We start from the raw sequence: 57,671 nt of genomic DNA on the forward strand, positions 1-57,671 counted from the left end.
GCCAATGTGGGAGATGCCAAAACCCTGGTTATCCATCCTGCCTCAACCACTCACCAGCAGCTCACGGAAACCGAGCAGAAGTCGAGCGGTGTGAAAGGTGACCTGATCCGGGTATCCGTTGGCATCGAGCATATCGATGATATCATCGAGGACTTCGAGAAAGCATTCGCAAAAATTAAAGTACCCGTGTAACCACGATTAGTACTCCTTTGCAGGTTCGGTGGAAATCCGGGCCTGCTTTTTTTAACAACAGAATTAAACTTAGAAAGTCCTTTATGCAAACCCCGAGGGATGCGCGAAACTGAAGAAATATGAACAAAGACATCAAAATCACAACCCTGAATAAAAGCTGGACGACTGAATCCGGCTATAGTTTTAGTCATGTAGATATTGCCTGGAAAAGCTGGGGGACTCTCAATAAAAGCAGAGATAATGTTATCCTGATTTGTCATGCCCTGACCGGGCATGCCGCCGCCGATGAATGGTTCAGCGGGTTGTTCGACAAAGGGGGCATTCTCAATCCTGAAAAGCACTTTATTCTGTGCATCAATATACCGGGTAGCTGCTATGGTTCTACCGGCCCTGCTTCCATCAACCCAGAAACGGGAAAACCCTGGCAGGCAGATTTTCCCGACATCACCATTCGGGATATCGTCGCCTTCCAACAGCTTTTGCTGGATCACTGGGATATTCAGGGCATTGAATTAGTGATTGGCGGATCTTTAGGAGGAATGACGGCGCTCGAGTTTGCGATCATGGATGACCGGATTAAATCGGCCGCTTTGTTTGCAATGGGAAAATCTCACTCGCCCTGGGCCATCGGTATTAGCCAGGCGCAGCGAATGGCTATTCATGCTGATGAGCGCTGGAATAACGGTTTCTATGACCCCAAAAATCCACCGACCAAAGGACTCACCGCTGCCCGAGCCATGGCGATGCTCACCTATCGAACCCCGGAGAACTATGCCCGAAAATTTGGACGAGAAGTTCACCCTGAAAAGAGAATTTTCCAGGTCGAATCATATCTCAATTACCAGGGAGAAAAGCTGGCAGGCCGGTTTGATGCAAACTCTTACATCACCCTGTCAAAGGCGATGGACTCTCACGATGTATCCAGAGGCCGGGGGAGTTTTGAAGAAGTGCTTGGAGGTGTGCATCAACCGGTATTAATTGTTGGATTTGAAAGTGACAAATTATATCCACTCAGCGAACAACAAGAACTGGCAAAACTGATCCCCAACAGCCGGCTTGCCGAGTTGAAATCTCCCTATGGCCACGATTCCTTTTTAATTGAATTTGATCAGTTGAACACTCAATTACACTCATTTTATCACTCACTCACTGAAGTAAAACCATGACACTAACACTTAAGAAAACAACTACCGACACTCATCAAGAGCTTTCCGTACAAAGAAAGAACATAAACCTTTTCATTGCCGGTTTAGGCGCTGTGGGAGGCACCCTAACCAAACTCATCCGGCAGCTGGATCACTCACTTTATGAGCTGAATGTGATCGGCGTTTGCAACAGCAAATTCACCCAATGGAACCCGGATATGGAGCAGGTAATCAGTAAAAGCCGGCTGACCGATGGCGAGCCTACTGACTGGAACAGCATCCCCGTCGAACTGGTAAACAGGAGCGACGGCAACCTGATTTTTATCGATGCCACCGGAAGTGAAATCGTTGCCCAACAATTTCAATACCTGTTGGACAACGGCGTACATATCGCCACGCCCAGCAAGCGAGCTAATTCATTTAGCCAGGATTATTTTGATGGGTTGATCAATGCAAACAATTCAGGCCGGGCACAATACCGGTATGAAACAGCGGTAGGTGCCGGACTTCCTGTAATCAGCACCCTCAAAACCTTACTGAACAGTGGAGATGAAATCACGAAAATCACCGGAGTAGCTTCAGGAACCATGACTTACCTGTTCACCCAATTACAGAATGGTGTTCCATTCAGTGAAGCGGTTAAAAAGGCTAAGGATGGCGGATATTCAGAGCCGGACCCAAGAGATGACCTTTCCGGCGAAGATGTGGCACGTAAATTCCTGATTCTGGCACGCACCAGTGGCTATAAATTTGAACGGGATCAAATCCGGGTGGATACCCTTGTTCCGGAAAAGCTGATTTCACTTTCTACAGAAGATTTTTTGCAACAATTACCCGAATACGATGGCCATTGGAAAAGTCGCAATGCACAGGCTATGGTCAACAACCGGAAGCTAAGATATGTGGGCACGTTTACACCGGATGGCATCAGCGTTGGCATTGAAGAGGTAAAGGGCGACTCTCCCCTTGGCGGATTGCAAGGAACAGATAACCTCATTCAGATTTACACCAAACGATATAGCACCTCTCCCATTATTGTGCAGGGACCTGGAGCCGGACGAGAAGTAACCGCAGCCGGTGTATTAGGGGATATTATTGATATTGCGGGGATTTTGTAATCATGAGCTGAAGTACTCGTCAGTCTTCCAATTTTCGGGATTCCGCTTTATATAGTTTGAGATTGTTTCAAATGATTTCCTATCTCTAATTATGTGATCGTAATATTTGGGTTGCCATTTAAAACCCGCATCAATTTTTCTGGCACCTTTAGTGACTCCAATTTTGAACCCCCGGATAATTGAAGGCAGGTTCCTGGATTGAGGTCCGAATTTGTTCAGTGATTTTTGACGGCTCCGGGACTGATAAGCTCGGTTTTGTGTATCTACGTTATTTCGGCCATCATTTTCTTTATTAATGATAATGATTCCATGAACATGATTGGGCATAATTACAAATTCACCCAATTTTACGAATGGAAAATGTTCTGGTATTGTCCGCCAACAAGATTCGGAAATTTTACCTATTTCTGTTAATTGCAGAATGTTTTGATTCGAACGTAGAGACACAAGATTATGTGTCTCTACGTTATGGACAATGTCTCCGAAATAGTTCAATCGATTATGCGTACATATGGTCACAAAATAGACCCCGTTCCAATCATAATCCCATGATTTTAATCTTACAGTTTCTGTCCGATACCTACCCCGTCTTTTATTCATCTTCTCTTTCCCCTTTTTGCAAATCTGTCATTTTGAAACGACATTCCTCTAAAATAGAAAAATATTAATCAGCTGAAATCCTGATGAGATCGATACCTTATATATTGTTCATTTTATTATTCACTTTTAATAGCGGCTTCTCACAGGATCGTCAACGCCCCCGCGACCTTGGGATTAAACCGGGTATTTTAACTCCGGGTCCATTGAATGCCATAACCGATGTGGAAGGTGTACAGGTTGGGCATAAAACAATTATGGAAGGAGATAATATCCGAACCGGGGTAACCATGATTTTGCCCCATGATGGAGATCTGTTCAAAAGCCGGGTTCCGGCAGCTGTCTATGTTGGTAATGGCTTCGGAAAAGCATTAGGCTTTACACAAATCCGGGAACTGGGCGAGATTGAAACTCCCATCGGGCTTACTAATACGCTGAGTATTCATACAGTAGCAAACGGCATAACAGATTATGTTCTGCGACAGCCCGGCAATAAAAATGTACGCTCGGTAAACCCGGTGGTTGGAGAAACCAATGATGGATGGTTGAATGATATCCGAGGGCGGCATGTGACTATTGAGGATGTTTTTGAGGCCATTGAAAATGCCCGATCAGGTTTGGTTGAAGAAGGAAGCGTGGGAGCCGGAACCGGTACTTCTGCACTGGGATTTAAAGGAGGAATCGGAAGCTCATCCCGTCAGCTACCCGCAAAGTTTGGTGGCTATACCGTAGGTGTGTTGGTTCAGTCAAATTTTGGAGGTGTGTTAACAATAGACGGTGCACCGGTTGGGGAAGAACTGGAGAATCATTACCTGTCCAGCGAAGTACCTTACGATGTGGACGGTTCTGTAATGATTATCGTAGCTACCGATGCCCCTCTCCTTTCCAGAAACCTCGAGCGGCTGGCTAAGCGAGCATTCCTTGGAATATCCCGGGTGGGTGGCTTTGCCTCCAATGGCAGTGGAGATTACGTGATTGCTTTTTCAACCCATAAAGATGTACGTATTGAAGGGGCAACCTCCGGCTCAACCCAAACCTATACGGAACTTAAAAACTCGGCCAACACCCCTCTTTTTCTTGCAGCTGTAGAAGCAACCGAAGAAGCCATCCTAAATTCCCTGTTTATGGCTACCACGGTAACCGGAGACCGCGGCCACACCCAACAGGCTCTTCCTATACCGGAGGTATTGGAGATCATGGAAAAGTATAACCTGCTGGAACCGTAGCATACGTTCTGATGTATTGATAGGTGATTATTGTTTTAGGCAATGTCTTAAAGTACATTCTACCTTTTACTCTTATAAACATTTTGAAATGCCCTGCTTTCTCAAGAAAAATATAATCGCCTGTGTTATCCTGCCCGCGGTTCTGTTATTTGTGGCATTTCCCTTTGTATCTGTTATCGGGCAGTCTTCACAATCCATCACAATACAGGGACGGGTTTTAGATAAAGAGAATGGCTCGCCGCTGGTTTCCGCTCATGTTTACATTTCACAAACCAAAGTGGGCACGGCCACCGATCGTAATGGAGAGTTTAGCTTTACCACAAAAATGAGTGGAGAAAAAACCCTGGTTGTTAGTTTTTTGGGATTTAAAACCAATGCCAAATTGATTGATCTTGATGAGGAGAAAACGCCGCTGACTTTTGTTTTTGAGATGGAGCCGAATCAATTTGATCTGGACCAGGTGAATGTATCAACCTCAAATAAAGAGTGGCTGAATAACTTCGGGAAGTTCAGAAGGTATTTTATCGGTGATGATGCCCTGGCTCAGCAAACATCCATTGAGAATCCGTGGAGCATAAGTTTTGAAACAGATAAAAATGATAATCTGGTGGCCACTGCCTCCCAGCCTTTGATTGTCAAAAACGATGCTCTTGGCTATGAAATTGAAATTGACCTGGTGAATTTCACCTTGTATAAAAATGAAGATGCCAGTGCTTACACCTACTATTCCAGTTTTACAGAAATGTCGCCGGAAAAAAATTCGGACATCAATAGCTGGAATACCAATCGCGAACGAGCATACAAAGGCTCCTTCGAGCATTTCCTGATTAGTTTGTATAACGATAACCTTCGAGTCAATGATTTTGAGGTAGTGTACCTGGGCAGCTTTGATCCGTTTACCATTAATGAGTTTATAAAAACCACCCCCGAGGAAAACATCACAAATGAGCAGGGTGTAAAAGTGTATCGCCTTGAAGACCCCGTTGACGTTTTATATGGAGATAGAAATAACAACTTTCATCAGAGAGAACGCTCCCGGATTACTCCCCTCACAGAGGTAGGTGTATTTATAGTTACTGAAGACGGGAAACTGAAAAACCCAAAGTCATTACGACTCGATGGAGTTTGGGCTTCGCACCTGATCGCTAATCTTTTACCTATAGAGTATTATAAGAATTAGGTTTTCTCGGCTGTTTATTCCTTTATATATACTCGATTGAAAGGCCGCTCTTAAATAGTCTACCACTCTCTCCCACAACCCAAAAATTACCCCTCATTTTCCGCACTGAATAATCTTCAATCCGGCATAGAGCGTGTTTACCCCATATATATACAAGATATGTTTGGCTTTTAAAAAAGTTGCTTCAATAGGCAAAAAACCCACACCGGCATTGATTTAACTTTCTGAGGGAAAGCTCTTGACACAAAGTGGTACTTTAGGGTACATTGTGGGGTGAAGTGGGAGATAGTGGGGACTGCTCTCCTTTTGATCTAATTTAAGCAATCTAAAACACGCAGGGATATCGTGCCAAGTTTTAAAGGACAATACGAGCATAGTATAGATGCCAAAGGCCGCGTAGCCTTCCCTGCCAAGTTACGCAAATCTTTAAGCCCCGCCGCACAAGAACGCTTCACTATTGTACGCGGACAGGAACCTTGTCTTTATTTATATCCCGAAGACGAGTGGTCGAATGTTGAAGAGAAACTGTCGCGCATAAATAACTTCACAAAAAAAGGCCGCCTGGCTAAACGAAACTTCCTGCGCTACGCGGAAGATGTGTCCCTTGATAAGCAAAACCGGATAGCCCTGCCCTCTGACCTCACTGAATATGCAGAAATTAACGGGAAAGCCGTATTCCTCGGAATGGGCGAGTATATAGAGGTATGGGATCCTGAGAAATTGGCCGAGGTTGATGAAGCAATGGACGACGGTGCCTTCGAAGAGATTTTTGAACAAGTGATGGGAGATGAACCGGAAACCGATGGTGCTTGAGATGACGACATATCACCAACATATCCCGGTTTTACTTAATGAATCGGTAGAAGGACTTATCACCGACAAGGATGGCCTATATATAGATGGTACGCTTGGCGGCGGAGGCCATTCCAAAGAAATTTTAAAACACCTTGGTGAAAACGGACGGCTATACGGCATCGACCAGGATGATGAGGCACTTGAAGCTGCTTCATCCAATATTGGCGATGACCCCCGTTTTACCCCCATAAAAGGTAATTTTGGCTACCTGTCCACCCTTCTACCTCCCCAAACCCACGGACAGGTAGCCGGAATCCTTTTGGATTTAGGAGTTTCAACCCACCAGATTAAAGAAGCAGAACGGGGATTCAGCTTTCAGGAAGACGGACCGCTGGATATGAGAATGGGAAATCTTTCCGGTGTATCTGCTTACCAGGTGGTTAATGAATATGAATACGAAAAGCTGCGCGATGTCATCTTCCACTATGGAGAAGAAAAGCAGAGCCGGCAAATTGCCCGGGCCATTATTGAAAATCGCCCAATCGAAACAACCGGTGAATTACAATCCGTGGTTTCATCCGTTGTAAACAAACGTTTTGAAGTGAAATCACTGGCGCGGGTATTTCAAGGTATCCGCATTGAGGTAAACCGCGAGCTCGATATGCTTAAGCGAGTGATGGAAGAGTCACTGGAAGTTCTGAAGCCCGGCGGACGTATTGTAGCTATTTCGTACCACTCTCTCGAAGACCGTATTGTAAAACGCTTTTTCAAAGCCGGCAACTTCGAAGGTAAAGTGGAAAAAGACTTTTATGGAAACCCGATATCCCCCATAAAGCCTGTAAACAAGCAGGTTATTACCCCCAAAAAAGAAGAGGTTTCCGTAAACCCGGCCTCCCGAAGCGCTAAACTTCGGATAGCCGAGAAGATAGAAGGAGGCGACTCATGATCGTGCAATCCCCACTTAAAAAGCATGACATTCGTCCCAACCTTCGCAAAGTATCTCTGCCCGACAATAAATCTTCCTCCCCAAAACAACGTCGGACAAAGCATACGGCAAAAGCGAACTCCAAAATTGGCCTCCCCAAGGTCAAACCCTGGAAGGTGATTGTAGGAAGTATCATCATCGGGGCACTGGGTTTGCTCTATCTTACCCATGTATTCTCAACCCAGCGACTGTTAGATGAAGTTCAGACGCTGGAGGCGGAATACAATCGGGCACGGGCTCAGTACGATGAGCTCAAACTTCGCTACGACCGAATGATCGGTCCGGCCGAGATATACCGAAAAGCCGAAGAACAGGGTTTCGTAAACGGCGGTCCGGCAGATAAAGTCATCATCATAAAAAAGGATTAGTAGTGATGGATGAACGCACTGCCATATTAAGCCGAATGTTTATCGTTCTTGGGTTGATACTCCTCATCCCCTGCGCCTTGGGTTTCCAGCTCATTCGCATTAATTATGTGGAAGGAGAAGAATTGCGCGAACTCTGGAGCAAGCAAGCCGTGGATCAGATCCCGATACCTGCCCAGCGCGGCAACATCTATGATGCCAATGGCACCCTGCTGGCAACCAATGCCGTGGACTACAAACTGGCTTTTGACCCTAAAGTAACGGTAAACGGGAAAGCCGGCGTACCCAAAGAGCAGGTTGAGCAGCTGATCACCAAACTATCCGCTTTAACCAAAAAGAGTGACTCTTTTTACAGAACAAAAATAAATTCAGCACCTGCCCGCTCCCGCTACATCGTTCTTGAAACCAACTTATCGGTATTAGCCAAAGATCAGATCAAAGCTCTGGATATTGATGGCGTTATACTGGAAGAAAACTACCGGCGTAAATATACCTTCGGTACGCTTGCGGCTCATACGTTAGGGTTTGTGAATCATGAAACCAACGGACGAATTGGACTGGAGGCCTATTATAATGAGGAATTAAAAGGAGAAGATGGTGTCCGCCAGGTACGCCGCGATCCCTTTAACCGGATTTTCGAATATGTTGGGGCACCCAAAAAACTTCCCCGCAACGGATACTCATTACATACCACCATTGATGCCTACCTGCAGGCCATCCTCGAAGATGAACTAAAGGCCGGCGTAGATAAGCATCTTGCCAATTACGGGACGGGCATCATCCTGGATCCTAAAACCGGAGCCATTAAAGCCCTGGCAAATTATCCAACATTTGATCCCAACTATCCCGGGAGTAACAATGAAGAAAACCGCCGGAACTTTGCTATTTCTGACATGATCGAGCCCGGTTCTACCTTCAAACTGGTTACAGCCATTGCTGCTGTAGAACAAGGTGTGGTTGATTTTAATGAAGTTTTTGAGACGCCCGATGACGGTGAAGTTGTAATACATGATCTTGTACTAAGAGATCATGATCCGCTGGGCGACCTTACCTTTAAAGAGGTTATCCAGAAATCATCCAACGTAGCAACGGCAGAAATTGCCATGCGGATGGACAAGGAAGTCTTTTACCAGTATGCCCGAAATATGGGTTTTGGCTCCAGCACCAACATTGACCTGATTGGTGAAGTGGAGGGAAGGCTTGCAAAACCTTACGAATGGAGTTTGGTAACGCTGCCCTGGATGTCGCACGGATATGAAATCCAAACCACTCCGCTGCAAATCGCACAGGCTTATGCGGCTTTTGCAAACAACGGAAAGATGATGCGGCCTTACCTGGTAGAGCGAATTGAGGACAAAAACGGGGAAGTTGTTTCTGAACACGAACCGGTAGAAATCCGCCGAATTGCTAAGAAATCTACCTTAGACAAACTGTATCCTATTTTTGAAAGTGTAGTTGCTGATTCCGGAACGGGTGACCTCGCCCAGGTGAACGGGCTGAGAATAGCCGGGAAAACCGGAACCGCCAAGAAAGTGGTTAATGGCCGGTACACCAATAACTATCGGGGCTCATTTGTAGGCTTCTTCCCGGTTGAAGATCCACAGTATGTATGCCTGATTCTTTTGGATGAACCCCGAACAAGTGGTTATGGAGGATTTACCGCTGCACCTATTTTCCAAAATGTGGCTAAGCGAATTGCGGGACTGGATAACAACATTCAGCAGAATATGAAAGTTGGTGAAGAGCAGAATCCAAATTTTGTGCAGGTTCCGTTTTTGAAAGGACTTAAAAAGAAACAAGCTATTGAATTACTTACCGGGTTGAACATTCCTTATGAAGTAAATGGTAAAGCCGGCTATATCACGAAGCAAACTCCTGAAGCAGGCACTCAAATTAACATTGGACAAGAAATTTCTTTAACGCTTTCGGAAACTTATGCGGCTTCTGACAGTGCAAAAGTGAAAGACGGATATGCTGAGATTCCCAACCTGATTGGCATGAACATGCGTCAGGCCACCAACCTGCTTACCGAGCGTGGACTCGAAACCGAGATCATTGGCTCAGGAACCGTATTTGCACAGTATCCCAAAAAGGGAGAACTCCTTCGAAAAGGATACAGCGTAACGATTCGCGGTAAAGCGAAATCACTGGAATTACTCACTCAAACTGAAAAGCGATAATTGACGATAGATAAACTCATAGAAATTTGTAACCCGCTGCACGTCACAAATAAAGATTTTGATGGTGAGATAACTACGTTCGCCATCGATTCCCGTGAGGTGAAGGAAGGTACAGTCTTTATCGCCATTCGCGGCACACAGGTTGACGGGCATATGTTTTTGGAAGATGCCATCGGCCGTGGAGCCAAGGTTATTATCTGTGAGGAATCCTACTACACTGAAGCTGATGTATGTGTGATTGAAGTTGAAAACACACAGAAACTGGCCGGACCTATTGCCCAGGCTTTTGCGGGGAACCCGGCAGAACAACTCAAAGTGATTGGCATTACCGGAACAAACGGCAAGACCACTACCGCAACCCTGGTGTACCAGGTTTTATGCGCCTGTGGTGAAAAAGCCTCGCTCCTTGGAACGGTAAGTAAACGAATTTTAGAAGAAGTACTCGACAGCAAGCTTACCACTTCCGACCCTATTGAACTTGCCAATGACATGAAGACCATGGTAGAAGCCGGTTCTGATTACCTGGTTATGGAAGTTTCATCTCATGCTTTAGATCAGGACCGGGTGGCCGGAATTGATTTTGAAGTAGCTGCTTTCACGAATCTCAGCCAGGATCATCTTGATTATCATGAAAACCTGGATGAATACGCAAAGGCCAAAAAGATTTTATTCGACAATCTCCCCGAATCCTCAACCGCTGTCATAAACGCTGATGATGTGCAGGGAGAGTTTATGCTGAAGGATTGCAAAGCCGGGAAATCATTACTCAGCTTTGATAATGAATCGGCTCATATCCTGAAAAATTCTTCTGATGGAATTACCATTGTGGTGAATGAGGAAAAAATTGAGAGTCCGCTTATAGGAACCTTTAACGCCTATAATGTAGGTGAAGCATTTCTCATTTGCCGGGCACTGGGCCTGGATGCCAAAGATATTGCAGCCGCATTAAGTAATGCTAAAGGGGCCGCCGGACGTATGGAGCCGGTTACTGTTGAAGGAGATAACCTCCCCATCGTTATAGTGGATTATGCCCACACCCCGGATGCCCTTGAAAACGTTTGTTCTACCCTTTCTTCTGTGAAAGAAGCTAACCAAACTCTGACTGTGATATTTGGCGCCGGTGGAGATCGGGATTCAAGCAAACGCCCGAAAATGGCCAAAGCAGCGGCTGAGTTTGCTGACAAAATTATTGTAACCAGTGACAATCCCCGCACAGAAAATCCTGATTTAATTATCGCAGATATACTGGACGGATTTGAAGTGCTTGATAACGTGAAAAGCATTACCGATCGAAGACAAGCGATTCAACAAGCGATTGCAGATGCAAACGGAAATGAAATTATCCTGATTGCCGGAAAAGGCCATGAGGATTATCAGGAAGTAGATGGCAAGCGCCATCACTTTGACGACCGGGAAATTGCCCGCGAATCTTTAACACAAAAAGCCGGGGGAGGAAACTGATGCTGCACGAACTTTTTACCTGGCTTGATGCTACTTATGACGTTCCCGGTACCGGAGCCGTCGCTTTCATTTCTACCCGAACAGCGCTGGCTGCCGTTACTTCCTTGCTGATCAGCCTGTTTGTTGGTAAGAAAATCATTCACTGGCTGAGTAAACTTCAGCTGCGGGAAGTGATTCGGGACGACATTGGATTAGACAGCCACCTCGCCAAAGGCGAAACGCCAACCATGGGCGGTGTCATTATTATCCTGGCAATCGTTATTCCTGCCCTTTTGTGGATGAAGATGGAAAGCATCTACAGCTGGCTGATTGTATTCGTAGTCCTGGCCTTGGGAATCGTTGGCTTTATTGATGATTACATCAAAGTGGTGAAAAAGGATAAAAGCGGACTCGCTGGATGGTTTAAAATTGCCGGTCAGGTAATTGTTGGTCTGGTTGTGGGTGCCGTACTGTACTTCCATCCTGATTTTGAGACCTTTAATTCCCTTTCAACGGTTCCTTTTCTAAAGAATGTAAACATTGATTACGCCTATTTCGGTGAAACTTTAGGCTGGATGATTTATCTCGGGGTGGCTGTTTTTGTGATTACAGCCGTGAGCAACGCAACCAACTTAACGGATGGTTTAGACGGACTTGCTGCCGGAACATCCGCCATTTGTGGGATTGTATTCGCCATTTTTGCCTACGTGTCCGGCCGGGTTGACTTCTCCGGATTCCTCGACATTATGTACCTGCCGGGAGCCGGTGAGCTCACCATTTTTGCGGCTTCACTGATTGGAGCCTGTATCGGTTTTCTGTGGTATAACACGAATCCGGCCTCGGTTTTTATGGGAGATACCGGTTCACTCGCATTAGGCGGAGCCTTTGGAGCCGTGGCTTTGATGCTGCACAAAGAACTTCTGCTCCCCTTCATTTGTGGAATCTTTTTTATTGAAACGCTTTCGGTGATTGTTCAAACAACCTGGTTCAAATACACCAAAAGAAAGTATGGTGAAGGCCGGCGTGTTTTTCTTATGACGCCCATCCACCATCATTATGAAAAGAAAGGGTGGCCTGAACAGAAAATCGTAGTCCGATTCTGGATCATCACTGTTTTATTGGGAATTCTAAGCCTGTTAACGCTCAAAATCCGATGAGAGAAGTGAAAGACCAACATATCGTTGTGATTGGCGCTGCCCGTAGTGGTATTGCCGCTGCTCTCCTCCTTCATAAAAAGGGAGCGGATATTTTTGTGTCTGATTACGGAACCATCTCGGAAGATGCGAAGAAGAAGTTGGAGTCAGCCGGAATTCCTTTTGAAGAAAACGGACACACAGACAAAGCAAAACAAGGTGATTTTGCCGTAGTAAGTCCGGGCGTGCCAACGGAAGCTCCTATTGTTCAGTATTACCTGAATGAAGGCAAGGAAGTGTTTTCTGAAATTGAAGTTGCCGGATGGTTCACTGATCAAAACATCATTGCCGTAACCGGAAGTAATGGAAAAACGACGGTTGCTAACTGGCTTGATCATGTATGGAAGACCGCCAAGCGGAAACACGCCCTCGCCGGAAACATCGGTGTGGCCTTTTCAGATGAAATTGACAGGAATAAAGGTGATTTCCTGCTGGAAGTGAGCAGCTTTCAGCTCGATCATATTAAAGATTTTAAACCGGCTGTGAGCTTGATTCTGAACATCACTCCTGATCATCTGAACCGCTACCAGCACAGCCTTGAGGCATATGCTGCTGCAAAATTCAGAATTACAGAAAATCAGACGGGGGATGACCGGTTCATCTTCAATTACGATGACCCCATCATCCAAAAACATGTTGAACAGCTAAAGCAAAAACAATCGGCTCCACAATTATGGGCGTTCTCCAACAAGCGGGAAGTACCTGAAGGAGCCTTTGTTCGCGACAATCAAATCATCTTCAAATTCAACAACAAAGAAGAATCCCTTATGTCAGTAGAAGAAATAGGACTACGTGGCAAGCACAATTTAAGTAATGGACTTGCCACCGCATTGGCAGCTCGTGCGGCTGAAATTAAGAATGAGGCGATACGCGAGAGCCTGAAAAGCTTCACCGGTGTGGAGCATCGCCTGGAACTGGCCCGCGAAGTTGATGGCGTGAAGTATATAAATGATAGTAAAGCGACCAATGTAAATGCGGTTTGGTTTGCTTTAGACAGTTTTCACGTGCCGGTTACGCTGATTTTAGGTGGCCGCGACAAAGGGAATGATTACAGCGAGCTGGAAGCTCAAATCCGCGAGAAAGTTCACACCATCATTGCAATTGGCGAATCCAAAGACCGGATTGAGAAACAGCTTGGGAAAGTAGCTCCCAACTTTGTTCGGGTGGAAACCATGGGCGGTGCTGTAAGGGCTGCAAAGAAAGTAGCTAAACGGGGTGAAGTCGTGCTTTTAAGTCCGGCCTGCGCCTCTTTTGATATGTTTGACAGCTACGAACATCGCGGCAAAATTTTTAAAGAAGAAGTGAATAAACTGTGAATGGATGCAAAGTAACATAGTGACAGAGTTACAAAGTGTGTTTAAGTACACACTTTGTAACTCTGTCACTCCAACACTTTGTCACTTTAAATAAAACATGATATACACGAGTCCACATAGCAATATTTCCAACATCATCGGCACTTCTGCTGAAGATATCGATACGCGCAAGCAAGGCAGCGATCGGTACCTGTTGATGTCGGTTGTGATCCTGATGACGTTCGGGATGCTGGCGGTGTATTCGTCTATCGCATTTTTTGCGGAAACCAAATCTACCACGGCCGGAACTTTGATTGTTGGCCACCTGGTGAAGCTTGGGATCGCATTCTTTGTAATGCTGATTGCCTCAAAGATGAATTATCACACCATTGCCAAATTCAGCCGGGTCGGTATGGTTATAAGTTTGCTTCTTTTACTGGCTGTTCTTGCATTTGGAACCGAACAGTTTGGAGCCAAGCGCTGGCTGAATGTAGGCGGATTTTCTTTCCAGCCGTCGATGGTTGCCACCGTGGCCCTTATGATTCACGTTTGTGTGCTGCTAAGTGAGAAGCAGGAATACATCAAGGATTTCAAAAAGACCTTCCTCCCCATCATGTTTTGGGTGATTCTGACCTGTGGGCTTATTGGTATCGAAGACTTCAGTAGTGCAGCCATCCTGATGGGGATTTGCCTGGTCATTATGTTTGTAGGCAGAGTAAGCGTAATTCAACTGGGCTCCCTGGTTGCCATTGGGATTTTGGGTGGAGCCTTACTGCTTGGCCAATCCACAAACCGTCAGGATAGAATTGAACAGTACCTGAATCAGATTAAAGAGATTCCAAGCGAGCACATCATCCAAGGCAGTGGATACCAGGCACAACAGGCTCATATCGCTATTGCCAAAGGTGAACTTATGGGCGTTGGTATTGGGAAAAGCTCACAACGCGACTTTCTCCCTGCCCCATACAACGATTTTATTTTTGCGATTATCGCCGAGGAATATGGACTGATCGGTGCGATGTCACTCATTTTTATTTTCACACTGATTTTATTCCGGGGCATCGTGTTCATCGCCCGGAATGCGGAAGACCACCTGGGTTCTCTTTTGGCCGTGGCCTGTACGCTCACTATTGTTTTTTATGGATTTGTAAACGCCGGGGTTGCCAGTGGCATCCTTCCGGTAACGGGACTCCCCATGCCTTTTGTAAGCTATGGCGGAACCAGCATGCTTTTTGCCGGCCTGATGGTGGGCATCCTCCTCAACATCTCGAAACATAACCGGGACCGGAGGACCTTGTTCTATGGATAAGAACCCACGCATTTTATTAGCTGCCGGCGGAACAGGCGGACACGTATATCCGGCTATTGCTATTGCAGATGCTCTGAAGAAAGAGCAAGCTGAAACGGAAATCCTGTTTGTTGGAACCAGAGACCATATGGAATGGCAGGCTGTTCCCAAAGCAGGCTATGATATCAGAAATGTATGGATCAGTGGTTTCCACCGTCGGTTCACCCTCAAGAATTTACTATTTCCGGTGAAACTGATGACCAGTATTGTACAAAGCCTTAGAATATTGTCGAGCTATAAACCGCATGTGGTGGTTTCCTGTGGAGGATATGTAGCCGGTCCTGTTGGATGGGTAGCCGGCAAAAAAGGTATTCCTATTGTGATTCAGGAGCAGAACAGCTTCCCTGGAGTCACTAACCGGCTGCTGGCGAAGTTCGCAACTAAGATATTTACGGCCTTTAAAGAGGCGGATCGATATCTACCCGAGGATAAAACGGAGATTACCGGAAACCCAACCCGTGCCACTTTAACCGGAGCTGACAGATCAAAAGCATTACAGTCTTTTGGGTTTGATGAGAGCAAGCCGGTGTTGTTAGTGATGGGTGGAAGCGGTGGAGCTAAAACCATAAACGAGGCGATGAAAGCCAATATCGAGCAGCTTCATAACAGTGCCGGATTACAGGTTATCTGGCAATGCGGAGCCCGATATTATGACGAGCTCTCTACCGAAGTCAATGAAAAAGAATTAGAAAACCTGCGGCTCACGGCCTTCCTCGATAATATGGCGGAAGCATACGCGGCTGCAGATTTGGTAATAAGCCGTGCGGGTGCAAGTTCCTGCTCGGAGTTAATGCTAACGGGAAAACCAAGTGTATTGGTCCCCTCTCCTAATGTTGCAGGAGATCACCAGACACAAAACGCTAAAGCAATGGTGGATGCAGGTGCATCTAAACTGTTGGAGGATACTGCTATGAAAGAGACCATGACAGAACTGGTGGAGCAATTAATCTTTGATCAGGAAAACCTGAAACGCATGAATCAGGCTGCATTGAATTTAGCAAAACCCGATGCCGCCAAGCTGATTGCCAAGGAAATATTAGAAATCGCAAAATCGAAGTTATAAGAACGCAGTAGTGGAAAAACGCATCGAAACACAACCCGTATTTGGCCGCACAAAACATATCCACATGGTGGGTATAGGTGGCATTGGTATGAGCGGGATGGCCGAAATATTGTTGCAGCGCGGATATAAAGTAACCGGCTCGGACGGTGCGGTAACCGAAACCACCAAGCGCCTGCAGGAACTCGGCGCTACGGTTCACAAAGGCCATAAGGCTGAATACATTGAAGGGGCAGACGTAGTTGTTTACACCAGCGCCGTTAAAGCCGATGAGAATGTAGAAACCAAAGCGGCTATTGAAGAGCGTATCCCGACCATCAAACGGGCGGAAATGCTGGCCGAGCTGATGAAAATGAAATTCGGCATTGGCGTAGCCGGCACCCATGGCAAAACTACAACCACCACTATGGTGGGCCATGTAACCCAGGATGGAAATTACGATCCGACCATTATTGTAGGTGGCAAAGTACACAGTTTCGACAAAACCAACGCTGTGGTAGGTAAAGGAGACTTAATTGTTGTAGAAGCTGATGAGTTTGACCGCACCTTCCTCCGCCTCTCTCCTTCTCTGGCCATTATCACAAATATTGAAGCCGAGCATCTCGACATCTATGACGACCTCGAAGATGTGAAGCAGGCGTTCATTGAATACGCCAACAAAGTACCGTTCTATGGAGCTATAATCGTTTGCCTGGATGATCCAAATGTCCGAAGTATATTACCCGAACTTGAAAAACGGGTTATCACTTATGGGCTAACACCCCAAGCTCAGCTTCGTGCCACCGATATCCGTTCTGATGCTTTTACCAGTACGTTTTCTGTGATCTGGGAAGACGAAAAACTTGGAGTGGTCACACTGAAAGCTCCCGGCGAGCATAATGTGAAAAATGCCCTTGCTGCTATCGCAACCGGTTTAGAGCTCGATATTGATTTTAAGCTGATTAAAAAAGGATTGGAGCGATATGAAGGTGTATTCCGTCGCTTCCAACTGAAGTATGACAATGGCTGTATGGTAATTGATGATTATGCCCACCACCCCACCGAAGTTCATGCAACCTTACAGGCGGCAAACAAAGGCTGGCCCGATCGCCGGGTAGTTGCTGTTTTTCAGCCGCACTTGTACTCACGTACCCAGGATTTATACAAGGAATTTGGGCTCTCGTTCTTTGATGCGGAGATGCTGATTGTGACCGATGTGTATCCCTCCCGCGAAAAGCCTATTGAAGGTGTAACCGGGAAATTGATTGCGGATACCGCTGAACAGTATGGCCACAAGAATGTAATGTACGTGGAGAATAAAGAGGACGTCACCAAAACTCTGAAAGAAATTGCAGAACCCGGCGACATCATCATCACGATGGGTGCCGGAGATATTTACCGCTTTGGCGAAGAGTTCGTGGAAGCATTGAAATCAGGAAAATTCAAACCAAAAGCCAAGTAGTTGAACAACCAAGGTTCAAATAAAAGCCTGCTCCCCTGGATTACCACCGTATTGATGGTAACGGGAATTGCTGTGCTTGCTGCGCTCTACTGGAACAGGAATGTGACCGTGCAGGATGTGCAGGTAAACAGCTTGTACTACACCGACTATGAGCAGGTGAAGCAAGCCGCGGATATTCCAATGGGCATTAAGCCGGACAGTTTGAACCTGGATGCAGTTGTTCAGCGGGTAGAAAAATTGGATTACGTACGCTCGGTGAAACCCTATATCGAACCAAGCGGTGATTTGCGGCTCACTGTAGCAGAACGACAGCCCATTGCCCTTTTGGTGAATGGTTCCGACCGGTTGTATGTGGATGCCGAAGGCGTACGTTTGCCTATACTGGATGGAAAAACGCAGGATGTTCCGCTTTTGTATGGATACAGCGCAACATCTGGTGATACAATCAAAACAGAAGAATTTGTACAGGTACGAGACTTTTTGATGCGAGCCAAAATAGATGGCTTTGGATGGACTACCATCAGCGAGGTGGTATATGATGAAACCGACGGCGTGGTAGCTTTAAGTCATGAAAATGGAGTGAAGCTGCTGTTTGGCCGAAATGACTTTCAAACCAAACTGGAGAACTGGAAAGCCTTTTATACGGATGTAATTAAGGTGAAAGGAATTCAATCGATGCGACAAGTTGATCTCCGGTTTACAAATCAGGTGGTGACCCGTGAAATTTGATTTCAATCACATATCGTTCGCCGATGTTCAGGGATATTCTATGCTGAAAGAAGAATCATCCAATCGTTCCGACGCAGAGCGTACGGAACGAGGTGGACAAATGAAACAAGCAGAACGGGCGGAACGGATAAAGCAGGCAGGAAGTCTTTTGAATACACTGCTAACGGAACCGGATAAAGGATTACTTAAAAAAGATTCTGTCTCAGACTTTTACTCTGACTTGGCTTCGCCATCAACCCAGAAAAGAAAATTAGCAATCAACAAAAACACAGCGGATCGTCATGGAAGAACATGAAAACATTATGGTAGGTCTCGATATCGGGACCACCAAAATTTGCGCAATCGTAGCTTCAATCGATGAACAGGAACGGATTCACATCCTCGGGGTGGGCAAAGCTCAAAGCGATGGCCTGAACCGTGGCGTGGTGGTGAACATCGATAAAACCGTAAATGCCATCAAAGATGCCATTGCCCAGGCAGAACTGGCTTCCGGCATACAGGTAAACTCGGTGAATGTGGGTATTGCCGGCGATCATATCCGCAGTATGCGCAGCAAAGGCGTGATCACCATCAACAACAAAGACAACGAAATTACAGCTAAAGATGTAGAGCGCCTTCTTGAAGACTGCCAGCGCATCATGCTTCCGACTGACCAGCAGATTCTGCACGTAATTCCACAGGAGTTCGTAGTGGATGGGCAGGATGGAATCAGTGATCCGGTAGGAATGAGCGGCATGCGCATGGAAGCCGAAGTTCACATCATAACCGGACTGGTATCTGCGGCCAAAAATATATATCGCTGTGTGGAACGCGCCGGATACCAGGTTGCCGACATCATTTTAGAACCACTGGCTTCCTCCTACTCCGTGTTAGACGAAGAGGAAAAAGAAGCCGGTGTGGTGCTGGTGGATATCGGAGGTGGAACTACCGACGTGGCCATCTTCCAGGATAACACGATCCGCCATACGGCCGTAATTGCCATTGCCGGGCAAAAAGTAACCGACGACATTCGCCTCGGGCTCAGCGTGCTTGACGATCAGGCCGAAACCCTGAAACGGAAGCACGGCGAAAGTTATGCTGATCTGATCGAAGAGGATGAAGTCATAACGGTACCCGGCATTGCGGGACGTCCTCCAAAGGAAATCACAAAGAGTATTCTCGCCAAGATTGTTCAGGCTCGGATGGAAGAGATCCTGGAAATCGTGGGAATTGAAATTAAGCGCAGCGGATATGCCGACTCCATGAGTGCCGGCGTCGTTATTACCGGCGGCGGGTCGCTTGTGAAGAATGTATGTCCCCTTGCAAACGAAATATTAGGACTGGATGCCAAAGTGGGAATTCCATTAGGCATTACAGGCGGACTGAAAGAAGAAGTAAACAGCCCGATTTACGCTACCGGCGTAGGCCTGGTGATGCACGCTCTTCGTTCAGGTACTGCCAACAATCAAACGATGATGCCATCATCATCGAAAGGAACCAACGTGGAACAAGTGATGCAGAAAATCACCGACCGCATGAAAAGTTGGTTCAAAGAGCTTTAGAAGTATGAATATTTTAGAAATCAGATATCGAACGAAGCAACCTTTAAGCGTCTTACGGACCTTGAAGCGTTGCGCTTTCGAATTCAACACCGTAAACGCTTCGAGGACCTATCGGACCCTCGAAGGTTTACCCGGACTGATTTCAAAAAGCTTTAGAAGTAAAATCAGCAATCAAAAACGCTATGGAAATAGAAGTAAATAAAGATTGTCATTGCGAGGAGCCAACCATGTTTACGGTTGATATCCAAAGTCTTTCGACGACGCAATCTCCCTTTAAAAAATCCCCAAGTGGGTCAAGGAGATTGCTTCGGCATTCGCAAAGCTCATTTCTCGCAATGACGACTCGTTTCCTGCAGCAATCATCTACAACAATAACAATCCAGTAAAATACAACAACTCAAATAGGAGTTAACAATGGCTAACAATTCACGTTTCTTTTTTGACGAACAGAGCCAGGAAAACGCCAAGATCAAAGTGATCGGCGTTGGCGGCGGTGGCGGTAACGCCATAAACAATATGATAAACATGGGCCTTGAAAGTGTGGAGTATATCGCTCTGAACACCGACGCACAGGCCCTGAAGAACAGCATGGCAGATATCAAGGTTCAGGTAGGCTCAGCCCTTACCAATGGACTTGGAGCCGGGGCACGTCCCGAAATCGGACGTGAAGCGGTGGAAGAAAACCGCCATGAAATCGAAGAATCTATCGAAAATGCCGACATGGTATTTGTAACGGCCGGTATGGGTGGTGGAACCGGAACCGGGGGAGCTCCCGTGGTTGCCGGAATCGCCAAGCGCCGTGGCATTCTTACCGTGGGTATTGTAACCACCCCTTTTGAATGTGAGGGCAAAGTTCGGAAGAAATATGCCCTGGAAGGCATCACCGAACTAAAGAAAAATTGCGATACGGTAATAGTGATTCCAAATGAGCGACTGCTCGATATCGCCGACGAAAACACCTCCCTTATGGATGCCTTTGCGATGGCGAACGAAGTGCTCTACAACGCAACGCGGGGTATCAGTGATCTTATCCTGATGCCGGGTCTGATTAACCTTGACTTTGCTGACGTTCGCACAACTATGAGCGACGGTGGAGCTGCCATCATGGGATCGGCTACTGCAGAAGGTGCCGACCGTGCCGAGAAAGCCGCCCGTGCTGCGATTAACTCTCCGTTATTAGATGGGGTAAGCATTCGCGGAGCCCGCAACGTGTTGGTGAATATTTCGGCCGGCTCCAACCTTGGAATGCGCGAAACTACGACTGCTACCAACATCATACACGATGAAGCCGGTGAAAATGCCGAAATCATTCTGGGTACGGTACTTGATGAGAACTTCGGTGATGATATCCGAGTGACGGTTATTGCCACCGGTTTTGATCTCGCTGAAGACCGAACCACAGCTAAAGTAGCCAGCAATGATAAAGGCTCGCTGAATAAAGCGGCTGAAAATGCACAGGCTAACATGCAGACCAACAGTAAGAAACCCGATGTACCTAAGCGCTTTCAGCGTGGTACCGGTGATTACTACAAGGGTGAAAACAACCTTAAAAAATTAGACACTCCGTCTTACCTGCGCCGCGATTTAAACGTGCGCAAGCAGGAAGACAGTATTGAAGTCCCTGAAGAAGAGGAACAAAAGAATGAAGCGCAGGATAACATCGCGCCATTCCAAAGCCGCACGGAACGCATCCGCAAGGATGATACCGACCAGCCGGCTTTCCTCCGCAAAATCATGGACTAAGGAGTTGCCATTGAACCGGTTCGCCCCCGATGCCATGGGAATGGTATCTCCGTGAACCACTGAATTTTACTGGAATATAGCTTCATTCAAGCTATAGATTGCTAACAATAGAAGAAGCCTCTTGATCGGGGCTTCTTTTTTTAATCGCAGTTTTTTGGATTACACAGACTGCAACTGCATGTCTCACTCTGAAACACTATAATGGCATCCAGTTACCAACAAAATGATCTAATAATGAAACAACTACATATCAGTTTATCGGGCTTATTTGCACTTATATTAATCGTTTTTTTGAGCAGTTGCTCACGGATCAATCCCCAGCAGGAAAAAGCAGATTTGACTGAGCTATTGGATGAGTTCCTGACAAATGTAGATGACCCCGACATGCACAACCGGCTTTGGGCCGAAGACCTGATATATACCGGCTCGGCAGGCACCCGCCACGGGAAAGATGTGATTATGGATGGGATGATGGATTCAGAATCGGATACTGCAGAATCAGCGGGCCCTGCTTATTCTTTTGACAACCTTCAGGTGAAAATTTTCGGTAATACGGCAGCCCTCACTTTCCGATTAATAGCCGAAAGCCCTTCAGAATCGGGTGTGGACACAAGTTACTACCTCAACAGCGGATTCTTTGAGAAAAGAAATGGTCTATGGAAGGCAGTTGTCTGGCAGGCTACCCGTATGGCGGAGTCTTCGGAGGATTAGTGGAGAAGTGTGATTACATCTTTCACTTTTCTACTCCAATTCCCCCAATTCATCTGATTTTTATATCGGGCATAAGCTTGCTGAGATAAGTTACTGTATCTCTGCCGATCTTTTCGGACAGCTATGATCCAATCTGCCACTTCTTCCGAGGTGTGTGAAGATCTGTATATAAATCCTGTTTCACCATCGATAACGGCTTCGGGAACGCCGCCGGTTTCAGAACCAATGGCCGGTAATGCGTACGAGGCGGCTTCTATAAACGACATCCCCACACACTCAGCCTGGGTGGGCATAATAAAAAATGTGGCGTCTTTATAGAGCTGATCCAAACGCATTCTGCCCTCTTCTGTCTCCTTATCTACGAACCCGATCACATTTATCCCTTCCGGTTGGTTGGGGATGTCAGGTTCACTGCCTACAATGTTTAATTCGGCGTTCATTCCTTTCTCTAACAGTGAGCGCAACACTTTCACTGCAAAAGGGCCTCCCTTTTCTTCCCAGCGAATACCTACAAAGAGCAGCTTTATTATTGGTGATTCCCGGCGGTGTTGAAGTAGTTGCCCCACTTCATCTTCTGAAATTTCAGTATCCAGATTAGCTCCGTAGGGAATCACTTCTATTTTGGATGATGGAACCCCGTAGTCTTTCATCGCAGAATCGGCCAGCCATTGGAGGGGAAGAATAAGTTTAGTGGCTTTCTCAAACGCCTTTTTTTCGAGATGCATGGCTTCTCTAACGCTCAACGGATGAAGGTTGGAATGACTGCCATACACTTCATTCAGTAGAACGGAAGTAGCATCTGAGGTCAGATAAAAAGGCACATCCGATTTCACATACGCCATCTCCGGATTCATCAATGAGGCCAACAGCGCATCGGGCTGATGGTCCTCAATTTTTTGATCAATGATGGAAGCCATTCGTTTGGCCAGCCCGATATCATACTGGTATTTGTACACCTTACCCGTCAGTAATCGAAGCAATCGGCCTTTTGCCTTCGGAATGATTTTATAGTTGGAATCAACAGGGCTGAATGGAACTACCTCTTCAAAGCTTTGCTCCAGCGCCTTGAACATATAATAATGCGTACCGGAATATGCTTTTCGGTTTGAAGGATGCTGCTTTGTGATGTAGCCTATTTTCATTTATATCATCTTTTATGATTCCGAATATAGCTACAGAACTCCCCAAATCAACCGGCCGGCCATGGCCACGGCAAGTACTGCAAATCCCCATTGCAGGTATGTACGGTTTATTTTGTGATTCAGGAAAGCGCCACCAAATCCACCGGCTAATCCTCCAAGAGAAAGAGGTAATGCCGCCCCGAAATCCACATAACCCACAGAGAATTCCGTTATCCCTGAAATGGCTCCGGGCTCAAAAGCCAGCTGCAACCAACCGGAGGTCACCATAATAATCATCGCCAAATGAGAAACGCTTACCGCTTTGCGAAAGGGTTGTTTGTAAAACAGGTTCATGATGGGAACCATAATCCCGCCGCCGCCAACTCCGGCTAAAGCAGCTACAAATCCACCTAACCCGCCGGTAATCGATGTTTCCTTAAGTCCCATACGGGTGTACTCCCGGTCGTACTCATTCTCTTTATCGCTGCCACGGCGGAACATCATAAAAGCCACATAAATCAGCATACAGCTGAAAAATATCACGAATTCGGTGCGACTGTAATATGGTGAAGTGATCAGCAGTTTCCCGATGTACACACCCACGGCTCCCAACGCTCCCAGTTTGATTCCCTCCAGCCAAAAAACATGCTTCTGAACATATTGCCGAATGGTGCTTCCGGAAGCAGCCACAAACGTGCAGAACAAGCCGGATGCCACCGTCCAAAGTACCGGGTTCTCTACCCCTTCAGCTTCAAATAAAAAGAAAAGCACCGGGGTGAAAATGATTCCCCCTCCAATACCTAAAAGTCCGGCCAGCACTCCCGCAGCCAGTCCCAATGCCAATAGAATCAAAATCTCAACCAAGGAAAATCTCCCCTTTCAGATAGGTTACCGCCTGCCCCAAAATATCAACCCGGTCACCTTTGAGCCGACAAGTCAGGTCACCTCCTCTTTCTGAAATCTGGCGGGCTTTCATCTCCGTTTTCCCCAGTTCGCGACTCCAGTACGGTGTTGTTTTGGTATGAGCTGAACCGGTTACGGGGTCTTCATCAATGCCAGACTGGGGGGCAAAAAACCGGGAAACGAAATCGACCTTGTCTCCGGGAGCCGTCACGATAATCCCCCGGGCATCAACTTCGTTAAGCATGCGAAAATCGGGCTGAAGATTGGCTACTTCTTCTTCAGAATCCAGCACAATCATATAGTCATCCGACTTATAAACGTTTGAAGTCCGCTCAATACCAAGCGCCTGAAACAGGATAGCCGGGCCTTCGGCTTGTTCCGGTTCCACGGCAGGAAAGTTCATCGACAGCTGGCCGTTCTCTTTCTTTACAGTCAGCAGTCCACTTCGCGTTTTGAATATGATTTCGTCTTTATCATACCCCAGCTCTTCAAACAAAATATGAGCCGTCGCCAGTGTGGCATGTCCGCATAAATCGACCTCAACAGCCGGAGTGAACCACCTAAGGCGATACCCATCACCCTCTTCAACAAAAAAGGCGGTTTCTGAAAGGTTATTTTCCGCGGCAATCTGCTGCATTAGCTCGTCTGAAAGCCACTCCGTTAACGGCACAATCGCTGCCGGATTTCCATTAAAAAGTTTGTTCGTGAAGGCATCAACCTGATATAGCGGTAACTTCATAGTCTTAGTCTTTTGTTTCCATTAATGTAGGGGCAATCATGGAGTAAGTAAACCATTGGTTTCATTGCTTCAATCTCACGAAAAATAAATTAAATGTCTTTCTGATTCGTCTTTACAGATGCTCCTTTATTATCTTTGATCGTTTTCCTGAGGACCCCAAAATACTATTCAATTAAATAGACCTATGAGAATCTTAACCTCTATTGTTCTTTCATTTATTATAACCTTTCCTGCTTTTGGGCAGCTAACTGCTGAACTTGACTCCATTGATGTAACAGCCTCACGCATCACTACCACTATATCCGAAAGTGGGAAAAGTGTTGCCGTCATCACACAGACTGATATTCAGAATATGCCGGTGCAGTCGGTAGATGATCTTTTACGCAGTCTCCCCGGTATCAATATTAATGCACGTGCCGGTTTTGGAGTACAAACCGATGTGGGCGTGAGAGGAAGTACCTTTTCCCAAGTGCTTTTTATGCTTGACAACGTGCCCCTTAACGACCCCTTGACCGCTCATTTCAACACCAATATTCCGGTAGCTTTATCCGAGATTGGGCAAATTGAACTGATTCGCGGACCGGCCAGCACCTCTTTCGGTGCCGATGCCGTTGGCGGAGTGGTTCATATTAAGACCAAAGCCTACTTAATGAAAGATTCGGAAGCCCCGGAGAGCCTGCAAACCCGCACGAACGTGGATGTGGCAGCCGGTGAACACAACCTGCAAATCCTGGATGCAAGCGTTGGCGTTGCCAGGAAGAACTGGCGGTTCAACACTTCCTTCCGAACAGCACAATCGGACGGAGAGTCTTTCCGTAATCCCGGCTTTGATGAGGGCGTATCCACTGCCGAAACTTTTAATTCTTATTTTGACATCACCAACCTTTCGTCGGCTATGTCGGTGAAGCTGAATGACAAATGGACCTGGTACACCCGAGGAGGTGTGGAGAATCGCGAATTCAATGCTCGTTATTTTTATACCCGCAGTATTTACGACGAATCGGAAGAGCAAATTGAAAGCCGATGGGCCCTTACCGAACTGACTTATGAAAATGGTGCTCATCGTTCCGAGCTTACAGCTTCCTATCGCGATGTTGAGGATGTATTCGACTTTAATTCCGCATTGTCACCGGCCAACGTACATCAGACCGGGGCTTTTTATGTAAACGGATCTCACCAATACGAATTAAATACCGATCAGCTGAATACTCTTTCTTCTTCTCTGAGGTACATGCGGTTTATGGCCGGTGCTCAAGTGCTGAATAAAGAAATCGAGAGTACCGACAGAGGTAACCACGGAAATACATCGTGGGGAGTGTATGGCATCCACACCATGAACTTTGATTTCGGCCTCAGCATGACCTCCAGCCTGCGGTTACAGTTCAACCCTATCAGTGATTTGAGCTTTCTTCCTCAGGTTAGTGCTTCATTTGATCTGGGCTCTATTGTACTGCGTTCGTCTGTAGGACGGGCCATCCGGGAAGGTGATTTCACCGAGCGATATATTTCTCACCAAATTCCAAACCTGACTCCCGGAAGAAATGTAGGAAACCCGGATTTACTCCCTGAAGAATCCACCTCTTTTGATGTTGGCTTTGACTGGACTCCGGTTGCCCAGCTTCGGTTTTCTCCCACTTTCTTTTACCGCAGTTCCTCTAACCTGATTGATTACAGCCTGACTAACTCAAATCAGATAGACAATGCCGATAACCTGATGGCAGATGCCGAATACTTCTATGCATCCAACATCTCTGAAAGTGATGTAACCGGAGTAGAACTGCTTTCAGCATTCACTCAAAAGTTTGCATCCAATAGCACCCTTCGCTCGCAGCTTGGCTATACCTACATCAATACCACCAGTGATCAAAATACCGTATCAAGATATATTGCCAATCACCCCGAGCATCAGGCAAGCCTGGATCTCAGTCTTCAGGCCGGATCGTTTTCCGTAAACTCCCAGTCGTCCTTTAACGTGCGCTCCGAAGAGTCGGCAGAACTGATTAATGCGGAAGTACCGGATCAATATTTTATCACGAATCTGAATGTGGGATACACCTTGTTCGGCGATCGTTTTAAGGTCTATATGGAAGTGCTGAACCTCACAGATACACAGTACCAGGAGATTCTGGGAGCTCCCATGCCCGGACGCTGGGTTCTCGGCGGTATCAAATACTCCATGTAAATTCACCTTACTGTATTTATCTACCCTTCTCTCGTCCCCAAGCCCCCTGCTTCTCTCGTCCCCAAGCCCCTGCTTGGGGACGAACATGGGAAGCTCCGGCTTCCAACTCCATGTCTTATCTCTCTCATTAGTTACACAAACCTCTCTCACCTCTAATTCTCTTCCCCAATTCAACTTCGATATACAACCATATTCCCCTTATCTTTGTTGGGCTAATTAAAGGCAACTAAACTCCTGAATGAAACTTTACCCTGACACTCTTTTAGAAAAGCTCGGTTTCGACCAAATCCGGTATGCGACCCTTGAACTAACCCAATCGGTGCGTTCGGAGGAGCTGATGGAGGCTCTTTCTCCCACATCCAACCCACAGCGGGTGGAATTGCTGACCGAACAAACCAAAGAGATGTTGGAAGTGATTGCCTCAGCCGACCCCTTCCCTTTGGGGGAATTTCCCGAAGTCCGGGATTACCTCGGTGCCGCAAAGGCTGAGGGAAGTATTATCCCCCTCCCTGCATTTGTGGATATTCTGAAAATCTCGGCTATGTCGCGACAGGTAAAAAGTTTTTTTAAGTCGCGGTCTGATCAACTGCCCCGGATGTCGAAGCTTTCGGAAGGGCTCATTCCGATGAAGGAACTTGAAAAGAGCATCAAAGAAAAAATTTCTGAACACGGAGAACTGCGTGACAATGCCAGCCCGGAATTACGAGCCATTCGAAAGAAATTAAACAAACGGAAGTCAGATTTACGGACCACCATAAACCGATCGATGAAAGATGCCAGCAAGGATGGCATGGCATCGGATGAAGGGCCTACAATCCGTAACGGGCGAATGGTAATTCCAATTCAGGCTGAATTTAAGCGAAAGATCCAGGGCTTTGTGCATGATGTTTCGGCCAGCGGTCAAACGGTTTACATTGAACCGGTAGAAGCACTGAACCTGAATAATGAAATCCGGCAGTTTGAGGCTGAAGAACAGCGTGAAATTGAGCGCATCCTGAAAGAGCTGACACGCCACGTGAATAATAACTCAGAATACATTGACCAGAATCTTTCTTTCCTGGCCGAAATTGATGTGGTTTTTGCCAAAGCCAAACTCACTCAAAAGCTGGACGGGGAAATTCCCATCATAGCCAAAAATCAGTATTTGAGCGTTAAGGAGGCTTACAATCCTATTCTCCGGCTCAAGAATCTGAGCGCAAAAAAGAAAGAAGAAAAGGAAACCATCATCCCGCTTTTTCTGCGCCTTGAGGAAGACGAGCAGTGCCTGATGATTACCGGTCCTAATGCCGGGGGAAAATCCGTAGCCATGAAAACCGTAGGGCTGCTGGCGCTGATGATACAATCCGGTTATGGCGTACCTGCCGATCCCACATCCGAAATTCCCATTTTCTCCGGGCTTTTTGTGGATCTCGGTGATGATCAATCCATAGAGAATGATCTGAGCACCTTCTCATCCCGCTTAAAATGGATGCGGGAAACCTTAGAAGAATTTGAGCCCGGAAGCCTGGTACTTATTGATGAAGCAGCTGCCGGAACCGACCCTGAAGAAGGCGGAGCCTTATTTCAGTCGTTTATTGAGAAGCTGCTGGATCGAAATGGCAAAATCATTGTAACGACGCATCACGGCTCGCTGAAGGTATTTGCTCACGAACATCCCAAAGCCGTGAATGGCTCTATGGAATTTGATCAGGCTACCCTTTCCCCCACCTATAAATTCAAGAAAGGAATTCCCGGCAGCAGTTATGCTTTTGAAATTGCGGAGCGGATGAACCTGGATAAGAAAGTGCTGGAGCGATCGCGCGTGCTTCTGGGTGAAGCCAAAGACAAGATGGAATCTCTGATTACCGAGCTGGAAACCAAATCTCAGCAGGCTGCCGACTTAAAAGAGAAGTACTCCAGGTTGCAGGATAAAGCGGAATCGGAGCGCAAAAAGTATGAGAACAAGATTCAGGCTATCGAGAAAGACAAAGAGAAAATCCGTGAGAAGGCCCTGAAAGAAGCCAAGTCGATTATGGATTCTGCCAACCAACGTGTGGAGCAGGCAGTTCAGAAGATCGTCGAGCAAAACAAGGCCGATAAGGATGAGATCAAGGAAATCCGCAAAGAAGTAGATCAGGAGAAAGAGGATATAAATCGTTCTCTGGAAGAAATAGAAGACCGGAAAGAAGAGCGCGAACAGGTAACCGACGATCCGCCCCAAAAAGGTGACCATGTTCGGTTCAAAGATGGAAATACGACGGGAGAATTGGTGGAGATTAATGGTAACAACGCGGTGGTTCAGGCAGGTGGACTCCGCCTTAAAACCAAATACAAAAACCTGGTAAAGGTAGAAAAACAGAAAAAGAAGAAATCCAAAGCCCGTTCTTCCATCATGGTAGGCGATAACAGCCTGACTACCGAAATGGTGAAGCCATCTATCGAAGTGCGGGGAATGCGAACAGAGGATGCCTTACACGAAGTGACTCAATATATCGACCGGGCGGTATACCGGAATATGAATCATGTGGAAATCATCCACGGGAAGGGCGACGGGATTTTACGCAGCCAAATCCAGTCTTATCTCAATACGCGTAAAGATGTGAAAAGTGTGGAAACGGCACCTATTGAACGTGGCGGGTCTGGATGCACCATTGTGGAGTTGAAATAGGATCCCAAATTAATTCTGGTTTTGTGTCTTAATAAACAAGGTTCTTTTATTCCCCTAGATCAGTTCTTACTCAAAACTAAATATTTCTGTTTGAGTCTTTTTCTATAAAAATAGCTTTTCCCAAATTTGAATAATACATTCAGAAGAATCAGCTATTTAAATAGAATCTCTATGGAGAATATACATAAGCTCAATCAAGTTAGCCCTAATGATATTGATCAACTAAGTTCAACACAACTTGTCGAGCTACTAAACCATTTACTAAAATCTGAGGTCTTTAAGAATAATTTAGAGGTTAAAGACCATTATGTACCAACTGTAAAAATTACAGTTGCAGATGGCGGTGAGGATGGTAGAATTATATTTAATGGTAATACGACTGAATACTTACCTAATAATAAATGTTTTTTTCAATCTAAGGCCTCTTCTCTTACTACAGTTGAATGTGCAAATGAAATAGTTACTACTTCTAATGAATTAAAATCACAAGTAAGAGAGGTTATTCAGGGAGGTGGTTGTTATATCCTTTTTATGGGATATAATCTTGGAGCTAAAATAGGTATTGAGAATAGAGAGAAAAAAATAGAAGAAGAAGTCAATGCGCGGATAAACGCAATAAAATCAAAGGTAGAGAATCATGAAATCGATATAGATGAAAGTCAAATAAGAGTATATGATTCTAATTATATCGCAAAATGGGCAAATGAACACATATCTGCAGTAAAAATAATAGATAGGTTTCGTGGAAGGTTAAACATTAGATCATTTTTACCTTGGGACCACTTTCTAGAGAGATATGATGACACAATTTTTAATGTAGACTTTTATTGGGCAGATCAATTAATTGAAATAAGAAATGAGTTGTTTTCTTTATTAAAAGAAAACAAATGTGCACGAATTGTGGGTTACTCTGGTATTGGAAAAACGAGATTCGTCGGAGAGTGTTTTAGAGACAGCAATAAAGAGGATAAAAACATATTCAATAGTGCATTTTGCTACTTAGATTTTAACAATTCTAATGAAGAAGAAGTCTATTCTTTTTTAATGAATCATAAATCATATGCAGGGATTTTAGTTATAGACAACTGCCCGCTAGACTCTCATAATTCTTTTACTTCTCACGTTAGGAAATTCTGTGATTATATAAACCTAATTACCATAGATAATGACCTAGAAAATAATAGCAATGATGTCATATTTATAGATCAGTCTACACAAGAAGATACATGTAGCGCTATTTTGGCACCAATAAAGGATAGGTTTGACAAATCTGAATTCGAAGAAATTTTGTCTATTTGTGAAGGGTATCCTTTTTTTGCAAACGCGATTCTAAATCACATACAAGAAAAAGACATAAAAGTAGTCTCATTAGAATTAGAAGAGAAAGAATTCAAAAATGGGATTGTAAAAAAACTACTTTCTGGAAATGAGGTAATTGATGATTTTCAAAATTCCGATCTTTTAGCAGTTGCAAAAGGAATATCCATTTTTAGGCGTTTCCCATTCATAGATGATGAGTATGAAGAAATAGATGAAATTGATAAAGAAAGTTTTCATAAAAAAACTGAAACGGTAATTAATGACGTTTTAAATACTGACATTACTATTGATCGATTTCATGATATTGCTAAAAATGAATTTAAAGAAAAAAGAAAAATCATTGATAGACGTGGATTAAATTACTCTATTAGACCTGAGATATTAGCAGTCAATCTTGCTGCTGATTGGCTTAAAAGATTTCCGCCCACTCGTGTAGATGATCTTATAACCAGTCTGGAAGAATCAAATTTAATTGTTGAGTTTTGCGAACGTCTAAAAAGTTTAGATCAGATCGAACGATCTAGAGTACTAATTGAGAAATATTGGGGAGTCAACCGCCCTTTTGTTAAAGCGGAAGTTTTAAATACAGAGCTGGGTTCACGCCTCTTCCGCTCAGTTGTAGAAGTGAACCCCAATGCTTGTGTGAAAGGATTAGATAAAACACTCTCAACGTTTACAATTGAAGAACTTAAGAACGAATTTGGAGAAGGTAGAAGAAATATAGTATGGGCTCTTGAGAAATTAGTTTTTAGAGAGGAAACATTTAATAAATCTGCTACAATTTTAGCTAAACTAGCACTAGCAGAAAATGAAAGTTACGGAAATAACGCTACCGGTCAATTTCTTCAACTTTTCCACCTTTATTTACCCGGTACCGAAGCGAATTTAGAAAAAAGAAGTAGTTTATTAGTAAAACTTTTAGAGCAAGAGGATTATCATAAATTAATACTTAGGGCTATAGGGACAGGACTTGAGTATGATCATTTTAGTCGCGCAGGATCCGCAAATAAACAGGGTACAAAAGTTTTAAAAGACTACCGACCAGAAACATCTGATGAAATAAGTAATTACTGGGAAATCTTAATAACATTATGGGCTAAAATATTTGATGATAATTCTGAATTACAAAAAGAAGCTCTTAATGAAGTAGAAACAAAAATCAGATCTTTGGTAAGATTGAAAAGATGGGAAGATTTAGAGAAAATAGTTTCAAGAGCCGAAGCTATGAAAACTGATTTTGTGTGGATTAACGGCATTCAACATCTTAAAAGGTTAATCTCATATAAGCTTGTTGAAGGTGATGATATTATAGAAGTTGAAAAAATTATCAAAAGACTTGAGCCAACAAATGACGTTGCTCGACTTATTGACTTAAGAGTAGTTAAACCTCCTTACGAACATAAAAAAATTAACAAGGGAGGGAAGAATACCTATGAAGATCTAGCGATTACTAATCTGAAAAGATTTTCAGATTATTTTTTAGAACAAGGTGAAAATCCTACTGATTATTTTGATCAATTATTAATTGACCGTCCAAGATTAGGTTTTCAGTTTGGGAAAGAAATTGGAGATAGATTAGAAGCTAAGACTGCAATTGAATATTTAGAAAAAGGGATTCAGTATTATAAGGATTTACCTGAAAACAATAGAAGCATTGAGTTTCTTGGAGGTTTGTACACAACTCTATCAAGAGAAAACAAAGAAAGTATAATTGATCTCACAATATCAGAAACACTCAACAATGAAGCTCTGTATTTGACGGGGCTGGGAACTCCTGATAAGAACTCCCTAAAAAAAATACTCCAATTATCTAAGTCTGGTTCATTGGAGGTAAAAGAATTCAATCGGTTCCAATATGGAATGCAATTAAAACATTTGGGAATAGAAACGATACTATGGCTGGGAAATAGATTAGGTGAGATTGATAAAAATGGATACGTAGTTGGATTGAATATTCTTTACATGCATACAGATTTTGGTAAAGACATCATTCCAGAATATAAAGAAGAGGTTAAAAAATGGCTCACTTCTGTAAATATCGCTCTGATTGAATCTGAGTTTTCTCACGACAGTTATAAGTGGTCCGAAGTGGTTGGACTTATCTTGAAGGAGAAGAACGAAGAAGAATTTGCTGTTCAGATATTGGAGCAATTAATAGAAGCCTCAGAAGATTCACGGCATCATATTTTTGATCACTACGAAAGAAATGTTTTTGGTCTTCTATTCCAACACTATTTTGAAAAGGTCTGGACTAAATTTGCAGAAGCACTTTTAAATAGCTCAGGCTTCTTTCAATTAATGCTTACTCTCCAGTCTAAAAATGATAAGGATACTAATGAGGGTATACTATTTTCAAATATTGATGAAAAAGATTATCCAACTATCTTAGCTTGGTGCAAAGCAAATCCTGAAAAAGGAGCAAAAAGAATGGCTTACATTATGCCCTGTATGAAAAAAATAGAAAGGGATGGAATTGTAACCTTTGAATGGCATCCATTTGCATCATTAATGATTGACACATTTGGTAAAGATGAAGAATTCATGGCTGAGGTAGGAGCAAATCTTAGTGGAGTATCATGGGTTGGAAACATTGCAAAATATTATGAGCGAGTAAAAAAATTAGTAAAACAACTATCTGATCATAAACTAATTACGGTTCAAGAATGGGCTAAGTTTAAAATTGAGTCACTTGATAAGCAAATCAAATTAGAGAATCTCAGACATGAAGAAATGTATGGAAGGCTTGATTGAAGTTTGAACATCGCTAGATACACTATGAAATGATACAGACACCTATCTATGACCTCAACACCCGTAAAGATGTCAAGAATGTGGAAACGGCACCTATTGAGCGTGGCGGGGCTGGTTGTACGATCGTGGAGTTGAAGTAGGGCTCCGGTTTGTTACCGCTCTTCTAAATCGAGTTTATTCCTCCCGGTCCGATCTATATTCAAGAACAGTGTATACACCTCCATTCGCATCCACCTTACGAACACGAGGAATAATTACATCATCCTCCCAAAACTCCCACCACTTCGAAGTTCCAAACGTTGACTCCAGCACATACACCTCCCCATTAAAAACATCTACTCCATGGGGTGACCACGGCCCCTCCGATTCCAGAAATACAGATACTTCTCCAGCCGGACTTACCTTCAATACTCTTCGATTACCATAGTACGCCAGATACACATTCCCGGTTTTATCCACTGTAAAATCGAACAGGATATTAGCCCCGGAGAACGGGATGTTTTCCGGGTTTTCTTCTTTCAGTCCGGTAGCCAACACCGAAACCGAACCATCTTCTTCCATCACCTTTATACTTTCCCTGTCCAGAATGTACAGCTTGTTATTCAATCCCCACGCGAGGTCATCAATGCGATCAATGTCTGATGGCAATTCAATTTCGGTTACCTCCCCACCATCACTCCGCTCAAACAGGCGGTTCTCCCGGGCAAAGTAAACCATGCCATCTTCAGCTACGGCATAGGCCTGAATGAAAAAAACATCTTCATTTGTAGTAGGATTAATGATGAGTTCATTCCCTGAACCATTAACCCTCCATAGCCTTGCCTGAAAACCACCCGCGGCATTATTCCTTTCTGCGCCATAAATCACCCGGTCCGGGCTTCGCGAAAGGATGATGTCGCTGGGAGAATAAGAGGATTCCAGTACTTGCTTTAGGTTCTGCTGATCATCTATTTGCCAGACACAGGCGTAGTGATCTTCATCCACGAAAGGACAAATAAAGGTGAAGTAAATATTACCCTGTTGATCGATAACCAACCCGCCCCAGGGATGTGCGGATGCAATTCTTGTATTCAACAGCAGCAGCAACAGCAGTGGCAGGAAATAGAGAAATTTCTTCATAAACCCATTAATCGTTTTAGTGTTTTCAGAGTTCATGATAGAACGATCAGGTGTGAGTCGGGTTGCAGGAGATCGGCTAATTATTCGATTCGCAATAATTTTTTACAGCGACCATATCTTTCTCGAGCGCTTTTTTCATCATGCCTTTCATAAAAGGGTTGATAATTTTTGACATGAGTTTATACGCTTTGGCATCCATGATCAGCGTGAGCTCCGTTCCGTCTTCTTTCTTTTCGACGGTGAATAGCGAATCCCATACCGTGCCCATCGTATCCGAGACTATCCGAATGTGAGCGTTTTCGACCAGTTCAGTCACCTCAAGTTCTGTAGAAGCTTTCCGCCCGTTCATATCCCGGGTTTCCCTGAATTTGGTTCCCACTCCGTATTCCTGTTCTGTCAAAAACTCTACGTTTGTAATATCAGGAACCGCGTTGGAAAAGTTCTTTATATCTGAAACCGTTTTAAAAACGAGTTCCTTGGGAGCATGTATCCGTTTGGTAACTGTGATGGTGCTCATAGCCTTATCCGGTTTGTGAATGGATAAAGCTAAGTTAATAGAATGGAAATTAAGTGCAAGAGGGAACCCATTTCCGGCAACCTGTTAAGCAGATTTTATCTCTGAAATCGTCTCCTCAAAAGCAGTCAATATAAAGCTGAGATCATCTGTTGTCAGCGAATTAGCCAGAAAGAAAGCCTCAAAGGGAGACGGAGGCAAATGAACGCCTCGCTTCAGCATGCCATGAAAGATCTTACCAAACAGTTCCTTGTCGGTGCGGTTGGCGTCGTCGAAAGTCTCAACCGGACCTTCACAGTAGAACACCCCGATCATGGAGCCTACCCGGTTCATCGCGTGAGGAATGTCGTACTCTTCAAGTATTTTGGTGATGCCTGTAGCTAATACCTGTGATTTCTTCTCCAGCTCGTCATACACTTCCGGGTGATCTTTCAGCTTCTTCAGAAGAGTAAATCCGGCCGCCATCGCCAGCGGATTTCCGGACAAAGTACCTGCCTGATAAACCGGCCCTGTCGGTGCCACATAATCCATGATTTCTTCTTTTCCGCCATAGGCTCCCACCGGTAAACCGGCCCCGATGATTTTACCATAGGTGACCATATCGGCAGTTACGCCGTACACTTTCTGGGCACCCTGGAAATCCACACGAAAACCGGTCATCACTTCATCAAAAATCAGTACAATGTTGTGTTCATCACAAAGTGCTCGCAATCCTTCCAGGAATCCTTCATTAGGAGGAATACATCCCATATTTCCGGCAATGGGTTCCAGGATGATCGCAGCCATGTCATCCTTATTGGCCTCCACCAGTTTTTTTACGGAATCCAGGTTGTTGTACTCTGCGTTCAATGTGTCTTTGGCTGTTCCTTCCGTAACACCCGGGCTGCTCGGCTCGCCCATGGTGAGGGCACCGCTTCCTGCTTCAATCAAAAAGGAATCACCATGGCCATGATAGTTTCCTTTAAACTTAATGATCTTATTTTTCCCGGTATATCCACGAGCAACACGAATGGCACTCATGGTAGCTTCGGTTCCTGAATTTACCATCCGGATTTTATCTACTCCCGGAACAGAGCTGGTAATCAGCTCCGCCATTTCAACTTCCAGTCGGGTTGGTGCTCCGAAAGAAGTCGAGTTTTCTGCAGTTTGCTGAACTGCTTTGATAACATCCGGCTCAGCATGACCCAACAGCATTGGTCCCCACGAACTGATGAGATCGATATAACGATTCCCTTCCTCATCCCAGAGATACGATCCCTGAGCGCGGGTGATAAACAAGGGGGTTCCGCCCACACTGTTAAAAGCCCGCACCGGAGAATTTACTCCGCCGGGAATCACTTTTGATGCTCGTTCGTAAAGTTCTTTGCTCTTTGGGTAATCCATATTTCTGTTTATCAATTAAAAAATTTCTTTTGTGCCTCAACCAAATTCCACCACCGCAGGGGCAATTCGTGAATTGCCCCTGCGGTGATTTTTCTTCTCGCTTCTTCTCGTTGTGAAGCTCCTGCTTCGCAACAACTGCCCGGAAGCTCCAGCTTCCCTTCCCACACCTAAAATCATGAAAAATTCACAATCACTATTTATGAATAATACGGGCAGCAGCCTTCGCAAAATAAGTGGCAATCAAATCAGCGCCGGCTCTTTTGAATCCTAAAAGTGCTTCCATCATGGCCTCTTCTTCATTGAGCCAGCCTTTTTCAGCAGCTGCTTTAATCATTGCATATTCTCCGGAAACGTTATACACCGAAACCGGAATGTTGAAATTCTGCTTTACGGCCCGCACCACATCCAGGTACGGCATTCCGGGCTTCACCATGACAATATCGGCTCCTTCCTGAATATCCAGCTCTACTTCACGCAGGGCTTCGTCCACATTAGCAGGATTCATCTGATAGGTTTTCTTGTCTCCAAATCCAGGTGCAGAATCCAGGGCATCACGAAACGGACCGTAGTAAGAAGATGCATATTTTGCACTGTACGCCATAATACCGGTGTTTTCGAAACCTGCTTCATCCAGTGCTTCACGCATAGCTCCAATCCGTCCATCCATCATGTCGGAAGGCGCCACCATATCAGCTCCGGCTTTGGCATGACTGACGGCCATCTGTGCCAGCACCTCCACCGAAGGGTCATTCACAATCTCGCCATCTTCCACTATGCCATCATGTCCGTATGAGGAATACGGGTCCATCGCCACATCGGTCATAACCAACAAATCCGGGTAATGCTTTTTGATGAACCGAACTGATTCTTGCATCAGTCCGTCATCGTTTAAAGCCTCGGTGCCTTTATTGTCTTTCCTTTCGTCCGGAACCTTCACAAATAACAATACCGACTGAATCCCAACTTCCACCAGTTCATCCAGTTCATCCTTCAGCAAGTCCAGCGAATAACGAAAATATTCCGGCATGCTCGGGATTTCTTCTTTCTTGTTCTCTCCTTCCATGATGAAAATGGGAGCAATAAAATCGGATGGATGTAAACGGTTTTCCTGCACCATCTCACGGATGGCATCTGATTGCCGGTTTCGTCGTAATCGCGTTTTTGGGTATTTCATGTTTCTTTGCTTGTGAAAGTGAAAAGGCAAAAGTGAAAATTACGTTTGTCTTTTCACTTTTCCCCTTTCACTTAGCTATAATTAATCCAATCAATGGGTTTCAGGTGTTCCACCAGCTCGGCTTCGGGGCTGCCCGGCTCCGGATGATGATCGTACACCCACTGTACTTTCGGCGGCAGGCTCATCAAAATAGATTCAATCCGGCCTTTGGTCTTCAGCCCGAATAAGGTACCGCGATCGTGAATTAAATTAAATTCCACATAACGGCCACGGCGGATTTCCTGCCAGTCCCGGTGTTCCTGGCTAAACTCATCATCCTTCCGCTTTTTCATGATCGGAACGTAGGCATCGGTGAAGGCAAAGCCGGCCGCCTTACAAAACTCGAATAAATCATCTGCAGAACGGTTCTTATCCGGGCGCTGATAATCAAAAAACAGTCCGCCGATTCCACGGGCTTCCTCCCGGTGATGATTGTAGAAATAGGCATCACATTCAGCTTTAAAGTCAGAATAATACTCCGGGCTGAACCGGTCGCATACTTCTTTATGAACCTGGTGAAAATGTTTTGCATCCTCCGGAAACAGGTAATAGGGCGTCATGTCGGCCCCGCCGCCAAACCACTGATCTTTCAGCTCTCCGGTGTCTTTATCATACAGTTCAAAATACCGGTAGTTGGCGTGAACAGTGGGCACAAAGGGGTTTTGGGGATGTATTACCAGTGAGACTCCCGTGGCAAAAAACTCGGATTCAGGTACCTCAAATTTCTTTTGCATCGCTTCCGGCAGAGGACCGCCCACGGCCGACACATTCACCCCGCCTTTTTCTATCACATCGCCACCGGAAATAATGCGCGTGCTGCCTCCTCCAAATCCTTCCCGCTCCCAATCCTCAATACGGAATTTTTGGGTTCCATCCACAGCCTCTAATTCATCACAGATGTGCTGTTGCACATCCTTAACGAACCGGCTGAATTCTTCTTTTTTGGATTTCAAATCTGGCATAATATCAATTTTACAATAGGTAGTGACACAAAATCTTGTGTCTCTGCTTATTTAGACATTCATTTTGCATTCACTCATCGTAAGGGCAATTCATGAATTGCCCTTACGATTAAAACCGGTAATTCTTCTCTGGTTCTGATCGTTCTGCGTCGGAACCAATTTTTCAATATCTAAAATCCTTAACCGTATCTACGAATCGTTTGGCATTTTCGACCGGGACGTTTGGCAAAATGCCATGCCCCAAATTCGCGATGTAATTTCCTTTGCCGAACCTTTTCATCATCTCTGTTGCTTCGGCTTCGATTTTATCGGGGCTCATTAATAATTTGGACGGATCAAAATTTCCCTGAACTACCTTATCACCGGCAAATTCGCGGGCATGTTCGGGGGTGCATCCCCAGCCTATTCCAAAACCAGATACATTCGTATCTACAAAATAAGGGTAGCTCCATTCTGCATCCTTGCAAAACATAATTAACGGCACGCCATAGTCTTCTTTGGCAATACGCTGCAAGTGCGGCAGGGCTAATTTCCGGAAATCATCCGGGCCCAGTGCGGCCGCCCACGATTCAAACACCTGAAGCACTTGTGCCCCGGCTTTCACCTGATGATGCAAGTATTGAATGGTTTGGTCCGTCATCACTTCCAGCAACTTTTGAGCAGCCTCCGGTTGTGAGAACAAAAAGGATTTTGCTGTAGAGAAGGTTTTTGAACCCTGCCCTTCAACCAGGTAACAGAAGAGCGTCCACGGGGCGCCGGCGAAACCGATTAAGGGAACACGGCCGTCCAGCGTTTTTCGGGTGAGCGACAGTGCATCGTACACATAGCTCAGTTGTTCCTCTGCCGGAATGATGTTCAGGTTTTCCACCTGCTCCACTGTTCGGATTGGTTCCGGCAGGTAAGGACCAAAACCCGGCTTCAACTGTACTTCCACATCCAGGCATTCAATCAAAACCAGGATATCGGAAAAAAGGATGGCTGCATCGGTGCCTACAATATCGATGGGCTGAATGGTGATTTCACAAGCCAGTTCCGGGGTTTTAACCCGCTCAAAAAAGCCGTACTTCTTTTTAATCTCCATGTATTCCGGAAGGTATCGCCCGGCCTGACGCATCATCCATACCGGTGGACGTTCAGTTTCATTGCCTTCAAGTACATCCAGCAGTAATCGGTTCTTCAGTTCAGGAAAATTCATGATCAGTTAAAATAATTTTGAATGGATTCAGTCAGGTCGTCCAGAGTAGAGTATTCCGGGGTGATACAATTTTCAAAGCCTACTTCTTCAGCTGCGGCCTCTGTGGTAGGTCCAATACAAAAAACTTTAGCCGTTCCGTTTATCTCATTCCGTTCAGAAAATGACTCCACCGCGCTTGGGCTCATAAAAACAATGCCGTCGTAGTTGGAAATATTTAAGGTATGAGGAGCCAGTTTAGTTCGGTAAACTTCCACGGAAGTAAGGTTTACATCCTCGCCCAGCAGTTTATTTAAGTCTCCGGCTTTTAAATTTCCGCAGAAATGAGTCACGTTTGTTAGTTCAAGCTCTTTCATCTTTTCAGCGAGAGCGACAACATTGTACTCGTCCGGAATGGTAACTTCAAGATTCAGTTCCTCCAGCATCTCAGCAGTTTTAGAACCTACGGCAAAAATGTGTTCGGGTACTTCCAGGTCTTTAAAGGCCGGCTTGATAGCTTTTACTGCTTTCTTGCTGGTAAATATCCACGCATCGGTTTGGTCGGGAAGCTGGCTAATCCACATGGCGGGGATCACATACTCGAAGGTTATAAAGGGCACGCTCTCCACTGAGAAGCCGGACGACTGCAAGGCTGCCAACCTTTGCTTTTTAAGCCGTGTGGTGAATAAAATTCTGGGCTTGTTTTGGTTAATCATTGGAATTTCGGTGGGTTAATAATTCAACCGCTCCGTCATTCTTCAATAAATCAGCCCATTGATGCCCTTTTTCAGCCGTTGCTTCTGAAACCGGAATTTCCCGTTCTACATCCATTCGTCGTGAACCATCCAGAGCTAACACCGCTCCTGTGAAGTAAAGCATATCTTTTTTGATGTAGGCATGAGCCCCAACCGGTGATGAACACCCCGCTTCCAGTTCATTCAAAAACGCCCGTTCAATATCTACACAAATCCGTGTCTCGTTGTGATTCAGCTTATTAAATAATTCCCGATGGGTGGTATCTTTTCTCGCTACTACTCCAACGGCTCCCTGCGATGGCGCCGGGATCATCCAATCCAATACCTCGCTGATCCTGTTTTCAAAACCAATACGCTCCAAACCGGCATAGGCAAATACCGCTCCGTACCAATCGTTGTCATCCACTTTTTGTAGGCGGGTTGGTACATTTCCTCTCAGGCCAACTACTTCATCTCCCGGAAAACGATTTTTCCAGAAGGCGGTCCGGCGTATGCTCCCGGTTGCGATCGTTCGCCGGGTATTTTCTTTTTCCTCTTTGGGCTTCACCAGTACATCGCGGGGATTGCCTCTTTCCAGTACCGAAACCAAATCGAGGTCATTCAGCAATACGGTGGGTACATCTTTCAGAGAATGCACCGCAAGATCCACCTCTCCTTTAATAAGTGCATCATCCAGAGCCTTGGTAAAAACTCCTTTATCGCCCAGTTTGTGAATGGGAATATCCTGCTCTTTGTCGCCAAACGATTCAATTTCCACCAGCTGTGTTTGCACATCAAGGGCGTTCAGCTTTTTGCTGACTAATTCTGCCTGCCAAAGAGCGAGTGTACTTTTTCGGGTACCGATTTTAAGCTTCATTTTGTGCCTTCTCGAATTCTTTGTCGATTCGATCTATATGAATGGCCATGATTTTCTTTTTGATGCGGCGGGTCACTTCTTCCATCTTCGCATAAGAGTCGTCATCCATCTTATGTTTTACGCGGTCCAGTTCCGCATCGGTAATATCACTTAAGCGGTGATCAATTTCTTTGATGCGGGGTAACAGATACCTGGAGCGTTTTACACCTTTGAGAAAATCTGCTTTTTCTTCCTCTATGATTTCCTTGATTTTTGGAATGGCATTCTCTCTCTTTTCCAGCGCCTTTTGGTTGTCTTCATGAATGGAATCCATATCAACCAGCGTAACTTGCTCTAATTCACCCACGGCCGGCTCTACATTCCGTGGCACGCTTAAATCAAGTACCAGCTGGGATCTCTCAACCCCTTTAAAATGCTCCGGGAGCAAGATGGGTTTATTAGCGCCGGTAGCGGCAATGATGAGATCCGCTTTTTTGATTTCTTCATCCAGCTCTGAAAATGCATGAGCTTTTATGTCGAATGTGGAAGCCAGCTCTTTGGCCCTGTCGATGGTTCGGTTCACCACAGAAATGTGTTCTGCACCATTGGAAACCAGGTTTTTACAGGAAACCTTACCCATTTTCCCGGCTCCCACCAACAGGATGTTGATAGAGCTCAGGTCCTTAAAGTGATCAAGGGCATGCTGGGTGGCGGCAAAACCCACAGAAGCCGTACCTCGGCCGAAATCGGTTTCAGTACGGCTTCTTTTGTGTGCTCGGAAAACGGATTGTACCAGCTGGTGAAATTCACCGGAAAGCTGGTCTTTAGATTTTTTATAGGCCTGCTTAACCTGCTGGATGATCTGCACATCTCCCAAAACCTGGGAATCGAGCCCCGTGCCTACCTTATACAAATGATTGTAGGCATCCTCTTCTTCATAAACATACCCGTGCTCTTTAAAAAACTTGCGATCGGTATTGGTTGATTTGCAAAGCGCAGAAATCAACACCTCCGAATCACAAAAAGCATATAGCTCGGTCCGGTTACAGGTATCCAGCATCATCACACCTCCGGGAATATCTTTGGTGTGAAAATCCAAAAGCTCCCTGCGATGATTGTCTAAATAAAATAATTCACGAATAGAGACCTCACTTTTCCAGTGAGAAATTCCTATTGCACTAAACCTCATAAATAGCTTCTAAAAAATTTCCGGCACATTGAATGACAAAGTAGTTTCTGAATGTGAAGATTATGTGAAGAAAATGATTCACATAACTTTAAAAACGCTCCTGAATAGATGTATAAGCTGATTTTGATCTTCACATTTCATGAAAGCGTGCCAAAGATAAGCCTCTTTCTGTTTAGAATTAATTCAAATTCTTTATTTCCCTGATAAGCAATAGTTTTCCCTCTACACCAGAACCCTATCTCTGTCTCTTTCCCTTTGGGAGGGAAAGAGGACGCCTTGGTGGGATTGGTTTTGGGGTCTGGTTTCTGTTTGTATGGCCGGAATCTGTACGCACTCTTTTTTCAACATTATTCCCGGATAGCCTGATGGATGCCCGTGATGGTTGGTGCAGCTAATATCTAAACATCAACATCCCAACTCGATGTTAAATAGCTCAATGACTATATTCTCTCTTCTTCAAAAATATTAAATAAGCGTTTTTTATGGATCTTCAGTTAACAGGAAAAGTCACACAAATATTAGATGAGCAATCAGGTCAGGGGAAAAATGGTCCATGGAGAAAAAGAGATTTTATTCTCGAAACCAAAGGGCAGTACCCCAAGCAGGTGTGTATTACACAATGGGGTGATAACATCGATCAGCAGGCGGTTAATAAAGGAGATGAAGTCACTGTTTCCATTGACATCCAAAGCCGGGAATATAAAGGGAATTGGTACACCGACGTAAAGGCCTGGAAAGTTGAAAAAGCCCAGGGTGATGTGCAGGCCCCGCCAAGTGCCCCCGGTTTAACCCGCGAAGGCAATCAGGAAATGGACCTGGATGACGACCTGCCGTTTTAGCCGAAATAGGAAGTTACTTGCCCAACAAAAAAACCACCGCCCTCACAAGCGGTGGCCGTTGGATCAACCTTTGAAAAGCTACTTTCAGAATTGATACCCATAACTCAATACACTATTAAATAACGATAGTACAGCCTCTTTTTCACCGCATATCTGTGTAGTATTTACCAAAACGTGTATTGAGCTTTTAAATGACTCGGTTTAATTCCGTCTCCAGTCGATATCTTCCTTTGGCTTGTTGTCCAGGATTTCCTCAATTTTACCCATCACTTCCTCATCTACCTTATCGAGGATGTCCATGGTTTTCATGTTTTGCTCCACCTGTTCCACAGTAGAAGCCCCGGTAATTACAGTGCTGACATTCTCATTGTTCAGGCACCATGCCAGTGCAAGTTGAGGCATCGGAACGCCTATTTCATCAGATACAGCTGCCAGGTTAGCTACTTTTCTAAGCTTGGCTTTTCCCTCTTCGCTTTCAAGCAGCTTTTTTCGGAGCCAGCTGTACTTTTCCAAATCCAGTCGCGAACCTTCCGGGATTCCATCATTGTACTTTCCGGTGAGCAAGCCACTGGCCAGCGGACTCCAAATGGTAGTCCCCAATCCAATATCTTCATACAGGGCTGAAAATTCTTTCTCCACCTTATCCCGCTTGAACATGTTGTATTCCGGCTGCTCCATCAGCGGTGGACGTAAATGATTCTCCCGGGCAAAATCGTAGGCTTTGCGGATTTGATCGGCACTCCACTCGCTGGTTCCCCAGTATAGGGCCTTGCCTTCGTTAATCATTTGATTCATAGCCCAAACGGTTTCTTCCACCGGGGTGAACTTGTCGGGGCGGTGGCAAAAAATGAGATCTACATAATCCGTTTGTAGTCGCCTCAGGGAAGCTTCTGTTCCCTCTTTAATATGCTTAAATGACAAGCCCTGATCGTTTTCACCTTCGCCGCCCCAGAATATTTTGGTTGAAAGCACCAGATCCGACCGTTTCCATTCAGCTTTTTTGATAACCTGTCCCATAATGGTTTCCGACTTCCCCATCTCATACGCCTCAGCATTATCAAAGAAATTCACGCCGGCATCATAAGCCGTTTTCATTTGATTGTAGGCGAGATCTGTATCCACCTGTTCGCCAAAAGTAACCCACGATCCAAATGACAGCGCTGATACTTTAAGTCCTGATCTTCCTAAAAACCTGTATTCCATAACCTGTATTTCTGATTTAATTTTTCTTTTCAGTGATTCAATGTGTTAACAGCTCATAACTGTAATGCGTTCTGCGTATTCCGAAAAAGTAGTGAAGAACAGAATAGCGATTTCAGATTAAAATGAACGGCTGATATCTATATAGTGAGCATCATATTACCTACATCTCAGCAGCTATAAATATAGTATTACCTGTTATTACTTACCTATAAGAAACCATTGAATAACAAAAGTAAAACAGATTTGGTCAGCCGGGCACCTCTGCCGTATATTGATTGGAGTTACTTGAAACAAAAGCCCTTCTACAAGTAATTTTATCTCTTTCCTTCCATTTCTCCCTTCTTCTTTGGTGAAATAACTATGTCTGATTACATCGATGAAAGCAAAACCCGGCCATCGCGAGGAGTAGTGTGTGGTTAGTAGTAAAAGCCGGTCATCGCGAGGAGGAACCTTGCAGAATCTATGGCAACCCAGCTTGGCGACGAAGCGATCTCCTTAACCTACTTGGGATGTCGGTTCAGGGAGATTGCCGCGTCGGTATGCATCACAGCCCTGCATTCGGATTTACGGGCTCCTCGCAATGACGCGCGGGGGGTTAATGAGTAGAAAAAACCCGTCATCGCGAGGAGTAGTATATGGTAAATCAGGACTCCCCTGCCTGGCCACGACGCGATCTCCTTAAGCTACTTGGGATATCGATTCGGGGAGATTGCCGCGTCGGCATGCATCCCAGTCCTGCATTCGGATTTACGGGCTCCTCGCAATGACGCGCGGGGGGTTAATGAGTAGAAAAAACCCGTCATCGCGAGGAGTAGAGTGTGGTGAAGCAGGACTCCCTTGCCGGACGACGACGCGATCCCCTTGATGTGCTTGGGAGGTCGGTTCGGGGAGATTGCCGCGTCGGTATGCATCCCAGCCCTGCATTCGGATTTACGGCTCCTCGCAATGACGCGTGGGGGGGTTAATGAGTAGAAAAAACCTGGTCATCGCGAGGAGTAGAGTGTGGTGAAGCAGGACTCCCCTGCCGGACGACTCGATCTCCTTGATGTGCCTGGGATGTCGGTTCAGGGAGATTGCCGCGTCGGTTTGCACCCAGCCCTACGTTCGGATTTACGGGCTCCTCGCAATGACGCGTGCGGGGTTAATGAGTAGAAAAAAGACGGTCATCGCGAGGAGTAAAGTGTGGTGAAGCCGGACTCCCTTGCCGGGCGACGACGCGATCTCCTTGAGCTACTTGGGAGGTCGATTCGGGGAGATTGCCGCGTCGGTATGCATCCCAGCCCTGCATTCGGATTTACGGGCTCCTCGCAATGACGGGGGCGCCGGGCGGGGTGTGGGTTTGTTAATTACCCCACACTCTCTTCCACGATGGCTATTTCTTCTTCGGTGAGGCCGTAGAGCTGGTACACCAGCTGATCGATTTCCGCCTCCAACGCGCCGGTGTCGGCTTCGGGGTTTTCTTTTTTGGCGGTGAGGATTTGTGTTACGCATTCCTTTAATGAATCTGTTTTAACGATAGGAATTTCAGAAACATACATTGGTTTGTATTCATAATACCCACCTCTTTTTGTCGATGAAGTATGAGTTATTACAAAGTCAGCTACTTTGGAATTTAAAACTCCTAAAAGATTTAAGTCTTCAATGGGAATAATCGAAGTCTTATCATTCGAATATTTCCCTTCCTTATCAAAAGTATAATTAGCCTGATTTGTGATAGCTGGTATTATAATTTTAGGTTTTTCAAATTCTTCGAAATAGTCAACCGCATCCTGAATTTCATACCACTTGTAACTTCCGGGTTTTCTTCCCGGCCAATCTTTATTTGGGACATCTTTTGGTCTTGGTTCAAGTTCTTTTTTAAAGCCTTCTAAATATTTTTTTATTGCCGGGTATTTATCAAGATCTGTCCCTCTTCTTGTAAAGATTAAATAATTCTCTTGATCCGGCTGCTGATACCTTTTAATATCTCGTCCAGCCAAAAACGGTTTAATAATTTCTGCACTGGAAGCATCTTCTTCAATCAGTCGGTCTTTGGTTTCTTCATCAATCACAAAAGCTTTGTTATAACCCGTCAATACACCGCGATAAATTTTTCCGTCCACATATTCTCCCAAAGGGATTCCGGCTTTTTTTAACTTCTCCAGTAATTTTTGAGTTCTCAAAGGCACTAACGACCACCCTTCCTCACTTAGTTTTGATGCATCTACCTCAAAAGCCTGTTCTTCTTCCAGTACATCAAAATCTTCTACCGGTAGGGTTTCCACTTCCAGCGCTTTAAATACCGTTGGGTTATCAGATTTCCTTATTTCCAATAAACAGGGGTAAGTGGTGGCTTCCTCAAATACAGATAAATCCCCAAAATCGGTAATGGCTGTAATTTGTTTTTGTTGTAGCCAGGTTCGGAGTGGCTTTCCATAATTTGCCCGCATCCATTTGTTGGCTACAATGTAATGGAAGTAGCCATTTTCTTTATTCAGCTTCACCCCTTGCTCAATAAAGTAAGCGTATAAATCTGCGGTTCCCGCATATACCTCAAAATGAGTTTTCAGAAAGGGTTTTATATCGCCTAAGGCTTCCTGCCGTACATAAGGCGGATTCCCAATCACCACATCAAAACCGATGTACTTTCCTTCTTCATCGAGCACTTCCGGGAATTCGAAGCGCCATTCAAAAGCTTCGCGGTAAAAGGCGCCGGCTTCTTCTTCGGCTTTCTGCTCTTCCAGTTTAGCAACTTTCTTTTCCTGCTTTTTGAGCTCTTTCTTCGTCGCCTTGCCTTCCCCGAATAAATCTTCGTTCTGCATCAGCTCCAGCTTACCGCGGGCTTTACTCAGCTTTTTGTTAATGGGCTTGTTGTTGAGCAGGTTTTCGCTGTATTCGGCTTTTATATCATCAATCAATTTTTGCAGGCGCTGCTTTTCGTTTCGGTCGCGCGTTTCGCGGTAGTTTCGTACGGCCTGCTTGTAATCGTGCAGCGAGTGCTCGCTTTTCTTAAAGATGGAGCTGAGGTCTTCATCCAGCCCGAACCGGCTTACCAGCGAGTTCCCCTGCTTTATGTTGATGTCGATGTTGGGGAGGACTTCGAGCTCGGAATAGGGAGAAACACCTCCCTCTACCTGTCCTTCGGACATCTTTCTCCCTTCTGAGGGAGAAAGAGCCTCTTCTTTATTGTCATCTTGGACCTGATCCGGGATCTCTTGCGGGCCGGATGTATAATAGGCGTGCTTCAGCAGTTCGATCCACAGGCGGAGGCGGCATATTTTTACCGAGTTGGGATTGATATCTACCCCAAACAGGCAGTTTTCAATCAGGAATTTCTTTTCATGGAACAGCGCCTCCTGAATACGCTGGCTTTCTTTGCCGGCGGGTTTGCGTTCTACCTTGCCATTTTTCCAGTGGTGATTGAGCTTGTACTCAAACAATTCGCCGTTGTGCTCTATCGCCAGCTCATCGTTTTCCACAGAAATATCCAGGCGGGAAATATACTTACCCTCGTGATCTGTCAGCACCTTCAGTTCCGATTTGATGGCAATCAGTTCATTCAGGCACGAAACCAGGAAGTGCCCCGACCCCACCGCCGGGTCACAAATGGTAATGGAATTGATCACCTCATTCACTTCCGAAAGCTCTTTGGCTTCAATTTTCCGGGGAAGTTCATCAAAACTCCCGCAATCCCAGCCAAAGGCTTCATTCAGCTTATCCGTCACCGATTTACGCAGCGTTTCCCGCGCCATATATTCGGTGATGAAGCCGGGGGTAAAAAACGAGCCGTCTTTGTAGCCGTTGATCTTCTCAAAAATCAGGCCCAGCACCGAAGCGTTGATCAGCGTTTTATCTTCGGTTTGAATGCCGCCCGAACTTTCGGCACTGAAGTTATAGGCATCCAGAAAGCGGAGCAGGTAATCGAGGGTGCTCAGTTTTTCTTTAGGCGGCTTTGCTCCCTTTTTCAGGATACTCCGGGAATGCAAATCCAGCGTGGCTTTATCATCCAGCCCGGAAATCTGAATGGTGGTTTTCTCCAGCCTGGTGGAATCGAATAACGAGGAGTTCAGGTACGGTATATGCCCGAAGCGTTCCTGCACCGATGCCGGTCGTTCCTGGTTCCGCAGTGCCAGCACCCGGAAAAAGAGCTTGTTGAGTTCGTCGTACTCATCAATGGTTTCGTAACTCAGAAATTTAAATTTCTCATCATATTGGTGATACGCCAGCAGCTGGGCTTCCATCAGTTTCAGGAACAGCACCCGGTTCATCCAGGTAATCACCAATTCCAGCGCCACCCCAAACAGCTGATCGTCTTCCTCATCCCCATAGTGCACGGTGGCATCACGCACTTCGTTCATGTGCTGGTCGTACCGTAAAATCTCGATGGTATTTTCAATCAGCGACCCGCGGTGGCGTTCTTTTTTCGGCAGACGCTGAATCAACCGGCTCCCTTTCTCTTTCACTTCCTGCAGTCCGAGTATATGCAGCAGTTCGTTGTAGAAGCCTTTGTCGAGGGAGTTACTGTCGTTGGCAAAGTTCTTCTTCACCAGGTGTTCCGGTGAAAAGAGCTTGTATAAAGGAATCAGCTTTTTGTCGGACTCTTCATTGGCTTCGGCTGCCAGCTGTTTTTGATATTTGCTGAGATCAGCGTGCGTTACGGTTATATCAGCATCAGACTCGTTAATAAACGCTTCAAATTTTTGGTAGATGAAATCCGTCTTCCCAGAAACTTTTTCATCATTCTTCCACTGGCGATAGGTTTTTAGCAGTTTCTTTTTGGAATAAAAATGGCGTTCGATTTCCCGGGCATCAAAAATGAAGAACTCGATATAATTTGTAATGACTACCTGTTTCAGGTCATCATTCCCGCTTTCCCTTTGGTCAAAATAATAGTGAAGGGCTTCCTGCAGGGCCTTTCGGTTGGGGTTATCTTTGCTGATCATTTCAGCTTTGTTATCCGGACGCTTGGCTTCAATAATCACATCCACCGAGGAGGAAGTCGTTTTACCTGAATAGATGGCCAGGTCAATTCTGTCGCTGGTGTTTACAAGCTTTTCTTCCCTTTCATAAAACGACCTGGAGAGAAAATCTTTGAGGTAGGCTTTCAGATGTTCTTCACTTTCACTGCCTGCTTCCTCAATCTGATTCAGGTATCTCGTTGCTTCGATTTTAAAGGCATCCAGGTCTGCTCTTTTAACATTTACTTTCAGGTAAGCTTTGTTGATCCCCTGCCGAACGGTTTTAGTCTGTAGCTGCATCTATTTTTCTTTTATTAACAACGGATTATAGGGAAAGGAGGATTGATTAGAAAGCCGGAAAGGAAAACTCACCCTGCTTTTCATCAGCCGAAAAGCGGGTCTCTTTTCAAATACACAAACGCACACTTATGTGGTGAGTTAAATTCGAATATTCTATAGCATATGCTCAGTGGTGCTTATACGTACATAAAACTGAGGTCAATATGAATAAGACAAAAACTATAATAATTGCTTTACCCCTTCTGTTGCTTGGTAGTCTATCCCTACACGCACAATCTAAGTGTCATGATGAATTAATTAACTGCCATATTATTGAAATTCAGTACAACAAAGATCTTCAGGTGCCAGTATTTAATTCAAATCACTTTAAACACTTACCCGCCGATACTCCTTTATATTTAAAGCTGACGAGTGATGCCTTTAGCACTTTTAAGGTTGAATTAGATACGGTTGTTGTGAGAGAGTTTAATCCTTTAGCAGATCTTGTTCCCTTTACAAGTCCTGAAAAAATGGGCCCACCAATTAGAGAAGTTCGGGATAGCGGGGCCTTTTTCTATTTGGGTATGTTTGAAGCCGGAAACCAAGCTACTTTTAACCTTCACAGAAAGGCACCGGATAATAGTTGGGATCCGTTAGGTAGTTTTGCAATACAGATACCAAAAAAATATCGGTTCAGGGTTAGAGCCGGGTTCAGCGCTACCTATTATAAAACTCAGGATGTTAATATTCAGTCAAGAACCGCAAATATTGGAGATATTGAGAACCTAAGTAATAATGATTTAAAGCTTGGCTTTCGGCAATCTCAGTTTTTAGCCGATACAACTACTATTTACAGAATACAGGGAATCTCCTCAAAAGACTGGGGTTTTGCTCCTACCATGATGCTTTCATTTTATCCATTTGCTAAAAAAGACCTAACGGACAACACTTCTTTTTTCGGCATCATGAGTAATGAAAATTCTTTTAAAGATTTTCTTTCACACTCATTATCACTTCATGTTGGCACCAGTTTAAATAAAGATGTGTTTTCTGATTTTTATGGTGGGATTAATGTTGAAGTTATAGAGGGAGTTGATCTTGGGCTTTCTTACCTGTCCCACAATGTGAAAAAAATCGATACGCCTTATGATTACCGTGATGAGGAATTCGATGGTTCTATACCCTATTTCACTAATTCTGATGCACCCGAATCAAGCAATTTTCTAACTGAAAAGCGTGTGTTTGATATCTCTTATTCCATATCCGTAGATGCTGTGGTATTTCAAAAGGCTTTTGTCTCAATATTTAGCACCTTGAAGAAGGGAATAACGGGAGGCTAAAAAAGTAACCCCGGTCTCCATAGCTTCAGCGAAGGAGACCGGGGGTTGAGTTTGTTAGCCAGGCATCAGGCGTTTGTTCATCCATGCTATGCCTGAACCTGTTTTAAGATACTTTTCAAGTTTAATGGCAGTGGCTTTGTCTTTAACTGCTACATAACAGACCAAATCAAAAGGCTTATAATTCTTGGTGGCCGTACTTTTGCCCTCATTATGTTGCTTAAACCTCTTTTTCAGATCATGGGTAAACCCCACATATCGCCAATCTCTAACCTTACTCTTCAGGATATATACGTAATACATATCAGTCGCTTTTAATATTGATATCAAATAGTAAGAGCGACAAAAAAGCTATTCCTTACAAAATATTTTATTCTTTAGAGGGGAGAAGGGCCTGCTTATCATAGCTTCACAAAAGAAATGCCTTACCATCAAAGCTTCAGAAAAGAAGGGCCTGCTCTTCATAGCTTCAGCGAAGAAGAGTGGGCCCGGAGGGACTTGAACCCCCGACCAATCGATTATGAGTCGACTGCTCTAACCAACTGAGCTACGGGCCCTCAGATATCATAAACAACGATTTCTGACCTCATAAGCTAAAACTGAATCAAAATTGTACATAGTTTTGTACATAGTTCCATTTTCTCCACCGATTGTACATAGTACATTGGCATTAAAATTAAGATTTATGTTTTTAGCTTTGTACAATCCTGTTCCTTTTCGTTCGCTTACATTGTGTAAGTAAATATAGAAATAAAAAGCGCCTCGACTCAATGTAATTTTGAGTGTTTTTTAAGAAGCATTACTAATGCCTCTGCTACTTTTATTTCAAGTTCTCTGGCTTCTGAAATTCCTTTCTGCCCTTCACTAAAATCAAAATTTAGAAGAAGTGTGAGGGCATTCTTCATTTTTTCTTTCTCTGAAATGGTAAAACCTGCATTTTCGGATACGCTTCCAAACATCTCTCCTTTTCCGGTGAGAAGCCAAGTCCCATCGCATCCAGATCCAAGTACGATTTGAGCTAATACTTCTGAACCTGGTTTTTTTATTCTCCCATATTTCAAATCAGTAATTAACGAATAATTGTTAATTCCACATTTGTCTAAAAATTCTTTAGCCGAACCATATTTACTACTAATTAATATAATTCTTTCGGCGATACTGTTTTTTTTGATTGTGCTTGAATGCATTTAATCTGTAATTTTGCCAATTCGTTAATTAACTATAATTCATCTACTTACAGTGTGTAAGTAACTAAATATTATTATGTCTAATCAAATACCTAATACACATTCACAATTAAAGTTTGCGTTGGGTATCAGTCAAAGAAGTTTGAAAGGTTTTGCTAACACTCTAACTAAGCCAAATGGTTCCATTGGGATTTCACATGCCGCTTTAATTCGGGTAGCGCAAGACACTGACAAAACCCCTTGGATACGTGAAGTAATAAATAGAACCATTAATCAAAGCAAAAAGAAGCACCCAAGTATTTGGGAAGAATTTTTAAATGGAAATGACTCAGATAAAACAAAAACAAATAATTAATGCAATTGATGGACTTTCCAATCAATTGGAGCTGATACGGTCACTGGTAAACGATACTCTTCTACAAAACAAAGAATGGCTGAATTCAAAAGAATTCGCGCTATTAGCTAACATAAATTCTAAATCTGTTTCAAATTATGCCGGAAAAGGCAGGTACAAGAAGATCAAGAGAGATTGTAATGGTAAACACCTAATACATGTCTCGGAACTAAAGAGGCACCTTAATGAATAGGAAGCCGCTTACTAAAGATTTAAGAACTACTATTTGGGGACTTGCTGCATTCATAGATACCGATGTGAATCTTAATGATTTTTCAATACTGATTCGGGATAAAAAGAACTCAGATATCAAAAAAGTCGCAGTTATTCTGATTGAGGCTAAACAAAAACTTAACCGAGTGATCTTGCAATAGATCAAACCTGATTGACATTCTACGAAGCGATACCCCATGTGAGGGAAGCATCCAGAAATGATATTATCGAAATCATTTCTGAACGCATTTCTTTAAAAAAATCTGGCAGTTACTACAAGGCGTGTTGTCCATTTCACTCTGAAAAGACTCCATCTTTTTATGTGCATGAGAATAAAGGCACATATAAATGCTTTGGCTGCCAGGCATGGGGTGATGCCATAAGTTTCGTAGAGTTTTTTGATGGGCTGACCTTTACTGAAGTCATTTATTTATTGGCCGACCGATATCACCTAACCATATCACATAAAAGTAGGAAGAAATCTCAACAGGCTGTAAAAAAAGAAGACGACACACTTCCAGGTTATTCCTCGGTGAAGTCCGAAATCCTCAAAACCGGGAAAGTTTATATAGCATTTAAACAAGGCATCGCACCATTCACACCACTTCTTTTCATAGATGGCCAGCTAAGCCTTGAAGCTGCAAAACTTTTAAGAAAAAGAGCGCAGAAAATCATATTCGTTGCTCAGGGCACTTCCTGGAAAATACTTAAACCCTCCTTTGAAGCGGCTTTAAAAGCTGAATTGGAAGTATTCGCTATTCCAGATTATTCCAAAGAATTCCAGGAAATGGACTGGGTGGACTATTGCTCCGCTCAGACTACCCAAAAAATTACAAATAAGGATGTGATACAGCTCATTGCAGGGATACCTGACAACATCACCCGGTCTGTGTACATCACTTATGCAACAGATAATTTCAAAGAATTGACCACATAATGACAAACCCAATGTTCAACGCCGATTTTTGGCGTTGGTATCTGCGTAAAGAGTTTAAAGAATTTGCCCATTTAGCAGATACAACCATACTTATTGAACGAATTCCGAATGTATTTTCTGAAAACAATCCCGATTCTTTTCTCACCTTAAACCTCGACACGGAAATTTGTACTGATTCCGAGGGCAATGAATTCAATATGGTTGAATTTATTGCAATAAAAGAAGACTCCGAACGGCAGTATGCGGAAATGAACCTGGCCGTTGACTATGAGCGCTGGTTGGCCCAAAAATTTCAAGAAAACGCAGCCAAAGAATACGAACGGGATTTCGACAACTACCAATGGGTACGTAAACGGGGTGGAGAAAAAGTACCTGTAACCGATTTTGATCTCATACTGGAGTCCATTATCGAAAAATGGAATCCGGAAAAGAAAGAATGGGAACGCACCTATGTTGGCCAGCTCCGGTACCTTCGGGGAGGCATTCCCATGTACAAGCCCTTCAATTTCGAGCCCGGTCAAACCCACAGCGTAGAGGAATTTTCCAAAAGCGTATGGAATAAAGACGTGCTCCAGGTGAAAAACATGAAGAACGAAGACATGCGCAGCTTTTGGCTGCATGTAAACATCGAGTTTAAACCCCGCATTGTCCGTGAGTTTGATCACTTTGGGATCATTTCTTTTGAAAAAACCCGGTATTTACTTGCCGGTAACGTGCTGGTAAGCTTTCCAAAGAAACCATTTGATCACATTAAACTCATTGCCCAGCGAGATGGAGCTTTTCCCGTAGGCGATAACAAGTTTTTAAAGCCCCCAGAAGATGCTATTCACTTACCGCATTATGATTTAGGGATAGCCAATCCTGATGGTTATTTCCAAAATGCTCAGGAAAGCCTGTACAATGACCAAGAATTTTATAAAAAACTCGTGGAAGTTGAGCATCACTTTTGTGGCATGATTGGAGGCATTACAGATTTCAGACTTTGGGGGAAATTTATCATCGCTTACGTGTTTGCGTTTGTTTTTTTTGACGAAATCTACACGCTTCACAAGCATGTCATCTTTCTCTACCTGTATGGTGAAGGAAACGTGGGTAAAGGAGAAATGGCTAAGCTCATTCAGGATTTCTTTGGAATAAATCACCTGGATAGTTTGAACACACCACCGGCCCGATCGGTAGATGAGGCGCTGGAGCAAAAATCCCACATCCCCCAATGGATAGATGAGCACGTTCCTCAAGTTCCTGGTAAAAAAGCCAAGATTGAAGACCAGATTTGGAACTCTTGGTTTGAACTCAAGCCACGACCTACTAACATCAAGAAAGGCAACAAATGGGGCAAGGAACATAAAGTAGTGCGTACCATGCCTCTGTTTTGCAGCAACTTTTTGCCCGCCACCGATCACCTGCTTAGCCGCTCGCTAATCATTCATTACAGCAAAAAAACCCGTGGTCCAGAAGATCACGTAAAAGAGCTACTCAATGATCGGGTTACCCTACAGCGGCTTATGCTTTCTTTTCTAAAAAACTACCACCTGCTCAACCGAAAAGACTTTATAAGGGACATGGAACGTATCCGGCTCAAGCTCAAAGATGCGGTTAAAACCGAGCTGGGTGATAAAATGAAGGATGTGGTGCTCCAAGACCGGCAAATTAATCAGTTTGCCTCGTTGGTTACGGTTTCCTACTGGCTAAATCCTGACTACCGGAACCTGATATCGGGTTCGCTGGACGAGCTGGAAGAGATCAAAGACAAAGCCATGTACGATGATTATTACCGCAATTTCACCAAGGAACGTAATGAGGAACGGCTTCTCTCGGTTACCGGGGAAGATCTTTTCCTTTTTGCTCGGGATGAAGTCGTTAAAACAGCCATCCGTTACTCTTCTCAAGATCCGCTTACCGAATTTATTGAAACCATCGGTACACTTATCCAATCTTTGAAGGTCACCGTACATCATTTCAATTGGACCAAGGACGGCACACTCAAAATTTGGGCCAAGGCGATCTGGGACATCTACGAATACGAAAAAAGAGGCACCGATGGCATGGTTCGCCGTGATATCGTGGATGAGAAGCTTCGGGATTTAAGCGATTTGACTCCGGAAGGCGAACTTAAGGTGGTGAACTGGACCATTGTTGACAGTTACAGCAACCTAAAGACCGATACCATTCGTCAGCGGGGCTATTACCTCCCGAATGCGGTAGAAAACGAGCTGTTTCGCAACGCCTTTAACTGGGACAAATTTAAGCCTGCTGGAAGCCAGCCCTGGACGGAAAACACCGAACTGTTTAAAGAAGAAATAGCTTCGGCGTGAGCTATTTTTTTAGCTATAGAATAGAAAAGACCGAAAAAGAAGAAAATCTATGTTTCAATGTTTCAAAATACTAAAAACATACTTTATGATACTTTTAATACACTTTTTTATGAAACTTTTGCTGAAACATTTATGAAACACCATGAAACATTCACCCTTTTTACTGAAACAGGAATGTTTCATCTGTGTTTCACGGGTATTTCTTCTAAATCATTGAAATTATTTACCCCAAAAATAAACGCAATCCATCGTGAAACAGGCATGTTTCAGGAAATGTTTCATAGAAATCAGCCTTTAAATATGCCTCAGTGTAATTTTTAGGTATTTGAAACATTTTTTTGGAATAAAATGAGTTTTACCGGAAAATCAATACATAACCATCACTAATTAGAAACTCCATGCAGACTGAAAAATCCATGCAAGAAATAATTGACCGCGAAGTAATGACCATCAAAGAAGCCCAGGTATATGTAGAGGAAAAAACGGGGATGAAAAGCAGCCTTTTTTATGATTGCGTGCGTCCTCTTCTTTCTCCCCGTCCCATGGCTATCAATCAACGCACCCGAAAACCCGCTCATTTTGTAGTTGCTAAAGAACAAGTTGAGCAGGTCATTTTCAGCATGAAAAAACAAATTGAGTAAAAAAGAATAATTCCAATTCACTCAATAAATTTTTTCCAATTTTTTGTGCTTACAGAAAATTTTTACTTGCTCACATCCCCAGTTATTCCTCCAAGGGCCATTTAACTCCATTTATATCCTGCCTATTCTGTGTTCGAACCAAACAGAACACAGATGGCAGATCATTCAGAACATATACACGACACGCTTGCTGATGATAAAATAGGCGGAGCTATAAAAGCTTCTCCCGGCCGACCGCCGGCTGAGTTTTATTCGAGTATGAATATTCCGGCTAAGTTTTCTATGGCTGGAAATTATTACC

General features: G+C 44.5%; 48 protein-coding genes and 1 tRNA gene (2 of these 49 running past the window's edge). 32 read left to right on the forward strand and 17 right to left on the reverse strand.

Annotated features, from left to right (window positions below; translation table 11 throughout):
* The 20 genes from NM125_RS12595 to NM125_RS12690 all read left to right on the forward strand — a co-directional run.
* Window positions 1–192, forward strand: the final stretch of a protein-coding gene (locus tag NM125_RS12595) for an O-acetylhomoserine aminocarboxypropyltransferase/cysteine synthase family protein (protein ID WP_255135298.1). Its footprint begins 1,137 nt before the window's first position; 192 of the gene's 1,329 nt are visible here — the last part of the coding sequence; its start codon lies off the left edge, out of view; it ends in the stop codon at window positions 190–192.
* 119 nt (window positions 193–311) lie between these two features.
* Window positions 312–1,358, forward strand: a complete 1,047-nt coding sequence (gene metX, locus NM125_RS12600; protein WP_255135299.1) for a homoserine O-acetyltransferase MetX — start codon at window positions 312–314, stop codon at window positions 1,356–1,358.
* Window positions 1,355–2,455, forward strand: a complete 1,101-nt coding sequence (locus tag NM125_RS12605; protein ID WP_255135300.1) for a homoserine dehydrogenase family protein — start codon at window positions 1,355–1,357, stop codon at window positions 2,453–2,455. The genes metX and NM125_RS12605 overlap by 4 nt, the downstream gene beginning before the upstream one ends.
* Before the next feature lie 683 nt (window positions 2,456–3,138).
* Window positions 3,139–4,278: a DmpA family aminopeptidase gene (locus NM125_RS12610; RefSeq protein WP_255135301.1), complete on the forward strand. Its 1,140-nt coding sequence runs from the start codon at window positions 3,139–3,141 to the stop codon at window positions 4,276–4,278.
* 151 nt (window positions 4,279–4,429) lie between these two features.
* Window positions 4,430–5,458 (forward strand): carboxypeptidase-like regulatory domain-containing protein, encoded by a 1,029-nt coding sequence (locus tag NM125_RS12615; protein ID WP_255135302.1) that lies wholly within the window; start codon window positions 4,430–4,432, stop codon window positions 5,456–5,458.
* Between the two features lie 345 nt (window positions 5,459–5,803).
* A complete protein-coding gene (gene mraZ, locus NM125_RS12620) occupies window positions 5,804–6,271 on the forward strand; it encodes a division/cell wall cluster transcriptional repressor MraZ (RefSeq protein WP_255135303.1) in 468 nt (155 codons plus the stop codon).
* Entirely contained in the window at window positions 6,246–7,199 is a 954-nt protein-coding gene (gene rsmH / locus NM125_RS12625) for a 16S rRNA (cytosine(1402)-N(4))-methyltransferase RsmH (RefSeq protein WP_255135305.1), read from the forward strand. The genes mraZ and rsmH overlap by 26 nt, the downstream gene beginning before the upstream one ends.
* Window positions 7,196–7,606 (forward strand): hypothetical protein, encoded by a 411-nt coding sequence (locus NM125_RS12630; RefSeq protein WP_255135306.1) that lies wholly within the window; start codon window positions 7,196–7,198, stop codon window positions 7,604–7,606. Before rsmH ends, NM125_RS12630 begins: the two co-directional genes overlap by 4 nt.
* Before the next feature lie 5 nt (window positions 7,607–7,611).
* The gene (locus NM125_RS12635) at window positions 7,612–9,783 is read left to right on the forward strand and encodes a penicillin-binding transpeptidase domain-containing protein (protein WP_255135307.1); all 2,172 of its coding nucleotides are present in this window, start codon (window positions 7,612–7,614) and stop codon (window positions 9,781–9,783) included.
* Complete coding sequence (locus tag NM125_RS12640) at window positions 9,784–11,244, forward strand: UDP-N-acetylmuramoyl-L-alanyl-D-glutamate--2,6-diaminopimelate ligase (RefSeq protein WP_255135308.1); 1,461 nt, start codon at window positions 9,784–9,786, stop codon at window positions 11,242–11,244.
* A complete protein-coding gene (mraY, locus tag NM125_RS12645; protein WP_255135310.1) occupies window positions 11,244–12,380 on the forward strand; it encodes a phospho-N-acetylmuramoyl-pentapeptide-transferase in 1,137 nt (378 codons plus the stop codon). Before NM125_RS12640 ends, mraY begins: the two co-directional genes overlap by 1 nt.
* The gene (gene murD, locus NM125_RS12650; protein ID WP_255135311.1) at window positions 12,377–13,732 is read left to right on the forward strand and encodes a UDP-N-acetylmuramoyl-L-alanine--D-glutamate ligase; all 1,356 of its coding nucleotides are present in this window, start codon (window positions 12,377–12,379) and stop codon (window positions 13,730–13,732) included. The genes mraY and murD overlap by 4 nt, the downstream gene beginning before the upstream one ends.
* Before the next feature lie 97 nt (window positions 13,733–13,829).
* Window positions 13,830–15,020, forward strand: a complete 1,191-nt coding sequence (locus NM125_RS12655; protein ID WP_255135312.1) for an FtsW/RodA/SpoVE family cell cycle protein — start codon at window positions 13,830–13,832, stop codon at window positions 15,018–15,020.
* Window positions 15,013–16,122 (forward strand): undecaprenyldiphospho-muramoylpentapeptide beta-N-acetylglucosaminyltransferase, encoded by a 1,110-nt coding sequence (gene murG / locus NM125_RS12660; RefSeq protein WP_255135313.1) that lies wholly within the window; start codon window positions 15,013–15,015, stop codon window positions 16,120–16,122. The genes NM125_RS12655 and murG overlap by 8 nt, the downstream gene beginning before the upstream one ends.
* 10 nt (window positions 16,123–16,132) lie before the next feature.
* Window positions 16,133–17,560: a UDP-N-acetylmuramate--L-alanine ligase gene (gene murC / locus NM125_RS12665; protein ID WP_255135314.1), complete on the forward strand. Its 1,428-nt coding sequence runs from the start codon at window positions 16,133–16,135 to the stop codon at window positions 17,558–17,560.
* Entirely contained in the window at window positions 17,561–18,289 is a 729-nt protein-coding gene (locus tag NM125_RS12670) for a cell division protein FtsQ/DivIB (protein ID WP_255135315.1), read from the forward strand.
* Window positions 18,279–18,584 (forward strand): hypothetical protein, encoded by a 306-nt coding sequence (locus NM125_RS12675; protein ID WP_255135316.1) that lies wholly within the window; start codon window positions 18,279–18,281, stop codon window positions 18,582–18,584. Before NM125_RS12670 ends, NM125_RS12675 begins: the two co-directional genes overlap by 11 nt.
* Window positions 18,571–19,830, forward strand: coding sequence for a cell division protein FtsA (gene ftsA, locus NM125_RS12680; protein ID WP_255135317.1), 1,260 nt, complete (start codon window positions 18,571–18,573; stop codon window positions 19,828–19,830). Before NM125_RS12675 ends, ftsA begins: the two co-directional genes overlap by 14 nt.
* Window positions 19,831–20,244: 414 nt before the next feature.
* Complete coding sequence (ftsZ, locus tag NM125_RS12685) at window positions 20,245–21,573, forward strand: cell division protein FtsZ (RefSeq protein ID WP_255135318.1); 1,329 nt, start codon at window positions 20,245–20,247, stop codon at window positions 21,571–21,573.
* A gap of 234 nt (window positions 21,574–21,807) precedes the next feature.
* The gene (locus NM125_RS12690) at window positions 21,808–22,284 is read left to right on the forward strand and encodes a nuclear transport factor 2 family protein (RefSeq protein ID WP_255135319.1); all 477 of its coding nucleotides are present in this window, start codon (window positions 21,808–21,810) and stop codon (window positions 22,282–22,284) included.
* Here the strand turns inward: NM125_RS12690 and NM125_RS12695 are convergent.
* Genes NM125_RS12695 through NM125_RS12705 form a run of 3 tightly spaced genes read right to left on the reverse strand, consistent with a single transcriptional unit; the run spans window position 22,281 to window position 25,047 of the window.
* Complete coding sequence (locus NM125_RS12695) at window positions 22,281–23,426, reverse strand: glycosyltransferase family 4 protein (RefSeq protein WP_255135320.1); 1,146 nt, start codon at window positions 23,424–23,426, stop codon at window positions 22,281–22,283. The two genes, NM125_RS12690 and NM125_RS12695, sit on opposite strands and share 4 nt — an antisense overlap.
* Before the next feature lie 30 nt (window positions 23,427–23,456).
* Window positions 23,457–24,269, reverse strand: coding sequence for a sulfite exporter TauE/SafE family protein (locus tag NM125_RS12700; protein WP_255135321.1), 813 nt, complete (start codon window positions 24,267–24,269; stop codon window positions 23,457–23,459).
* The gene (locus NM125_RS12705) at window positions 24,262–25,047 is read right to left on the reverse strand and encodes a PhzF family phenazine biosynthesis protein (RefSeq protein WP_255135322.1); all 786 of its coding nucleotides are present in this window, start codon (window positions 25,045–25,047) and stop codon (window positions 24,262–24,264) included. Before NM125_RS12705 ends, NM125_RS12700 begins: the two co-directional genes overlap by 8 nt.
* A 184-nt stretch (window positions 25,048–25,231) precedes the next feature.
* Between NM125_RS12705 and NM125_RS12710 the strand changes: the two genes are divergently transcribed.
* The 4 genes from NM125_RS12710 (at window position 25,232) to NM125_RS12725 (ending at window position 34,087) form a co-directional block, all read left to right on the forward strand.
* Complete coding sequence (locus tag NM125_RS12710) at window positions 25,232–27,229, forward strand: TonB-dependent receptor plug domain-containing protein (protein ID WP_255135323.1); 1,998 nt, start codon at window positions 25,232–25,234, stop codon at window positions 27,227–27,229.
* A gap of 238 nt (window positions 27,230–27,467) precedes the next feature.
* Window positions 27,468–29,876: an endonuclease MutS2 gene (locus NM125_RS12715; RefSeq protein WP_255135324.1), complete on the forward strand. Its 2,409-nt coding sequence runs from the start codon at window positions 27,468–27,470 to the stop codon at window positions 29,874–29,876.
* Between the two features lie 171 nt (window positions 29,877–30,047).
* The gene (locus NM125_RS12720) at window positions 30,048–33,947 is read left to right on the forward strand and encodes a hypothetical protein (RefSeq protein WP_255135325.1); all 3,900 of its coding nucleotides are present in this window, start codon (window positions 30,048–30,050) and stop codon (window positions 33,945–33,947) included.
* 29 nt (window positions 33,948–33,976) lie between these two features.
* Window positions 33,977–34,087 (forward strand): Smr/MutS family protein, encoded by a 111-nt coding sequence (locus tag NM125_RS12725; protein WP_255135326.1) that lies wholly within the window; start codon window positions 33,977–33,979, stop codon window positions 34,085–34,087.
* Between the two features lie 34 nt (window positions 34,088–34,121).
* Here NM125_RS12725 and NM125_RS12730 read toward each other — a convergent pair whose 3' ends face one another.
* The 9 genes from NM125_RS12730 to hemA all read right to left on the reverse strand — a co-directional run bounded on the left by NM125_RS12730 (window position 34,122) and on the right by hemA (window position 43,088).
* Entirely contained in the window at window positions 34,122–35,066 is a 945-nt protein-coding gene (locus NM125_RS12730; protein ID WP_255135327.1) for an NHL repeat-containing protein, read from the reverse strand.
* A 76-nt stretch (window positions 35,067–35,142) separates the two neighbouring features.
* Window positions 35,143–35,583 (reverse strand): SRPBCC family protein, encoded by a 441-nt coding sequence (locus NM125_RS12735; protein ID WP_255135328.1) that lies wholly within the window; start codon window positions 35,581–35,583, stop codon window positions 35,143–35,145.
* Between the two features lie 84 nt (window positions 35,584–35,667).
* Window positions 35,668–36,963, reverse strand: coding sequence for a glutamate-1-semialdehyde 2,1-aminomutase (gene hemL / locus NM125_RS12740; protein WP_255135329.1), 1,296 nt, complete (start codon window positions 36,961–36,963; stop codon window positions 35,668–35,670).
* Between the two features lie 193 nt (window positions 36,964–37,156).
* Window positions 37,157–38,137 (reverse strand): porphobilinogen synthase, encoded by a 981-nt coding sequence (gene hemB / locus NM125_RS12745; protein ID WP_255135331.1) that lies wholly within the window; start codon window positions 38,135–38,137, stop codon window positions 37,157–37,159.
* Window positions 38,138–38,208: 71 nt separating this feature from the next.
* Entirely contained in the window at window positions 38,209–39,138 is a 930-nt protein-coding gene (hemF, locus tag NM125_RS12750; protein ID WP_255135332.1) for an oxygen-dependent coproporphyrinogen oxidase, read from the reverse strand.
* 163 nt (window positions 39,139–39,301) lie between these two features.
* Window positions 39,302–40,333: a uroporphyrinogen decarboxylase gene (gene hemE, locus NM125_RS12755; RefSeq protein ID WP_255135333.1), complete on the reverse strand. Its 1,032-nt coding sequence runs from the start codon at window positions 40,331–40,333 to the stop codon at window positions 39,302–39,304.
* Between the two features lie 2 nt (window positions 40,334–40,335).
* Entirely contained in the window at window positions 40,336–41,025 is a 690-nt protein-coding gene (locus tag NM125_RS12760; protein WP_255135334.1) for a uroporphyrinogen-III synthase, read from the reverse strand.
* Window positions 41,018–41,920 (reverse strand): hydroxymethylbilane synthase, encoded by a 903-nt coding sequence (gene hemC / locus NM125_RS12765; RefSeq protein ID WP_255135335.1) that lies wholly within the window; start codon window positions 41,918–41,920, stop codon window positions 41,018–41,020. Before hemC ends, NM125_RS12760 begins: the two co-directional genes overlap by 8 nt.
* Window positions 41,910–43,088, reverse strand: coding sequence for a glutamyl-tRNA reductase (hemA, locus tag NM125_RS12770; protein ID WP_255135336.1), 1,179 nt, complete (start codon window positions 43,086–43,088; stop codon window positions 41,910–41,912). Before hemA ends, hemC begins: the two co-directional genes overlap by 11 nt.
* Before the next feature lie 482 nt (window positions 43,089–43,570).
* On the opposite strand from hemA, the gene NM125_RS12775 reads away from it, so the two are divergent.
* Window positions 43,571–43,927: a DUF3127 domain-containing protein gene (locus tag NM125_RS12775; protein ID WP_255135337.1), complete on the forward strand. Its 357-nt coding sequence runs from the start codon at window positions 43,571–43,573 to the stop codon at window positions 43,925–43,927.
* A 201-nt stretch (window positions 43,928–44,128) separates the two neighbouring features.
* On the opposite strand, the gene NM125_RS12780 is transcribed toward NM125_RS12775, so the two are convergent.
* Both NM125_RS12780 and NM125_RS12785 read right to left on the reverse strand, forming a co-directional pair.
* The gene (locus NM125_RS12780) at window positions 44,129–45,130 is read right to left on the reverse strand and encodes a potassium channel beta subunit family protein (RefSeq protein WP_255135338.1); all 1,002 of its coding nucleotides are present in this window, start codon (window positions 45,128–45,130) and stop codon (window positions 44,129–44,131) included.
* Window positions 45,131–46,476: 1,346 nt separating this feature from the next.
* On the reverse strand, window positions 46,477–50,367 hold the full coding sequence (locus tag NM125_RS12785; RefSeq protein ID WP_255135339.1) for a type IIG restriction enzyme/methyltransferase: 3,891 nt from the start codon (window positions 50,365–50,367) through the stop codon (window positions 46,477–46,479).
* A 203-nt stretch (window positions 50,368–50,570) separates the two neighbouring features.
* Between NM125_RS12785 and NM125_RS12790 the strand changes: the two genes are divergently transcribed.
* Window positions 50,571–51,686, forward strand: coding sequence for a hypothetical protein (locus tag NM125_RS12790; protein ID WP_255135340.1), 1,116 nt, complete (start codon window positions 50,571–50,573; stop codon window positions 51,684–51,686).
* A gap of 54 nt (window positions 51,687–51,740) precedes the next feature.
* Here the strand turns inward: NM125_RS12790 and NM125_RS12795 are convergent, their stop codons facing one another.
* The 3 genes from NM125_RS12795 to NM125_RS12805 all read right to left on the reverse strand — a co-directional run bounded on the left by NM125_RS12795 (window position 51,741) and on the right by NM125_RS12805 (window position 52,870).
* A complete protein-coding gene (locus tag NM125_RS12795; RefSeq protein WP_255135341.1) occupies window positions 51,741–51,986 on the reverse strand; it encodes a GIY-YIG nuclease family protein in 246 nt (81 codons plus the stop codon).
* Window positions 51,987–52,166: 180 nt separating this feature from the next.
* Window positions 52,167–52,240, reverse strand: a tRNA-Ile gene (locus NM125_RS12800).
* A gap of 210 nt (window positions 52,241–52,450) precedes the next feature.
* Window positions 52,451–52,870 carry a hypothetical protein gene (locus tag NM125_RS12805; RefSeq protein WP_255135342.1) on the reverse strand — a complete coding sequence of 140 codons (420 nt, stop codon included), beginning with the start codon at window positions 52,868–52,870 and terminating at the stop codon, window positions 52,451–52,453.
* Window positions 52,871–52,946: 76 nt separating this feature from the next.
* Here NM125_RS12805 and NM125_RS12810 point away from each other — a divergent pair, with 76 nt between their 5' ends.
* From NM125_RS12810 to NM125_RS12835, 6 genes are all read left to right on the forward strand, one after another.
* Window positions 52,947–53,225, forward strand: a complete 279-nt coding sequence (locus NM125_RS12810) for a hypothetical protein (RefSeq protein WP_255135343.1) — start codon at window positions 52,947–52,949, stop codon at window positions 53,223–53,225.
* Between the two features lie 224 nt (window positions 53,226–53,449).
* A complete protein-coding gene (locus NM125_RS12815; RefSeq protein WP_255135344.1) occupies window positions 53,450–53,638 on the forward strand; it encodes a hypothetical protein in 189 nt (62 codons plus the stop codon).
* Window positions 53,639–53,649: 11 nt separating this feature from the next.
* Window positions 53,650–54,414, forward strand: a complete 765-nt coding sequence (locus tag NM125_RS12820; RefSeq protein WP_255135345.1) for a CHC2 zinc finger domain-containing protein — start codon at window positions 53,650–53,652, stop codon at window positions 54,412–54,414.
* The gene (locus NM125_RS12825; RefSeq protein WP_255135346.1) at window positions 54,414–56,729 is read left to right on the forward strand and encodes a hypothetical protein; all 2,316 of its coding nucleotides are present in this window, start codon (window positions 54,414–54,416) and stop codon (window positions 56,727–56,729) included. The genes NM125_RS12820 and NM125_RS12825 overlap by 1 nt, the downstream gene beginning before the upstream one ends.
* Before the next feature lie 398 nt (window positions 56,730–57,127).
* Window positions 57,128–57,370, forward strand: coding sequence for a hypothetical protein (locus tag NM125_RS12830; RefSeq protein ID WP_255135347.1), 243 nt, complete (start codon window positions 57,128–57,130; stop codon window positions 57,368–57,370).
* 153 nt (window positions 57,371–57,523) lie between these two features.
* A protein-coding gene (locus tag NM125_RS12835) for a coiled-coil domain-containing protein (RefSeq protein WP_255135348.1) crosses the window boundary here: on the forward strand, window positions 57,524–57,671 show its 5' portion. 581 nt of this gene lie beyond the right edge of the window; 148 of the gene's 729 nt are visible here — the first part of the coding sequence; it begins with the start codon at window positions 57,524–57,526; its stop codon lies beyond the right edge, outside the window.

The organism is Gracilimonas sediminicola (assembly GCF_024320785.1).
In the GTDB taxonomy this organism is placed as follows: domain Bacteria; phylum Bacteroidota; class Rhodothermia; order Balneolales; family Balneolaceae; genus Gracilimonas; species Gracilimonas sediminicola.

Bases quoted from the DNA above. Each gene is read 5' to 3' on its own strand.
- NM125_RS12695 (WP_255135320.1), bottom strand. From the start codon at position 23,426: ATGAAAATAGGCTACATCACAAAGCAGCATCCTTCAAACCGAAAAGCA.
- murG (WP_255135313.1), top strand. From the start codon at position 15,013: ATGGATAAGAACCCACGCATTTTATTAGCTGCCGGCGGAACAGGCGGA.
- NM125_RS12790 (WP_255135340.1), top strand. From the start codon at position 50,571: ATGAATAAGACAAAAACTATAATAATTGCTTTACCCCTTCTGTTGCTT.
- NM125_RS12690 (WP_255135319.1), top strand. From the start codon at position 21,808: ATGAAACAACTACATATCAGTTTATCGGGCTTATTTGCACTTATATTA.
- mraY (WP_255135310.1), top strand. From the start codon at position 11,244: ATGCTGCACGAACTTTTTACCTGGCTTGATGCTACTTATGACGTTCCC.
- NM125_RS12655 (WP_255135312.1), top strand. From the start codon at position 13,830: ATGATATACACGAGTCCACATAGCAATATTTCCAACATCATCGGCACT.
- rsmH (WP_255135305.1), top strand. From the start codon at position 6,246: ATGAACCGGAAACCGATGGTGCTTGAGATGACGACATATCACCAACAT.
- NM125_RS12830 (WP_255135347.1), top strand. From the start codon at position 57,128: ATGCAGACTGAAAAATCCATGCAAGAAATAATTGACCGCGAAGTAATG.
- NM125_RS12805 (WP_255135342.1), bottom strand. From the start codon at position 52,870: ATGCATTCAAGCACAATCAAAAAAAACAGTATCGCCGAAAGAATTATA.
- NM125_RS12605 (WP_255135300.1), top strand. From the start codon at position 1,355: ATGACACTAACACTTAAGAAAACAACTACCGACACTCATCAAGAGCTT.
- NM125_RS12730 (WP_255135327.1), bottom strand. From the start codon at position 35,066: ATGAAGAAATTTCTCTATTTCCTGCCACTGCTGTTGCTGCTGCTGTTG.
- NM125_RS12815 (WP_255135344.1), top strand. From the start codon at position 53,450: ATGAATAGGAAGCCGCTTACTAAAGATTTAAGAACTACTATTTGGGGA.
- NM125_RS12715 (WP_255135324.1), top strand. From the start codon at position 27,468: ATGAAACTTTACCCTGACACTCTTTTAGAAAAGCTCGGTTTCGACCAA.
- hemF (WP_255135332.1), bottom strand. From the start codon at position 39,138: ATGCCAGATTTGAAATCCAAAAAAGAAGAATTCAGCCGGTTCGTTAAG.
- NM125_RS12720 (WP_255135325.1), top strand. From the start codon at position 30,048: ATGGAGAATATACATAAGCTCAATCAAGTTAGCCCTAATGATATTGAT.
- NM125_RS12780 (WP_255135338.1), bottom strand. From the start codon at position 45,130: ATGGAATACAGGTTTTTAGGAAGATCAGGACTTAAAGTATCAGCGCTG.
- hemA (WP_255135336.1), bottom strand. From the start codon at position 43,088: ATGAGGTTTAGTGCAATAGGAATTTCTCACTGGAAAAGTGAGGTCTCT.
- hemL (WP_255135329.1), bottom strand. From the start codon at position 36,963: ATGGATTACCCAAAGAGCAAAGAACTTTACGAACGAGCATCAAAAGTG.
- hemC (WP_255135335.1), bottom strand. From the start codon at position 41,920: ATGAAGCTTAAAATCGGTACCCGAAAAAGTACACTCGCTCTTTGGCAG.
- ftsZ (WP_255135318.1), top strand. From the start codon at position 20,245: ATGGCTAACAATTCACGTTTCTTTTTTGACGAACAGAGCCAGGAAAAC.
- ftsA (WP_255135317.1), top strand. From the start codon at position 18,571: ATGGAAGAACATGAAAACATTATGGTAGGTCTCGATATCGGGACCACC.
- NM125_RS12630 (WP_255135306.1), top strand. From the start codon at position 7,196: ATGATCGTGCAATCCCCACTTAAAAAGCATGACATTCGTCCCAACCTT.
- NM125_RS12810 (WP_255135343.1), top strand. From the start codon at position 52,947: ATGTCTAATCAAATACCTAATACACATTCACAATTAAAGTTTGCGTTG.
- NM125_RS12710 (WP_255135323.1), top strand. From the start codon at position 25,232: ATGAGAATCTTAACCTCTATTGTTCTTTCATTTATTATAACCTTTCCT.
- NM125_RS12775 (WP_255135337.1), top strand. From the start codon at position 43,571: ATGGATCTTCAGTTAACAGGAAAAGTCACACAAATATTAGATGAGCAA.
- NM125_RS12795 (WP_255135341.1), bottom strand. From the start codon at position 51,986: ATGTATTACGTATATATCCTGAAGAGTAAGGTTAGAGATTGGCGATAT.
- NM125_RS12825 (WP_255135346.1), top strand. From the start codon at position 54,414: ATGACAAACCCAATGTTCAACGCCGATTTTTGGCGTTGGTATCTGCGT.
- NM125_RS12705 (WP_255135322.1), bottom strand. From the start codon at position 25,047: ATGAAGTTACCGCTATATCAGGTTGATGCCTTCACGAACAAACTTTTT.
- NM125_RS12785 (WP_255135339.1), bottom strand. From the start codon at position 50,367: ATGCAGCTACAGACTAAAACCGTTCGGCAGGGGATCAACAAAGCTTAC.
- NM125_RS12725 (WP_255135326.1), top strand. From the start codon at position 33,977: ATGATACAGACACCTATCTATGACCTCAACACCCGTAAAGATGTCAAG.
- murD (WP_255135311.1), top strand. From the start codon at position 12,377: ATGAGAGAAGTGAAAGACCAACATATCGTTGTGATTGGCGCTGCCCGT.
- NM125_RS12760 (WP_255135334.1), bottom strand. From the start codon at position 41,025: ATGATTAACCAAAACAAGCCCAGAATTTTATTCACCACACGGCTTAAA.
- NM125_RS12610 (WP_255135301.1), top strand. From the start codon at position 3,139: ATGAGATCGATACCTTATATATTGTTCATTTTATTATTCACTTTTAAT.
- hemE (WP_255135333.1), bottom strand. From the start codon at position 40,333: ATGAATTTTCCTGAACTGAAGAACCGATTACTGCTGGATGTACTTGAA.
- hemB (WP_255135331.1), bottom strand. From the start codon at position 38,137: ATGAAATACCCAAAAACGCGATTACGACGAAACCGGCAATCAGATGCC.
- metX (WP_255135299.1), top strand. From the start codon at position 312: ATGAACAAAGACATCAAAATCACAACCCTGAATAAAAGCTGGACGACT.
- NM125_RS12735 (WP_255135328.1), bottom strand. From the start codon at position 35,583: ATGAGCACCATCACAGTTACCAAACGGATACATGCTCCCAAGGAACTC.
- NM125_RS12635 (WP_255135307.1), top strand. From the start codon at position 7,612: ATGGATGAACGCACTGCCATATTAAGCCGAATGTTTATCGTTCTTGGG.